At 58.7% G+C, this 56,508-nt stretch carries 53 protein-coding genes and 1 pseudogene (1 of these 54 cut by a window edge); 37 read left to right on the forward strand and 17 right to left on the reverse strand.

Features of this window, described 5'->3' with window-relative positions:
- Positions 1-57: 57 nt before the first annotated feature.
- The 4 genes from Q6A51_RS18115 to Q6A51_RS18130 form a co-directional block, all read right to left on the reverse strand.
- Complete coding sequence (locus Q6A51_RS18115) at positions 58-912, reverse strand: pirin family protein (protein WP_304575406.1); 855 nt, start codon at positions 910-912, stop codon at positions 58-60.
- A gap of 103 nt (positions 913-1,015) precedes the next feature.
- Positions 1,016-2,236, reverse strand: a complete 1,221-nt coding sequence (gene fabB, locus Q6A51_RS18120) for a beta-ketoacyl-ACP synthase I (protein WP_201002522.1) — start codon at positions 2,234-2,236, stop codon at positions 1,016-1,018.
- Positions 2,237-2,246: 10 nt separating this feature from the next.
- Positions 2,247-2,762 (reverse strand): 3-hydroxyacyl-[acyl-carrier-protein] dehydratase FabA, encoded by a 516-nt coding sequence (gene fabA, locus Q6A51_RS18125; RefSeq protein WP_025260620.1) that lies wholly within the window; start codon positions 2,760-2,762, stop codon positions 2,247-2,249.
- Between the two features lie 222 nt (positions 2,763-2,984).
- A complete protein-coding gene (locus tag Q6A51_RS18130) occupies positions 2,985-4,886 on the reverse strand; it encodes an ATP-binding protein (RefSeq protein WP_201002520.1) in 1,902 nt (633 codons plus the stop codon).
- Positions 4,887-5,195: 309 nt separating this feature from the next.
- Here Q6A51_RS18130 and Q6A51_RS18135 point away from each other — a divergent pair, with 309 nt between their 5' ends.
- The 8 genes from Q6A51_RS18135 to Q6A51_RS18170 all read left to right on the forward strand — a co-directional run bounded on the left by Q6A51_RS18135 (position 5,196) and on the right by Q6A51_RS18170 (position 11,442).
- A complete protein-coding gene (locus Q6A51_RS18135) occupies positions 5,196-6,221 on the forward strand; it encodes an NAD(P)H-dependent glycerol-3-phosphate dehydrogenase (protein WP_201002518.1) in 1,026 nt (341 codons plus the stop codon).
- 25 nt (positions 6,222-6,246) lie between these two features.
- Complete coding sequence (locus Q6A51_RS18140; RefSeq protein ID WP_201002515.1) at positions 6,247-6,591, forward strand: DUF4389 domain-containing protein; 345 nt, start codon at positions 6,247-6,249, stop codon at positions 6,589-6,591.
- Positions 6,588-7,043 (forward strand): phosphohistidine phosphatase SixA, encoded by a 456-nt coding sequence (sixA, locus tag Q6A51_RS18145; protein WP_201020623.1) that lies wholly within the window; start codon positions 6,588-6,590, stop codon positions 7,041-7,043. The genes Q6A51_RS18140 and sixA overlap by 4 nt, the downstream gene beginning before the upstream one ends.
- Positions 7,044-7,144: 101 nt before the next feature.
- Positions 7,145-7,588 carry a hotdog fold thioesterase gene (locus tag Q6A51_RS18150; protein ID WP_304575407.1) on the forward strand — a complete coding sequence of 148 codons (444 nt, stop codon included), beginning with the start codon at positions 7,145-7,147 and terminating at the stop codon, positions 7,586-7,588.
- Positions 7,589-7,709: 121 nt separating this feature from the next.
- Complete coding sequence (locus Q6A51_RS18155) at positions 7,710-8,519, forward strand: alpha/beta fold hydrolase (protein ID WP_304575408.1); 810 nt, start codon at positions 7,710-7,712, stop codon at positions 8,517-8,519.
- The gene (locus Q6A51_RS18160) at positions 8,516-9,370 is read left to right on the forward strand and encodes an alpha/beta fold hydrolase (RefSeq protein WP_304575409.1); all 855 of its coding nucleotides are present in this window, start codon (positions 8,516-8,518) and stop codon (positions 9,368-9,370) included. The genes Q6A51_RS18155 and Q6A51_RS18160 overlap by 4 nt, the downstream gene beginning before the upstream one ends.
- 127 nt (positions 9,371-9,497) lie before the next feature.
- Entirely contained in the window at positions 9,498-10,328 is an 831-nt protein-coding gene (locus Q6A51_RS18165) for a DUF4892 domain-containing protein (protein WP_374005010.1), read from the forward strand.
- Positions 10,329-10,374: 46 nt separating this feature from the next.
- Positions 10,375-11,442 (forward strand): AI-2E family transporter, encoded by a 1,068-nt coding sequence (locus Q6A51_RS18170; RefSeq protein WP_201020618.1) that lies wholly within the window; start codon positions 10,375-10,377, stop codon positions 11,440-11,442.
- Positions 11,443-11,466: 24 nt separating this feature from the next.
- On the opposite strand, the gene xopAW is transcribed toward Q6A51_RS18170, so the two are convergent.
- The 3 genes from xopAW to Q6A51_RS18185 all read right to left on the reverse strand — a co-directional run bounded on the left by xopAW (position 11,467) and on the right by Q6A51_RS18185 (position 14,114).
- Positions 11,467-12,216 (reverse strand): XopAW family type III secretion system calcium-binding effector, encoded by a 750-nt coding sequence (xopAW, locus tag Q6A51_RS18175; RefSeq protein WP_304575410.1) that lies wholly within the window; start codon positions 12,214-12,216, stop codon positions 11,467-11,469.
- Between the two features lie 114 nt (positions 12,217-12,330).
- The gene (locus Q6A51_RS18180; protein ID WP_304575411.1) at positions 12,331-13,368 is read right to left on the reverse strand and encodes a sensor histidine kinase; all 1,038 of its coding nucleotides are present in this window, start codon (positions 13,366-13,368) and stop codon (positions 12,331-12,333) included.
- Complete coding sequence (locus Q6A51_RS18185; RefSeq protein WP_201020616.1) at positions 13,365-14,114, reverse strand: response regulator; 750 nt, start codon at positions 14,112-14,114, stop codon at positions 13,365-13,367. Before Q6A51_RS18185 ends, Q6A51_RS18180 begins: the two co-directional genes overlap by 4 nt.
- A 327-nt stretch (positions 14,115-14,441) precedes the next feature.
- Here Q6A51_RS18185 and kdpF point away from each other — a divergent pair, with 327 nt between their 5' ends.
- From kdpF to Q6A51_RS18215, 6 genes are all read left to right on the forward strand, one after another.
- Positions 14,442-14,531: a K(+)-transporting ATPase subunit F gene (gene kdpF, locus Q6A51_RS18190; RefSeq protein WP_074569008.1), complete on the forward strand. Its 90-nt coding sequence runs from the start codon at positions 14,442-14,444 to the stop codon at positions 14,529-14,531.
- Positions 14,532-14,539: 8 nt separating this feature from the next.
- On the forward strand, positions 14,540-16,234 hold the full coding sequence (kdpA, locus tag Q6A51_RS18195; protein ID WP_304575412.1) for a potassium-transporting ATPase subunit KdpA: 1,695 nt from the start codon (positions 14,540-14,542) through the stop codon (positions 16,232-16,234).
- 10 nt (positions 16,235-16,244) lie between these two features.
- The gene (gene kdpB / locus Q6A51_RS18200) at positions 16,245-18,311 is read left to right on the forward strand and encodes a potassium-transporting ATPase subunit KdpB (RefSeq protein WP_201002493.1); all 2,067 of its coding nucleotides are present in this window, start codon (positions 16,245-16,247) and stop codon (positions 18,309-18,311) included.
- A gap of 118 nt (positions 18,312-18,429) precedes the next feature.
- A complete protein-coding gene (gene kdpC, locus Q6A51_RS18205) occupies positions 18,430-19,002 on the forward strand; it encodes a potassium-transporting ATPase subunit KdpC (protein WP_304575413.1) in 573 nt (190 codons plus the stop codon).
- A 16-nt stretch (positions 19,003-19,018) separates the two neighbouring features.
- The gene (locus Q6A51_RS18210; protein ID WP_201020613.1) at positions 19,019-21,673 is read left to right on the forward strand and encodes a sensor histidine kinase; all 2,655 of its coding nucleotides are present in this window, start codon (positions 19,019-19,021) and stop codon (positions 21,671-21,673) included.
- Between the two features lie 55 nt (positions 21,674-21,728).
- Entirely contained in the window at positions 21,729-22,418 is a 690-nt protein-coding gene (locus tag Q6A51_RS18215) for a response regulator (protein WP_304575414.1), read from the forward strand.
- A 125-nt stretch (positions 22,419-22,543) separates the two neighbouring features.
- On the opposite strand, the gene Q6A51_RS18220 is transcribed toward Q6A51_RS18215, so the two are convergent.
- Positions 22,544-23,584, reverse strand: coding sequence for a patatin-like phospholipase family protein (locus Q6A51_RS18220; protein WP_201020611.1), 1,041 nt, complete (start codon positions 23,582-23,584; stop codon positions 22,544-22,546).
- A gap of 138 nt (positions 23,585-23,722) precedes the next feature.
- Here Q6A51_RS18220 and Q6A51_RS18225 point away from each other — a divergent pair, with 138 nt between their 5' ends.
- From Q6A51_RS18225 to Q6A51_RS18250, 6 genes are all read left to right on the forward strand, one after another.
- A complete protein-coding gene (locus Q6A51_RS18225; protein WP_025260601.1) occupies positions 23,723-24,001 on the forward strand; it encodes a hypothetical protein in 279 nt (92 codons plus the stop codon).
- A gap of 197 nt (positions 24,002-24,198) precedes the next feature.
- Positions 24,199-25,116, forward strand: coding sequence for an AAA family ATPase (locus tag Q6A51_RS18230; RefSeq protein WP_201002484.1), 918 nt, complete (start codon positions 24,199-24,201; stop codon positions 25,114-25,116).
- Entirely contained in the window at positions 25,086-26,069 is a 984-nt protein-coding gene (locus Q6A51_RS18235; protein ID WP_201020610.1) for a DUF58 domain-containing protein, read from the forward strand. Before Q6A51_RS18230 ends, Q6A51_RS18235 begins: the two co-directional genes overlap by 31 nt.
- The gene (locus Q6A51_RS18240) at positions 26,066-28,066 is read left to right on the forward strand and encodes a transglutaminase TgpA family protein (protein ID WP_304575415.1); all 2,001 of its coding nucleotides are present in this window, start codon (positions 26,066-26,068) and stop codon (positions 28,064-28,066) included. Before Q6A51_RS18235 ends, Q6A51_RS18240 begins: the two co-directional genes overlap by 4 nt.
- Before the next feature lie 229 nt (positions 28,067-28,295).
- On the forward strand, positions 28,296-29,057 hold the full coding sequence (locus tag Q6A51_RS18245) for a CHAD domain-containing protein (protein WP_236250287.1): 762 nt from the start codon (positions 28,296-28,298) through the stop codon (positions 29,055-29,057).
- A gap of 113 nt (positions 29,058-29,170) precedes the next feature.
- A complete protein-coding gene (locus Q6A51_RS18250; protein WP_201002478.1) occupies positions 29,171-29,968 on the forward strand; it encodes an acyl-CoA thioesterase in 798 nt (265 codons plus the stop codon).
- Positions 29,969-29,988: 20 nt separating this feature from the next.
- On the opposite strand, the gene Q6A51_RS18255 is transcribed toward Q6A51_RS18250, so the two are convergent.
- From Q6A51_RS18255 to Q6A51_RS18265, 3 genes are all read right to left on the reverse strand, one after another.
- Complete coding sequence (locus Q6A51_RS18255) at positions 29,989-30,351, reverse strand: Mpo1-like protein (RefSeq protein ID WP_201002477.1); 363 nt, start codon at positions 30,349-30,351, stop codon at positions 29,989-29,991.
- A 95-nt stretch (positions 30,352-30,446) separates the two neighbouring features.
- Complete coding sequence (locus Q6A51_RS18260; protein ID WP_304575416.1) at positions 30,447-31,922, reverse strand: methyl-accepting chemotaxis protein; 1,476 nt, start codon at positions 31,920-31,922, stop codon at positions 30,447-30,449.
- Positions 31,923-32,020: 98 nt separating this feature from the next.
- Positions 32,021-32,845 (reverse strand): TatD family hydrolase, encoded by an 825-nt coding sequence (locus Q6A51_RS18265; RefSeq protein WP_201020606.1) that lies wholly within the window; start codon positions 32,843-32,845, stop codon positions 32,021-32,023.
- Between the two features lie 165 nt (positions 32,846-33,010).
- Here Q6A51_RS18265 and Q6A51_RS18270 point away from each other — a divergent pair, with 165 nt between their 5' ends.
- The 6 genes and pseudogenes from Q6A51_RS18270 to greB all read left to right on the forward strand — a co-directional run bounded on the left by Q6A51_RS18270 (position 33,011) and on the right by greB (position 38,523).
- A complete protein-coding gene (locus Q6A51_RS18270) occupies positions 33,011-34,438 on the forward strand; it encodes an MltF family protein (RefSeq protein ID WP_304575417.1) in 1,428 nt (475 codons plus the stop codon).
- A gap of 104 nt (positions 34,439-34,542) precedes the next feature.
- Positions 34,543-34,977 carry a DoxX family protein gene (locus Q6A51_RS18275; protein ID WP_201002469.1) on the forward strand — a complete coding sequence of 145 codons (435 nt, stop codon included), beginning with the start codon at positions 34,543-34,545 and terminating at the stop codon, positions 34,975-34,977.
- A 233-nt stretch (positions 34,978-35,210) separates the two neighbouring features.
- Positions 35,211-35,519 carry a class I SAM-dependent methyltransferase gene (locus Q6A51_RS18280; protein ID WP_304575418.1) on the forward strand — a complete coding sequence of 103 codons (309 nt, stop codon included), beginning with the start codon at positions 35,211-35,213 and terminating at the stop codon, positions 35,517-35,519.
- A gap of 1,323 nt (positions 35,520-36,842) precedes the next feature.
- Positions 36,843-37,037: pseudogene (locus Q6A51_RS27565) on the forward strand (HAMP domain-containing protein); the annotation flags it as partial.
- A gap of 159 nt (positions 37,038-37,196) precedes the next feature.
- Positions 37,197-37,907 (forward strand): methyl-accepting chemotaxis protein, encoded by a 711-nt coding sequence (locus tag Q6A51_RS27570; protein WP_405046161.1) that lies wholly within the window; start codon positions 37,197-37,199, stop codon positions 37,905-37,907.
- Between the two features lie 142 nt (positions 37,908-38,049).
- Positions 38,050-38,523: a transcription elongation factor GreB gene (gene greB, locus Q6A51_RS18290; RefSeq protein ID WP_201002464.1), complete on the forward strand. Its 474-nt coding sequence runs from the start codon at positions 38,050-38,052 to the stop codon at positions 38,521-38,523.
- A 61-nt stretch (positions 38,524-38,584) separates the two neighbouring features.
- On the opposite strand, the gene Q6A51_RS18295 is transcribed toward greB, so the two are convergent.
- Both Q6A51_RS18295 and Q6A51_RS18300 read right to left on the reverse strand, forming a co-directional pair.
- A complete protein-coding gene (locus tag Q6A51_RS18295; protein WP_304575420.1) occupies positions 38,585-41,092 on the reverse strand; it encodes an ABC transporter permease in 2,508 nt (835 codons plus the stop codon).
- Entirely contained in the window at positions 41,092-41,775 is a 684-nt protein-coding gene (locus Q6A51_RS18300) for an ABC transporter ATP-binding protein (protein ID WP_122317868.1), read from the reverse strand. The genes Q6A51_RS18295 and Q6A51_RS18300 overlap by 1 nt, the downstream gene beginning before the upstream one ends.
- Before the next feature lie 10 nt (positions 41,776-41,785).
- Between Q6A51_RS18300 and Q6A51_RS18305 the strand changes: the two genes are divergently transcribed.
- The 3 genes from Q6A51_RS18305 to Q6A51_RS18315 all read left to right on the forward strand — a co-directional run bounded on the left by Q6A51_RS18305 (position 41,786) and on the right by Q6A51_RS18315 (position 43,790).
- Positions 41,786-42,391 (forward strand): arylesterase, encoded by a 606-nt coding sequence (locus Q6A51_RS18305; protein WP_201020602.1) that lies wholly within the window; start codon positions 41,786-41,788, stop codon positions 42,389-42,391.
- A gap of 56 nt (positions 42,392-42,447) precedes the next feature.
- On the forward strand, positions 42,448-42,729 hold the full coding sequence (locus tag Q6A51_RS18310; protein ID WP_117164303.1) for a hypothetical protein: 282 nt from the start codon (positions 42,448-42,450) through the stop codon (positions 42,727-42,729).
- Positions 42,730-42,824: 95 nt separating this feature from the next.
- Positions 42,825-43,790 (forward strand): L,D-transpeptidase family protein, encoded by a 966-nt coding sequence (locus tag Q6A51_RS18315; RefSeq protein ID WP_201002458.1) that lies wholly within the window; start codon positions 42,825-42,827, stop codon positions 43,788-43,790.
- A gap of 120 nt (positions 43,791-43,910) precedes the next feature.
- Here Q6A51_RS18315 and oprI read toward each other — a convergent pair whose 3' ends face one another.
- Entirely contained in the window at positions 43,911-44,162 is a 252-nt protein-coding gene (gene oprI / locus Q6A51_RS18320; protein WP_002553018.1) for an outer membrane lipoprotei OprI, read from the reverse strand.
- Positions 44,163-44,776: 614 nt separating this feature from the next.
- On the opposite strand from oprI, the gene Q6A51_RS18325 reads away from it, so the two are divergent.
- Entirely contained in the window at positions 44,777-45,058 is a 282-nt protein-coding gene (locus Q6A51_RS18325; protein ID WP_304575421.1) for a GNAT family N-acetyltransferase, read from the forward strand.
- A 64-nt stretch (positions 45,059-45,122) separates the two neighbouring features.
- Here Q6A51_RS18325 and Q6A51_RS18330 read toward each other — a convergent pair whose 3' ends face one another.
- A complete protein-coding gene (locus Q6A51_RS18330; protein WP_201002453.1) occupies positions 45,123-46,199 on the reverse strand; it encodes a 3-deoxy-7-phosphoheptulonate synthase in 1,077 nt (358 codons plus the stop codon).
- Positions 46,200-46,478: 279 nt separating this feature from the next.
- Between Q6A51_RS18330 and Q6A51_RS18335 the strand changes: the two genes are divergently transcribed.
- The 4 genes from Q6A51_RS18335 (at position 46,479) to cysB (ending at position 50,077) form a co-directional block, all read left to right on the forward strand.
- Positions 46,479-47,435: a putative 2-dehydropantoate 2-reductase gene (locus tag Q6A51_RS18335; protein ID WP_201002451.1), complete on the forward strand. Its 957-nt coding sequence runs from the start codon at positions 46,479-46,481 to the stop codon at positions 47,433-47,435.
- Positions 47,436-47,461: 26 nt separating this feature from the next.
- Positions 47,462-48,367, forward strand: coding sequence for a 5'-nucleotidase (locus Q6A51_RS18340; RefSeq protein ID WP_201020600.1), 906 nt, complete (start codon positions 47,462-47,464; stop codon positions 48,365-48,367).
- Positions 48,368-48,457: 90 nt separating this feature from the next.
- Positions 48,458-48,952 carry a universal stress protein gene (locus Q6A51_RS18345; protein ID WP_201020599.1) on the forward strand — a complete coding sequence of 165 codons (495 nt, stop codon included), beginning with the start codon at positions 48,458-48,460 and terminating at the stop codon, positions 48,950-48,952.
- Between the two features lie 150 nt (positions 48,953-49,102).
- On the forward strand, positions 49,103-50,077 hold the full coding sequence (gene cysB / locus Q6A51_RS18350) for an HTH-type transcriptional regulator CysB (protein ID WP_201002444.1): 975 nt from the start codon (positions 49,103-49,105) through the stop codon (positions 50,075-50,077).
- Positions 50,078-50,148: 71 nt separating this feature from the next.
- Here the strand turns inward: cysB and Q6A51_RS18355 are convergent, their stop codons facing one another.
- Complete coding sequence (locus Q6A51_RS18355) at positions 50,149-50,883, reverse strand: phosphoadenylyl-sulfate reductase (RefSeq protein WP_201020598.1); 735 nt, start codon at positions 50,881-50,883, stop codon at positions 50,149-50,151.
- A 186-nt stretch (positions 50,884-51,069) separates the two neighbouring features.
- Between Q6A51_RS18355 and thrH the strand changes: the two genes are divergently transcribed.
- A complete protein-coding gene (thrH, locus tag Q6A51_RS18360) occupies positions 51,070-51,687 on the forward strand; it encodes a bifunctional phosphoserine phosphatase/homoserine phosphotransferase ThrH (protein ID WP_201002440.1) in 618 nt (205 codons plus the stop codon).
- Between the two features lie 47 nt (positions 51,688-51,734).
- Here thrH and pabB read toward each other — a convergent pair whose 3' ends face one another.
- A complete protein-coding gene (gene pabB / locus Q6A51_RS18365; RefSeq protein WP_304575422.1) occupies positions 51,735-53,090 on the reverse strand; it encodes an aminodeoxychorismate synthase component I in 1,356 nt (451 codons plus the stop codon).
- Positions 53,091-53,544: 454 nt separating this feature from the next.
- Between pabB and Q6A51_RS18370 the strand changes: the two genes are divergently transcribed.
- Entirely contained in the window at positions 53,545-55,812 is a 2,268-nt protein-coding gene (locus Q6A51_RS18370; protein ID WP_445177112.1) for an autotransporter outer membrane beta-barrel domain-containing protein, read from the forward strand.
- Positions 55,813-56,051: 239 nt separating this feature from the next.
- A protein-coding gene (locus Q6A51_RS18375) for a hypothetical protein (protein ID WP_304575423.1) crosses the window boundary here: on the forward strand, positions 56,052-56,508 show its start. 1,553 nt of this gene lie beyond the right edge of the window; only the first 457 of its 2,010 coding nucleotides appear in the window; its start codon is at positions 56,052-56,054; the stop codon falls past the right edge of the window.

Below are 56,508 nucleotides of genomic sequence, written 5' to 3' on the forward strand. Positions count from 1 at the left end.
CGATTATCGCGAATAAATTTGCTCCTACCTGAGTAGGAGCGACTTCAGTCGCGAACCTCATCCAGGCAACTCGATCCTGCCAGTTTCCCCCGGCACAGTCGGCCAGTCTCCCGCAGCCCAGCGAGCTTTTGCCTGTTCTATCAGCGCCTTGTCGCTGGCCACGAAATTCCAGTTCATGCGACGCGGGCCGTCCAGTGGTGAGCCTCCGATCAGCACCGCATGGCAATCACTTTCTGCACAGAGGTTCACCGTCTGGCCTGGGTCCAGTACCACCAGGGTTCGTGCTGTGACAGGTTCGCCATCCAGCGATGCTTCTCCCTCCAGTACATACAGTGCTCGTTCCTCGTGCTCGGTAGGGATCTGCAATGTCGTGGCGTTCTGCAGATGCAGTTCGGCGTACAGGGTCGGTGAAAGCACTTCTACAGGTGAGGTCAGGCAGAAGCCGTTTCCCGCGATCATGCGAATTCGGATTCCCGGCGTCTCGCTGCAAGGCAGGCTTTGTGCCGGGTGATAGCCATAATGGCCATTTCCCTGTTCATGTTCCCTGGGGGATGCCAGCCAGACTTGCAGGCCATGCAGACGCGAGCCGCTGGCGAGAAGCGGGGGAGGCGTGCGCTCGATATGGGCGATGGCGCTGCCCGAGGTCATCCAGCTGACGTCACCGGGGCCGACCAACTGGTCGCTGCCCAGGCTGTCCTTGTGCTGTAGCTGGCCTTCAAACAGATAGGTCAGGGTCGAGAGGCCGATGTGCGGGTGTTGGCGAATATCCATGCCGTTACCCGGTGCGTAACGGGTTTCCAGCATGTGATCGAAAAAGACGAAGGGGCCGACGCTTCTGCATTTTGCCGAGGGCAGGGGGCGCAGGATCGGTTGTCCTTCCACGTCTTCGGCACGTGGGGTGATGGTGAGCATGAGGCCTGTCTCTGCAAGTCGTGGCAATGCCCAAGCATATCGCAGGCATGAAAAAGGCGCCTCGAAAGGCGCCTTCTTCATTATTACTTGCTGCGAGGGCGTATTACTTGCCCTGCCAGCGCTTCATGACCAGAGTGGCGTTGGTGCCACCAAAGCCGAAGCTGTTGCTCATGACCAGATCGAGCTTGGCATCTTCGCGAGTCTTGAGCAGGATCGGCATGTCGGCGACAACCGGGTCCAGTTCGTCGATGTTGGCGGAGCCGGCAATGAAGTTGTTTTCCATCATCAGCAGGCAGTAGATCGCTTCGTGAACGCCAGCAGCGCCCAGGGAGTGGCCGGACAGGCTCTTGGTCGAGCTGATCGCTGGAGCGTTGGTGCCGAAGACTTCACGAACACCTTCCATCTCCTTGGCGTCGCCGACCGGAGTCGAGGTGCCGTGGGTGTTGAGGTAGTCGATAGGGCCGTCAACGGTGGACAGAGCCATCTTCATGCAGCGAATGGCGCCTTCACCGCTTGGGGCAACCATGTCGTAGCCGTCGGACGTTGCGCCGTAGCCAACGATTTCTGCATAGATCTTGGCGCCGCGTGCCAGAGCGTGTTCCAGCTCTTCAACTACGACCATGCCGCCACCGCCGGCGATGACGAAACCGTCACGCTTGGCGTCGTAGGCGCGGGAGGCTTTTTCCGGGGTTTCGTTGTACTGGGTGGACAGAGCGCCCATTGCGTCGAACAGGAACGACTGGGTCCAGTGCTCTTCTTCGCCGCCGCCAGCAAAAACGATGTCCTGCTTGCCCAGCTGGATCTGCTCGACTGCGTTACCGATGCAGTGGGCGCTGGTGGCGCAGGCGGACGAGATGGAGTAGTTCACGCCCTTGATCTTGAACGGAGTGGCCAGGCACGCCGAAACGGTGCTGCCCATGGTCCGGGTGACGCGGTAAGGGCCGACACGCTTGACGCCTTTCTCGCGCAGAGTGTCCAGTGCTTCCATCTGGTTCAGAGTGGAGGCGCCGCCGCTGCCAGCGATCAGGCCGGTACGCACGTTGGAAACCTGATCTTCGCTCAGGCCGGAATCGGCAATGGCGTCTTTCATCGCCAGGTAGGCATAAGCTGCCGCGTGGCCGACGAAACGGTAGATCTTGCGATCGATCAGTTCTTCGAGGTTGAGGTCGATGGAACCGGAAACCTGGCTGCGCAGACCCATTTCGGCATATTCCGGATTGAACCGGATGCCAGGGCGGTTGGCACGCAGGTTGGCGGTGACGGTCTCTTTGTCATTGCCCAAGCAGGAAACAATGCCCAGACCAGTGATAACGACGCGGCGCATGCGATTACCCTTAGAAGTTTTCAGTGGAAGTGAAGACGCCGACCCGCAGGCCTTCGGCGGTGTAGATCTCGCGACCGTCGACAGTAACCGAGCCATCGGCAATGGCCAGGTTCAGCTTGCCTTTGAGGACGCGCTTGATCTGGATGTTATAGGTGACTTTCTTGGCGCTTGGCAGGACCTGACCGAAGAACTTCACTTCGCCCGAGCCCAATGCACGACCACGGCCTGGCAGACCCTGCCAGCCCAGGAAGAAACCGACCAGTTGCCACATGGCATCGAGGCCCAGGCAGCCTGGCATTACCGGGTCGCCTTCGAAGTGACAGGCGAAGAACCACAGGTCTGGATTGATATCCAGTTCAGCGACCAATTCACCTTTGCCGTACTTGCCGCCCTCTTCGCTGATGTGGGTGATGCGATCAACCATCAGCATGTTGGGGGCAGGCAGTTGCGCGTTACCTGGTCCGAACAGCTCGCCGCGACTGCAGCGCAGCAGGTCTTCCCGGGTAAAGGCGTGTTGTTTGGTCATGCGAGCTCCTCAATAATCTTTGTGCGGCAGGATGGGGCGCCACTGGCCCTATCGCCAGTCCTGGCGGACTAATTCGCCAGGACTCTGTCCGGCAGCCTACTCATAGACTGTTGCGTTGAAGTGAAAGTCACAGCGCAAGGGAAAATCAAAGTACACCTGTGCACTGAAATACGTCATTCGACCGATATCACTGGGCGGTTCGATCCCCAAGACTGCCGCAATTTAGCATTTATCGCCAGTCGCAGCCGCCCGAAAGGATAGCCAACGTTGTAAAACCTGCTGTAAATCAGCATGTTTGAAGGGCTTTGCCAGGTAGTCATCCATGCCCGCCTGTAAACAGGCGTCACGATCACCCTGCAGGACATTAGCCGTCAGAGCGATGATCGGCAACTCGCCGAGCCCCGAAATTTGCCGGATTCGCCGGGTTGCTTCATAACCATCCATGACCGGCAGTCGGCAATCCATGAGAATCAAGGCGTAATTTCCCGCGCCTGCCTTGATCACGGCCTGGGCGCCGTCGACCGCGACATCCACCTTGCAACCCATGTTGTGCAACATCGCCATGACCACCGTGCGATTGACCGGGTTGTCCTCGACCAGCAAGACACAGTGTTCCTTGCCGCATTCGTCGATGTTCAGAAGCGGTTGCTCCTTGTCGGCTGCCGCCACGCTGCACAGCAACAACGGGATCTGCAGGGTAAAGACCGAGCCGATACCTTCTTCGCTCTGTGCATGCAGTGTTCCGCCCATGCGCTCGGCCAGTGTGCGGGCAATGGGCAGGCCCAGACCGGTGCCACCATAACGCCGCGAAATGGAGCTGTCGGCTTGCTTGAAGGCATCGAACATGGACTCCAGCCGATCGGCATGAATACCGATCCCGCTGTCGCTCACAGTACATACGAAGCGCACATGATCGCTGTCCAGGTTTTCCCAGCCCACTTCTATACGCACACTGCCGACTTCGGTGAATTTCAGTGCATTGCCGATCAGGTTGACCAGTATCTGGCGGATACGGGTCGGATCGCCCATGACGTTCAGCAGCTCAAGGCCGGGTTGTATGTGGCGCTCCAGCAGCAGGTTGCGTTGCTGTGCGCTATGGCTGAAGGCTTGGGTCGAAGCGTTGACCAGATCGGCGAGGTTGAACGTGATGCCTTCTATTTGCAGGGCATCGCGCTCGATACGTGAGAAGTCGAGAATGTCATTGATGACCCGCAGCAGGTGCTCGGTGGATTCGGTGGCCAGCGCTGCATATTCGGTCTGCTCATCGGTCATCCGGGTTGTTTCCAGCAGTTGCAGCATGCCTAGCACGCCATTCATCGGGGTGCGCAGTTCATGGCTCATCATCGCCAGAAAGTCGGATTTGGCGCGGTTTGCCTGCTCGGCTTCTTCCCGGGTCTGGATCAACTGGGCCATGGAGCGTTGCTGCTCGGTGCTGGCCTTGTCCAGATTGAAGGCCAGATTATTGATGTGCCTGGCCAGAGCCCCCAGCTCGGCATCGTCGCTGACCGGCAGGGGAGTGTGGTAATCGCCTTTCTGTATCGCCTTGAGGGCTTCGCCCATGTCGCTGATCGGTTGTGACAGGCTCAGGGCCAGCCGTCTGGCCAGAAGAAAGGTAAACAGCAGGGCGAACAGCGCCAGTATGCCGGCCTTGAGTAGAATTTCCTGCTGGCGCTGGCTGAACGCTTCGCTGGACATGCCCACCAATACCCGCCCCAGATAACTCTCCGATGTCGCGATGTTGTGGTTCGCGCCTGAATGCTGCGAGTGGATGGGCGCCTGGAATGTTTCCGTCTGCAGGGAGTGATTGGCACTCTGATGCGGTTGCTCGATGTAGATCAGCACATTGTTGTCGCTGTCCTGAATTTCCACATAGCGCACATTGGGCATGGACAATGTGGCGCGCATCAGGCTTTTAAGGGTTTCGATATCCCCGAGAATGACCCCGGTTTCAGCCGCCGGTGCCAACTGGTTGGCGATCAATTGCCCGATATGATTGAGCTCCTGGCGCAGATCCTGAATCCGCACGAAGGTAAAGAAGCTGACCAGCAGCAGTGTCAGGATCAATGCCGGACCCAGGCTGATGATCTGTGTGCGGGTATTGATATCCCAGTGACGCAGTTTCATTGGCTGCGTACCGTCTGGGCCGGGAGGCGGTCCGGTAAATGGAGGGTTGCGTCCATGCTTCTGGGCTCTGTGGTTCGGGTCATAGCATTTGCGTCAGTGGCTCAGCGTAAAAGCCAAATGCCACGATCATCCATGCTGCATCGGCGCATGTTAACCGAGATGGGCGCGATTTCCATGGAACTTGTGTGACCGCAACGGGCTCAGGTCCATGACTGATGGCGTTTCTGACAGCGTTTGTCGCTGGCCGATGCGCCAGCGCTCCGTATAATGCGCCATCGCCAGTTGAATGGCCCCTGGATGGATTGGTTTATGACCACGCAGCAACCTGTAGCGGTTCTTGGTGGCGGCAGTTTCGGCACTGCCATTGCAAACCTGTTGGCACAGAACGGTCATCAGGTTCGTCAATGGATGCGCGACCCGGAGCAGGCCCAAGCGATTCGCGACAACCGTGAAAACCCTCGTTACCTCAAGGGCATCAAGGTCAGGCCCGAAGTCGAGCCTGTCACAGACCTCACGGCCACTGTCGAGGCGTGCGAGCTGATTTTCGTCGCCTTGCCTTCGAGTGCCTTGCGCACTGTGCTCTCGCCCCATGTCGAGCGCTTGAACGGCAAGATGCTGGTGAGCCTGACCAAGGGCATTGAGGCTCAGACTTTCAAGCTGATGAGCCAGATTCTCGAAGAGATCGTTCCCAAGGCGCGCATTGGCGTGTTGTCCGGTCCCAATCTGGCCCGTGAAATCGCCGAAGATGCGCTGACCGCGACCGTGGTCGCCAGCGAAGATGAAGAGCTGTGCCAGCGGGTCCAGGCTGCGCTGCATGGCCGTACCTTCCGTGTCTATGCCAGTAACGACCGTTTTGGCGTCGAACTGGGCGGTGCCTTGAAAAACGTCTATGCGATTATTGCAGGCATGGCTGTTGCCCTGGGCATGGGCGAAAACACCAAGAGCATGCTGATTACCCGTGCCCTGGCAGAAATGACCCGCTTTGCGGTCAGTCAGGGCGCCAACCCCATGACTTTCCTGGGGCTGGCCGGGGTCGGTGATTTGATCGTGACCTGTTCCTCGCCCAAAAGCCGTAATTACCAGGTCGGTTTCGCATTGGGGCAGGGCCTGACCCTGGACGAAGCGGTGAGCCGCCTGGGCGAAGTGGCCGAAGGTGTGAACACACTCAAGGTACTCAAGGTCAAAGCGCAGCAGGTCCAGGTCTATATGCCGTTGGTCGCTGGCCTGCATGCAATTCTTTTCGAAGGTCGTACGCTCAATCAGGTCATCGAAGCGTTGATGCGCGCAGAGCCCAAGACGGACGTCGATTTCATATCAACCACGGGTTTCAACTGAATTCAAACTCATCAGGGAGAATGTCTTGAACGAATCGAAAATCCAGAAAAACGAATCGATCCTGCTGCGCATCCTGTGGATGCTGTTGTTCGCCATCGTCTGGCAGGTCGCGGAGATTGTCCTGGCGGGTGTCGTGCTGGTGCAGTTGGGCTATCGTCTGATCTATGGGGCGCCCAGCGGCAGCCTGATGAACTTCGGTGACAGCCTGAGCCAGTTTCTGGCACAGATCGGGCGCTATGGCACTTTTCATAGCGACCAGAAGCCCTGGCCGTTCGCCGATTGGCCGACGCCTCGTGCTCCAGAGGGCGAGGCTGCGCATTATGTCGAGCCTGCGCCGCATCCGGTGCGCGATGAAGAGCCAAAACTGTGAAGGTCTGGGTACTGCGCCATGGAGAGGCGCAATCCCGGGCACGCAGCGATGCCGAGCGTGAACTGACGGCCCATGGCCGCGAAGAGGTGCTCAAGAGCGCCGTGCATCTGCAGGGCAAGCCGCTGCAACGAATCGTGGCCAGCCCTTACGTGCGGGCGCAACAGACTGCCGAACTGGTTCGTCATGCGCTAGGGTTCAGTGAGCCGATTGTGACCGTGCCCTGGCTGACACCCGACAGCGATCCCCGTCAGGTCCTGAGTCACCTTGATCTTCAGGCTGACGATGACGTCCTGTTGGTCAGTCATCAGCCTCTGGTCGGCGCATTGATCGGTTTGTTGGCACATGGCAGCTATCAGCATGCCCAGCCCATGAGTACCGCCAGCCTTGCCGAGCTGGAAGGCGAATTTGCAACGGCTGGAGGCATGACACTGCTGAGTGTCCGCCACGTCTGAATCACTGACGCATGTAGGAGCAACTTCAGTCGCGAGCCCCTTTCGCGAATGAATTCGCTCCCACACAGCATGATTGAGTGCATCTATAAAAAGGATCGAGCATGACCCTATGGCGTGAAACCCCCAATCTCGAAAGCCTCAATGCAGGTCAGAAGGACACCATTGGCGAAGTGCTGGATATTCGCTTTGACTCGTTCACCGACGATTCACTGACCGGCAGCATGGTGGTCGATCAGCGTACTCATCAGCCTTTTGGTCTGTTGCATGGCGGGGCGTCGGTGGTGCTGGCCGAATCCCTTGGGTCCGTGGCCAGTTTTCTTGTGGTCGACACCAGCAAGTTCTTCTGCGTGGGCCTGGAGGTCAATGCCAACCATTTGCGTGGTGTTCGTAGCGGGCGAGTGACGGGCGTTGTGCGTCCGGTTCATATCGGTCGCACGACCCATGTGTGGGATATCCGCATCAGTAACGAAGATGGCAAGCCGTGCTGCATCTCCCGCCTGACCGTCGCGGTCGTTCCTCATGGTCAGGAACCACCTGCACGTTGAATGCCGACACTCCGGCCAGTTCCATGGCCGGAGTGTCACCTTCGATGGCACTTCCAGGCGTTGCCGTACCTTTGGCGCAGTGCGCACAATCGCCACAGATTCAGCCATTGGATGCGCCGGCATGTCGCAACATATCTTCTTTGCTCACGCCAACGGTTTTCCGTCGGCGACCTACGGCAAACTGTTCACCGCGCTGGCGCCGGAGTACTCGGTTGCCCATCTGGAACAGCATGCCCATGACCCTCGTTTCCCGGTCGATGACAACTGGCTGAATCTGGTGGATGAACTGATCCATCACCTGCGCGAGCAGCCGGGGCCGGTCTGGGGTGTCGGGCATTCCCTGGGTGGCGTGCTGCACTTTCATGCGGCACTACGCTGTCCTGAGTTGTATCGTGGCGTGGTGATGCTCGACTCGCCGGTCCTGAGCCTGGTGGACCAATGGATGATCCGCGCCGCCAAGCGTTTTGGTTTCATCGACCGCATCACACCCGCAGGCCGTACTCTGGGGCGCCGTGAGGCCTTCAGCAATGCCCAGGCGGCTCGTGATTACTTCTCCAGCAAGACGCTGTTCCGCCGTTTCGATCCAGACTGTTTCGATGCCTATCTGCAACACGGCCTGCAAGCCGATGGCGAACAGTTGCGCCTGCGTTTCGATGCCGCCACGGAAATCAGCATCTATCGCAGTATCCCGCACACCAGCCCCAAGCCGTCGCGACAGCTCAGCGTGCCGTTGGCCATGGTGCGTGGCAAGCACAGCCGGGTGGTATTGCCGCATCATGGCTATCAGGCCAGACGCCTGCGTGACGGTGAATGCCTGTCGATGCCGGGCGGTCACATGTTCCCGCTGGAGCGGCCCACCGAGACGGCGCAGATGCTCAAATCATTGTTTACCCGTTGGGATGCCCGACGCATCGAGGTCACCGGCCCATGAGCCATGCAGTAGAAGAAGTTCGCCTGAGTCTTGGGCATATCGAGCTGGCTGCGCATCTGTTCGGCCCTGAAGATGGTCAGCCAGTGATCGCCTTGCATGGCTGGCTCGATAACGCCAACAGCTTTGCCCGACTGGCGCCCAGGCTTGAAGGCCTGCGCATCGTGGCGCTGGATCTGGCTGGTCACGGTCATTCCGATCATCGTCCGGCAGGCGCGAGCTACAATCTGGCGGATTACGTGTTTGATGTGCTGCAGGTGGCCGAGCAATTGGGCTGGCAGCGTTTTTCCCTGCTCGGGCACTCGCTGGGCGCGATTATCTCGGTGATTCTGGCGGCTTCGATGCCTGATCGGGTTCATCGTCTGGCCTTGATCGACGGGCTGCTGCCGCTGACCAGTGAGGCCGACGAAGCGGTGGATCGCATGCGGATGTCCATTCAGGCGCAACTGGCCTTGCCCGGCAAGAAAAAGTCGGTGTATCCGGATCAGGAGCGCGCCGTGGAAGTACGCATGAAAGGCATGGTGGCGGTCAGTCGTGAAGCGGCGCAATTGCTGGCCCAGCGCGGGCTCATGCCGGTTCCGGGCGGTTACACCTGGCGCAGCGACAGTCGCCTGACGCTGCCTTCGGCCGTTCGTTTCACTCAGCAGCAGGCCATGAGCTTTATCGACGGTATCCAGTGTCCGACACAATTGGTAATGGCTGAAGGCGGAATGCTGGCCAAGAACCGGGACCTGTTGTCGGGCCTGCCATTTCAGGTCTCGAGCTTGCCTGGCGGGCACCATCTGCATTTGAATGACGAGGCGGGCGCACGCTCTGTTGCAGACTGTTTCAATCGCTTTTTCGCTGCGTCTTGACTTGCAACAGGCAACTGTCGACGCTGCAAGGATTGAAACAGGAGTCAATCATGATGGACCAACCTATTGCCTTGTATATTCGCCTCAGCGGCGACGTTGCCCATTTCATTTCTCGCCTTGCAAGTCGATGAGAGCATCCATGCGTTTATCCAGTGCTCCATTTGTCATGTTGTGCGCTTCACTGTTCAGCGCCCTGGTGTCTGCCGCCGATGTGCCGGGTAGTCATGACCTGAATATCGTGCCGCGTCTGGCCGATGCGGAAATCGTCGATTACCGCCCAAGTGCTGATCTGGAGCGTATCTATCCCATGGGGTCTATCCGCAAGATCAGCGGCCAGTTGCGTTTTGATGGTCAGGTCAGCGCCCGCGGCAGTCTCACTTCGGTGACCTACCAGTTGCCTGCCGAGCACGCTTCCGACGAAGCGTTCACGGCTGCCCGTGAAGCCTTGCAGAAGCAAGGTGCCGAGCTGTTGTTCTGGTGTCAGGCCCGTGATTGCGGGGAAAGCAGCCTGTGGGCCAATGAGGTTTTCGGTAATTCCAAGCTTTATGGTGCCGATGACCGACAAGCCTATCTGCTGCTGCGACTGGCTGAGCCTGACAATGAAACCCTGGTGGCCTTGTACAGCATCACTCGCGGTAATCGCCGGGCTTATCTGCATGTAGAGCAATTCACGGCTGCCGCGCCTCTGGGTGAGTTGCTGCCGACATCCGCCACCTTGCTGCGTCAGCTCAGAAGCACCGGCAGGCTCGATATGCCAAGGCTGGGTGGCGAGCCGCAGGAGAGCTGGGTGACTTTGCTGTCCCGGGGGCTGAATCTGGACAGCACCTTGCGTGCGACGGTTTCGGGTGTTCATGCCGAAGCATGGCGTGAAGCACTGGTTGCCAAGGGCGTACGTGCGGCACGATTGGAGACGGGCAGTGTCGATAAAGCGGGTCTTGTCATTGAAGTGATCCGCTAGTCTTTGTACAAGACATTCGCTGTTCTTATTTTCATAGGTGCCCTCCATGTTCAATAACGACCGCCTGCTGGTGCAGATCCTGTTGTTGGTGCTGTTTGGTGCCTGTCTCTGGGTGATGGCGCCATTCTGGTCGGCACTGGTCTGGGGGGCTGTGCTGGCGTTCGCCAGTTGGCCGCTGATGCGTTTACTGACTCACTGGTTCAAGGGCCGTGAATCACTGGCCGCGTTGGCGATGAGCCTGTGCTGGATGTTGCTGGTGGCGGCACCGTTGGTCTGGCTGGGTTTCAACCTTGCCGATCATGTGCGGGACGCAACGGCGTTCATCAAGGATGTTCAGGTCGACGGGCTGCCTGATCCTCCGGGCTGGCTGGCAGGCATTCCGTTCGTGGGTGAGCGGCTGGTGGGCATCTGGAACACCATCGATCAGCAAGGCGCGGCATTCATGGCTGCCGCCCGGCCTTATCTGGGCGAAGTCGGCAACTGGTTGCTGGCCCGTAGTGCGCAGATCGGTGGCGGCATTCTCGAACTGACCCTGAGTATCGTGTTCGCTTTCTTCTTCTATCGCGACGGTCCAAGGCTTGCGGCTTTTGTGCTCAGCCTGCTGGAGCGCTTGATCGGCGACCGCGCCCAGTATTATCTGGATCTGGTTGCCGGTACGGTGCAACGGGTGGTCAATGGTGTGATCGGTACCGCCGCCGCCCAGGCAATCCTGGCCTTGATCGGCTTCCTGATCGCGGGTATTCCCGGTGCGCTGGTGCTGGGCATCCTGACGTTCGTCTTCAGCCTGATTCCCATGGGGCCGCCGCTGGTCTGGATACCGGCTACCGCCTGGCTGGTCTGGCAGGGCGAGTACGGCATGGCAGTGTTTCTCGGTCTTTGGGGCACCTTCATCATCAGTGGTGTCGACAACGTGCTCAAGCCGTACCTGATCAGCCGTGGCGGCAACCTGCCGTTGGTGATCGTCCTGCTGGGGGTATTCGGTGGTTTGCTGGCGTTTGGTTTTATCGGCCTGTTCATCGGTCCGACGCTGTTGGCGGTTGCCTACAGCCTGCTGACCGACTGGGTCGCCGGGGAAAAGATCATCAAGACCAAGCGAGAAGATCCCGCCGCGTGATGTGCATCAGCGGCGGTTCTCGTGTCAGGCAGCAGTGTCGAGGTATTTACCGATAGGCTTGCTGCCTTCGGTGTCATAACGCTCGCCCAATGCGGCAATCATCTTGCTCAAGGCCTGGGCGGCCACTTGATTGGCATTGGTCTGTTCGCTATTGCTGTTGCTCTGGCTCAGAGCCGTGGCCAGTTCGGTGGCGCTGATGCTGTCATCGCTGTCGGTATCCAGGGCGCTGAACAGGGCTGCGCTGTCAGTGCTGCCGACATTGGCATTCTGTGCAGGTGGCGGGCCGGCCGGTGGCTGTTGCGGTTGCAGGCTGGCTGTCAGTTCTTCAAGGCTGACGGTGCCGTCTTCGTTGGTGTCCAGAGCATCGAACACTTTGGTGCTGTCGGCAGTGCTGCCCGCATTGGTCAGGCCAGTGGTCAGCTCGTCACTGTTGATCGAGCCATCGCCGTCAGTGTCCAGCGAACCGAGCAAGTCTTCGGCTATATCCGTGGCAGGTGGAGGCGGCGGTGGTGTCAGGGCTGCCAGCTCATCGGCATCCAGGCTGTCATCATCGTTACTGTCCAGGCTGCTGAACGCTTCGCTCAGGCTGACGGTAATTCCATCTTTCTTGTCGGAGGAGAGCGCCGAGCTCAGTTCGTCCTTGTTGATGCTGCCATCACCGTCGGTATCGAGCTTGGCCAGCAACTCTTCCTGAAACTTCTTGCTGTTTGTGCTTGAAGTCAAACTGCTTGAGCTGGTGTAGCTCGAATAACTACTGCTGATACCACTGATCATTGGGCTGACTCCCATGAGGTTGATAGGTCCGATGGCGGTGCACCGGCTTATGAAGCCTCAGGGCGTCAGTTGTCGTGGGGATGTGGGATTTGTATCGGGCGGGATACGCGCTCGTCAGGCCCGTGGCAGATCGAGTACGACCGTCAGGCCACCGCCGGGCGTCTCTGTCAGGTACAGCTCGCCGCCCATGCGCCAGGCTGCCTCGCGGGCGATGGTCATGCCCATGCCGACGCCGCCGGAGTTGCGATTGCGCGAGCCTTCCAGGCGATAGAAGGGCTCGAATACCGTCTCGTGAAACTCGGGCGCAATACCCGGCCCGCGGTCGATGACCGAAATCTTCACGCGACTGGCCTGATCCTGAATATCGATGTTCACACTGCCTGCATAGCGCAGCGCATTGTCGATCAGGTTATGCAGGCAGGAACGCAACGCCATCGGTTGCGTCTTGAGTGGCTTGCACTGCCCCTGGTATTGCACGTCATCACCGTTGTCCTGAGCGTTCTCGGCCAGGGACTCGATCAGTGCCTGCAGGTCGAGCTGTTGCAGTTCTTCACTCTTGCGATGCTCATTCAGGTAGCTCAGGGTGGCGTCGAGCATGTTGATCATGTCGTCCAGATCCTGAGTCATCTGGCCATGGAGTTTGGGGTCTTCGATTTTTTCGACACGCAGTTTCAGGCGTGAAAGTGGTGTGCGCAGGTCGTGGGAGACGGCTGCCAGCATGCGTCCGCGCTGCTGCATCTGCTCGCGAATCTTTTGCTGCATCAGGTTGAAGGTGTGAGCCGCATTGCGAGCCTCCCTGGGGCCGGTCAGCTCCAGGGGCGGGCTGTCGAGGTTTTCACTGAGGCGTTCGGCCGCTTCGCTCATGCGTTGCACAGGACGGCTCAGGGCCTTGGCCCCATACCAGGCGGCGATGACCAGCGTGATCAACTGAAAGCCCATGACTGTCAGAGGCCCCCGCCAGAATGATGGCCTGCGAGGGACGCGCTCCTGAGAAGTGCCGTTGGCGTCCTGCTGAGCGAAGGGCGGTGCCTCCCTTGGCGGTGGCGGGCCGTATTGCGTGAACCAGATGAATGCCAATACATGCCCGAGCAGGATCGCAATCAGCGCTCCACCGAACAATCGTGCAAAAAGTGTATCGGCTGATCTTATCAAGCGAGTTCCCTGGCATCGAAAAGGTAGCCTTCGCCGCGCACCGTCTTGATCAGTTGGGGATTCTTGGGATCGTCCCCCAGCTTCTGGCGCAGGCGCGAGACCAGCAGATCGATGCTGCGGTCGAAGGCCTCAATGGAGCGGCCGCGGGCGGCATCGAGCAGTTGCTCGCGGCTGAGCACGCGATGAGGGCGTTCCAGAAATACCCGCAACAGACGGAATTCGGCGTTGGAGAGCGGAACTACCAGGCCATCTGCGGCGATCAACTGACGCAGGACGCTGTTCAGGCGCCAGGCATCGAAACGTACGGTGGTGCGCTGCTCGCTGCGCTCGTCGCGCACCCGGCGCAAGACTGTCTGGATACGAGCGACCAGTTCGCGAGGCTCGAAGGGCTTTGCCATGTAGTCGTCGGCACCCAGCTCCAGCCCGATGATACGGTCGGTGGGTTCGCAACGGGCGGTGAGCATCAGGATCGGAATATCCGACGTGCTGCGCAGCCAGCGACACAGCGACAGACCGTCTTCGCCGGGCAGCATCAGGTCCAGCACCACGACATCAAAGGTTTCCTCGGCCAGGGCCTGACGCATCTGTGTGCCGTCGGTAACGCCTTTGGACTGGATGTTGAAGCGGGACAGGTAATCGCAGAGCAGTTCACGAATGGCCACATCATCATCGACGATCAATGCGCGGATATTCCAACGCTGTTCTGGTGACGAGTTATCGGTATTGCTGTCGGGGATTGCTTGCATAGTGCGACTGCTGCCTTGTGATGCCGCCATCACTGGCCGCTATTGAAGATCAACGCTCCCGTCATGCTACTTCGCCACGGGACGCGGCGAAAGGGTGTCGCGGGAGAATGTCGTGGGCATGTCGTGAATGTATTCAAGTTGGTACAAATCCCCAAGGCCCCTCCCACAAGTGACATCTATGCCTTAACCGATCGGGATTACTTCTAAAGAGTCGGCATTCTTTACGCCGTCTTTACGCCCCTCGCTACCTGTCGCTCTCGTTCCTTTACGCCTCTGCTGAGGACAATTGCTCCCAAGCGGCAACCGCCGTAGCGACGGAGAATCTTGATGAGCGTTCTGGATGGGGTGTCACTGCTGTTGGCAGTCGGGCTGTTCATTTACTTGCTGGTTGCGCTGTTGCGCGCAGGCCGGAACTAGGAGCTGCCATGCACAGTTATGACTACCTGCTGATTCTGGCTTTTCTGGTGCTGGTCGTATTGCCCGCGCCCTTGCTGGGGCGTTTCTACTATCGGGTGGTGGAAGGCGAGCGCACCTGGCTCAGCCCGCTGCTGAGGCCGGTGGAAAATATCTGTTATCGCCTGTCGGGCATCGACCCCAAGGTCGAGCAGAACTGGAAGGCTTACCTATGGGCCTTGCTGGCCTTCAACCTGGCCGGTTTCGTGCTGCTGTTCGCCATGTTGCTGGGGCAGGGCGCCTTGCCACTCAACCCGCAGCAATTGCCGGGGATGGAATGGTCGCTGGCGTTCAACACTGCAATGAGTTTCGTCACCAACACCAACTGGCAAAGCTATAGCGGCGAAGCGTCGCTCAGTTACCTGAGCCAGATGGTCGGCCTGACCGTGCAGAACTTTGTCAGCGCTGCCACGGGGATTGCCGTGTTGCTGGCGTTCTGTCGCGGCATCAGCCGTCGCTCCACAGAAAACCTCGGCAACTTCTGGACCGACATGACCCGCGTCACTCTGTACGGCCTGTTGCCGCTGTGTATCGTGCTGGCCCTGTTGCTGGTCTGGCAGGGCGTACCGCAAAGCTTTGCCCACTATATCGATGCCGTCACCTTGCAGGGCGCCGATCAAAGCCTGCCCATGGGGCCTGCTGCAAGCCAGATCGCGATCAAGCAACTGGGCACCAACGGTGGCGGCTTCTTTGGCGTGAACTCGGCGCACCCGTTCGAGAACCCGACCGCCTTGAGCAACCTGCTGCAACTGGTGTCGATCCTGCTGATTCCGGCTGCGCTGGTGTTCACTTTCGGGCATTACGTCAAGGACATGCGCCAGAGCCGCGCCATCATGGCCTGCATGCTGATCATGCTGCTGATCGGCGGTGCTGTTTCGCTGTGGGCCGAGTATCAGCCCAACCCGGCGCTGAACATTGCCGGTGTCGAGCAGACCGCGCCGCTCGAAGGCAAGGAAAGCCGTTTCGGCACCACTGCTACTGTGCTCTGGGCGACGGCGACCACTGCCGCGTCGAACGGCTCGGTCAATGCCATGCATGACAGCCTCAACCCGCTGACCGGCATGGTCGCGCTGGTCAACATGATGGTCGGTGAGGTGATCTTCGGCGGCGTCGGTGTCGGCCTCAACGGCATGCTGCTTAACGTGCTGATCGCCGTCTTCCTGGCCGGCCTGATGATTGGCCGCACCCCGGAATACCTGGGCAAGAAGCTGCAAGCGACAGAAATCCGCCTGCTGGTCGCGACCCTGTTGGTCATGCCTGTCGGTGTGCTGGTGCTCGGTGCCGTGGCTGCCAGCCTGCCAGGGCCGCTGGCTTCAGTGAGCAACCCTGGCCCGCACGGTTTCAGTCAGTTGCTGTATGCCTACACCTCGGCCACGGCCAACAACGGCTCGGCGTTCGGCGGTTTCAGTGCCAATACCGTGTTCCACAACCTGATGCTCAGCGTGGCGATGTTCCTGGGACGTTTCGGTTACATCGTGCCGGTCCTGGCACTGGCGGGCAGCCTCGCGATGAAAAAGGCCGCGCCACAGGGCCTGAACAGCTTCCCGACCCACGGCCCGCTTTTCGTGACCTTGCTGACAGTGACCATTTTGCTGGTCGGTGGCCTGACCTTCCTGCCAACCCTGGCACTTGGGCCGATTGCCGAACATTTGAGCCTGGGCTTCTGAGGAGCCGATGATGAATATGCAGATTCCAGTGACAAAGCCGTCTGAAGCGCCAGCAGTGGCCGAGTCGGCAAAAACCAGCTTCTCGTCGTTGTGGCGTGGTGCGCTGGTTCAAGCCTTCGTCAAGCTCGATCCCCGCCAACTGGCTCGTTCGCCGGTGATGCTGGTAGTGGAACTGACCGCAATCCTGACAACCATCCTGTGCCTGATTCCCGATCCGGCCGTGCCCACGGGTGTGGCGGTGCAGATCGCCCTGTGGCTGTGGTTCACCGTGCTGTTCGCCAACTTTGCCGAAGCCCTGGCCGAAGGACGCGGCAAGGCGCGTGCCGACAGCCTCAAGGCGGGCAGCGAAGGGCTCAAGGCGCGGCGTCGCGATGAGTCCGGCGCGTTCAGCATGGTCAATGCCAGCGCCTTGCGTAAAGGCGATGTGGTGCGCGTCGAGGCCGGGGAAATGATTCCTGGCGACGGTGAAGTCATCGAAGGGATTGCAGCGGTCAACGAAGCGGCGATTACCGGTGAATCGGCTCCGGTCATCCGTGAGTCCGGCGGCGACCGTTCGGCCGTGACCGGCAATACCCGGCTGGTGTCCGACTGGCTGCTGATAAAGATCAGCACCAACCCCGGCGAATCGACCCTGGACCGCATGATTGCCCTGGTCGAAGGTGCCAAACGCCAGAAGACGCCCAATGAAGTGGCGCTGGATATCCTGCTGATCGGCCTGACCTTGATCTTCCTGCTGGTGGTCGTGACCTTGCAGCCGTTCGCCCACTTTGCTGGTGGCAGCCTGCCGCTGGTGTTTCTGGTGGCACTGCTGGTGACATTGATCCCGACCACTATCGGCGGCCTGCTGTCGGCCATCGGTATCGCCGGCATGGACCGGCTGGTACGCCTCAATGTCATCGCCAAGTCCGGGCGTGCAGTGGAAGCGGCCGGTGATGTGCATGTGCTGTTGCTGGACAAGACCGGCACCATCACTTTCGGCAACCGTCGTTGCAGTGCGCTGTACGCCGCCACAGGCGTGACGGCCAGGGAAATGAGCGACGGCACCTTGCTGGCGTCGCTGGCCGATGACACCGCCGAAGGCAAATCCATCGTCGAATACCTGCGTAACCTGCATCCGATTACCGAGCCAAAACCTTCGGAACTGACGGCTGTGCCTTTCAGCGCCGAAACCCGTTTGTCTGGCGTGGATTATCAGGGCCACCAGTACCGCAAGGGTGCCGTGGATTCACTGCTGGCCTTCGTGGACTTGCAACGTCGCGACCTGCCTGCGGCTCTGGCCCGGGAAATCGACAAGATCGCCAAGACCGGTGGTACGCCATTGCTGGTGTGTGTCGACAAGAAACTGCTGGGCGCCATCCACCTCAAGGATGTGGTCAAGCCGGGCATTCGTGAGCGCTTCGCCGAACTGCGCAAGCTGGGGATTCGCACCGTGATGGTCACGGGTGACAACCCGCTGACCGCTGCGGCGATTGCCGCCGAAGCCGGTGTGGACGATGTGCTGGCCGAAGCGACGCCGGAGAAGAAGCTGGAGCGTATTCGCGCCGAGCAGAACGAAGGGCGTCTGGTAGCGATGTGCGGGGACGGCGCCAACGATGCACCGGCACTGGCTCAGGCGGACGTCGGCATGGCGATGAACGATGGCACCCAGGCGGCACGGGAAGCAGCGAACATGGTCGATCTGGACAGCGATCCGACCAAGTTGCTGGATGTGGTGCAGATCGGCAAGGAACTGCTGGTGACGCGCGGTGCGCTGACGACCTTTTCCATCGCCAACGATATCGCCAAATACTTCGCGATCCTGCCAGCCCTGTTCGCTGCGATCTATCCGCAACTGGGCGTGCTGAACATCATGCAACTGGCCAGCCCGCAAAGCGCGATTGTCTCGGCCATCGTCTTCAACGCCTTGATCATCGTGTTGCTGATCCCGCTGGCCCTGCGCGGCGTTCGGGTCCAGGCCGCCAGCGCGGCTCATCTGCTGCGCCGCAACCTGCTGATCTATGGCGTGGGCGGGATCATCGTGCCATTCGTGGGCATCAAGTTGATCGACATGCTGCTGGTTGGATTGGGGCTGGTGTAACTGACCCAGTCCGTAGGAGCGAATTCATTCGCGAAAGACCGATGCTGTATGGAATACCGCTTTCGCGAACAAGTTCGCTCCTACAAAAAGCGTTGCAACTCACTATGAGGAACTGATGATGTCCACTGTATTACGCCCGGCCTTGAGCCTGATTGTATTGATGACTGTGCTGACCGGTGTGGCTTATCCATTGGCGGTGACAGGTGTTGCTCAGGTGGCCTTCCCCGAGCAGGCCAATGGCAGCCTGGTGTACGACGCCAGCGGCAAGGTGCAGGGTTCGCAACTGATTGCCCAGGCCTTCAGCGGTGATGAATGGTTCCAGCCGCGTCCTTCGGCCGGTGCCTTCGCCACGGTTTCCAGCAGCGCGAGCAATCTGTCACCGAGCAACCCGGCTCTGGCGACGCGGGTCACTGACGATGCCGCGAAACTGGCGGTTTCGGGGCAGGGCGCGGTGCCTCTGGCTTTGCTGACCACTTCCGGCAGCGGTCTTGATCCGCACCTGCCGCCGTCTGCCGTGGCCTATCAGGCCGCACGAGTCGCGGCGGCGCGCAAACTGCCGTTGGCGCAGGTAGAGGCCCTGATCGAGGCCAATACCGAGCGTTCCCTGATTGGCCCTCCGGTGGTCAATGTGCTGAACTTGAATCGTGGCCTGAATCAGTTAACGTCTGCACAACATCAGGCACAACTTTGAGTGAGTAGTAACAACCATGAGTGATTCCGGCCGTGCCGATGCCTTGTTAGCCGATATGCCCAGAGCCGGGCGTGGGCGTTTGAAAGTGTTTCTGGGCGCTGCGCCCGGCGTCGGCAAGACCTACGCCATGCTGCAGGCCGCCCATGGCCAGTTGCGTCAGGGCGTGAGGGTGCTTGCCGGTGTGGTCGAAACCCATGGTCGCGCAGAAACCGAAGCGTTACTGGGCGGTTTGCCGCAACAGCCTTTGCTGCGCTCGCAATATCGGGGCGTGACACTGGAGGAAATGGATCTCGACGGCCTGCTCAAACAGCGCCCGGAACTGGCGCTGGTGGACGAGCTGGCCCACAGCAACGCGCCGGGCAGTCGCCACGCCAAACGCTGGCAGGACATTCAGGAACTGCTGGCGGCGGGTATCAATGTCTACACCACCGTCAATGTCCAGCATCTGGAAAGCCTCAACGATCAGGTGCGCGGCATTACCGGTGTGCAGGTGCGCGAAACCCTGCCCGACTGGGTGTTGCAGGAGGCCTATGAGCTGGTGCTGATCGACCTGCCGCCCCGTGAACTGCTGGAGCGCCTGCGCGACGGCAAGGTCTATGTGCCGGAACAGGCGCGGGCGGCCATCGATGCATTCTTTACCCAGACCAACCTTACGGCCTTGCGCGAACTGGCGATGCAGACGGCTGCGGCACAGGTCGATAACGACCTTGCCCAAGGCTACCGCCAGTTGGGGCAGGACGCGCCAGCCGTACGCGGTCGGTTGCTGGTCTGTGTGGATGGCGACATCCATGCCGAGCGTCTGGTCCGCCATGCCAGCCGCGTTGCGCAGCGTCGGCATCTGCCCTGGACGCTGGTGCATGTCGATAATGGCCGGCCTTTTGACGAACAGTCCCGCGCCCGTTTGCAGCGAGCCCAGCAACTGGCCGAGCGGCTTGGGGGTGAAGTGGTGCAATTGCGCGCCGGCGAGGTGGCCAGAACCCTGATTCAGCATGCGGCCGAGCGCCGGGCCAGCGTGGTTCTGGTCGGTCAGTCGCAACCGCGCTTGCGTCGTCGGTTGTTCGGCGGTGGCGTTGCCGAGCGTCTGTTACGCGAAGCCCATGGCCTTGAAATCAGTGTGCTGGACAGCGAGCCGCTGCCGGATCAGCCACGGGTTCGCTCGTCCCGCTCTGCGCCGTGGTTCGACTACTTCCTGGCCCTGATGGCGACATTATTGGCCAGTGCCCTGGCCTGGGCGGTGTCGAACGTACTGGATTTGCCGAATATCTCGCTGGTGTTTCTGGCCGCCGTCCTGCTGGTAGCGATCCGTACCAGTGTGGGGCCGTCATTGGCCTGCTCGGTGTTGTCGTTCCTGGCCTATGACTTTCTGTTCATGCCGCCAAGTTTTTCCCTGACCATCCAGCGCGAAGAGGACGTGCTGACCTTGCTGTTCTTCCTGCTGATGTCTGCCCTGACCGGCAACCTGGCTGCTCGTCAGCGCCGGCAACTGGAAGCCCTGCGCGACACTCAGGAGCAGACCAGCGAGTTGCTGGATCTGTCCCGCAAGATGACCGCCGCGACGGATCGGCAAGCTGTGCTCAGTGCCGCCGAGCATCATTTGAATGGCTGGCAAGAACTGCAAGTCTGCCTGCTGGATCGTGACGGGCAGGGCGGCTGGAAACTCAGCGACGATATTGCTCCGTTGTCCGAACCGGAGCGTGCAGCGGCAGACTGGGCCTGGCAGCATGATCAGGCGGCGGGCTATGGCACCGGCACCTTGCCGTCCGGTCGCTGGTGGTGGTGGCCATTGTCCGGTGAAAACGGGCCGCTGGCCTTGCTGGGCGTGTGCCCTCGCGACGGCCAGGAATTCACCGCCCAGCGTCGCCGTCTGTTGATCGCTCTCAGTCAGCCGCTGGCTCAGGCGCTGGCCCGTGCGCGACTGGCCGAGGATCTGGAAGCGGCGCGTCTGCATGGTGAAACTGAACAACTGCGCAGCGCCTTGCTGGCTTCGGTGTCCCATGACTTGCGCACGCCCCTGACCTCAATGCGCGGCAGTATCGACAGCCTGCTGGCGCTGGGCGAAGCCATTTCTCTGGAGGATCGCCGCGAGTTGCTGGAAGGCACGCGGGACGAGGCCGAGCGTCTGGATCGCTATATTCAGAACCTGCTGGACATGACCCGGCTGGGACACGGCGCATTGAAGCTGGCGCGTGACTGGGTTTCGCCCGGCGATATCGTCGGCAGTGCCCTCAGTCGCTTGCGCGCGGTCATGGCGCCTTTGCAGGTCGAAGCGCAGGTGTCTGCCGAACTGCCGCTGCTGTATGTGCATGCCGCGCTGATCGAGCAGGCGCTGGTCAATGTGCTGGAGAACGCAGCGCGGTTTTCGCCACTCAATGGCCGCTTGCAGGTCACGGTCACGGTGGAGAGCGACGAACTGGTATTTGCGGTCAGCGATGAGGGGCCGGGGATTCCCGAGAGCGAGCGGGCGAAGATTTTCGACATGTTCTACACCGCTGCCCGTGGTGATCGTGGCGGGCAGGGCACGGGACTGGGGCTGGCGATCTGTCAGGGCATGGTCGGTGCCCATGGCGGACGTGTCAGCGTCGGCGCGGGCATTGACGGGCAGGGAACCAGCATCACCTTGCACCTGCCACTGCAAGCCCAGCCTGAAGCAGAAACGGAGTCGTTGTCTTGAGGACGCTTTACGTTAGGCTTATGGCCCACTCGGCCATTGCACACCCAGGGACATCATGAGTCAGACCGCGACCATTCTGGTGATCGACGACGAGCCGCAGATCCGCAAGTTCCTGCGCATCAGCCTCGTGTCGCAGGGGTACAAAGTACTTGAAGCGGCAACCGGCACCGACGGCCTGAGCCAGGCTGCGCTGAGCAAGCCTGACTTGCTGGTGCTCGACCTCGGTTTGCCGGATATGGACGGTCAACAGGTGCTGAGCGAGTTTCGCGAGTGGTCGAGTGTGCCGGTGCTGGTGCTTTCCGTACGTGCCAGCGAAGTGCAGAAGGTCCAGGCGCTGGATGCCGGGGCCAACGATTATGTGACCAAACCGTTTGGTATCCAGGAGTTTTTGGCCAGGGTTCGTGCGTTGCTGCGTCAGGTGCCGGCCGGTGATAAACCGGAAGCGGCAGTCAATATCGGCCCGCTGACGGTGGACCTGGCCTATCGGCGCGTGCTGCTTGAGGGCGTCGAGGTATCGCTGACCCGCAAGGAGTACGCGGTGCTGGCGCAACTGGCGCGTTATCCGGGACGGGTCATCACCCAGCAGCAATTGCTCAAGGATATCTGGGGGCCGACTCATACCGAGGACAGCCACTATTTGCGGATCGTGGTAGGGCACCTGCGCCAGAAACTGGCCGATGACCCTACCGCCCCGCGCTTTATCGTGACCGAAGCGGGTGTCGGATACCGCCTGATGAGCGCCTGACCCAGTAGGAGCGAATTCATTCGCGAGAGGCCGATACATCCAAAGAAAATGGTTCGCCTGAAATGCCGTCTCGCGAATAAATTCGCTCCTACATCATCCGCAAACACATGGCGGCGGGTGATCTTTCACCCGTGCTCGTTTTCATATCGATCAAGCGTATCCCTGGCAATCTCACGGCCCAGCGCGATCAGCTCCGGTGCCTTGTAAAACTCGAAGAACCGGCAGACCCGTTTTGGAACGTTGATCAGAATATCCGGCGGATAACCGGCGATCTTGTATTGCGCCAGGGATGTCTGCATCACCTCGAAACTCTGGTTGATCAGGTCCAGCAATGAGGCCGGCCCCACATTGTCGATGATGACCGAGCCGCTGGCGGATTTAGGGGCACCCGATGCCTGGGGCGCGGCTGCCGGTTGCTGACTCAGCGGGTCGGCGGACTCCTCGCCCAGCCAGGGGTTGCCGATAAGTGCCGATGCAGGCTTCAGGCTGTTCGACTCGCCATCGGCCGTCTCGATCTTGCGACGAAACGGCAGGCGTGAGCCCAGTGAGCTGATCAGCGAGTCAAAACGCTTTTTCACGGCTGGTGGACGTTCAATCGTGGGTAGCTGATATTGCTGCTGGTTGGTTGCATTGAGGTTGATTGCCACGATCAGGTCGCAGTGGCTGGACACCACGGGCACGATGGGCAACGGATTGAGCAGACCGCCATCCACCAGCATCCGGCCACCCTGCATGACCGGGGTGAACAGGCTCGGGATTGCCGCCGAAGCCCGCATGGCCTGATGCAGGCAGCCTTCCTGAAACCATATTTCCTGCTGATTGGTCAGGTCGGTCGCCACGGCTGTGTAGGGAATACGCAGGTCCTCGATATTGATTTCTCCGACGATGTCGCGGATCTGACCGAAAACCTTCTCGCCGCGAATCGCCCCCAGCCGGAAACTCACATCCACCAGACGCAGCACATCAAGGTAATCCAGGCTCTCGATCCATTGACGATACTGCTCCAGCTTGCCAGCGGCATAGATACCGCCCACCACGGCCCCCATCGAGCAGCCTGCAATGCAGGCAATTTCATAGTCGCGCCGTTCCAGCTCTTCGATCACGCCAATATGGGCATAACCACGAGCGCCACCGGAGCCCAGCACCAGTGCTATTCGTTTTTTCATCAGATCGCTCCTGATTTGTATCGATCCACGACCGGGTAATGCAGAATGCCATGCAATGAAAACAGTTGCTTACGGCACTTTTAGTGGCAAGTATCGTCAAAGTCGCACACACTTTTTTTACTTCTGAGGTAACACCCCATGAAAGCCTGGATCTGTTTGCCATTGTTCATCGTGGTCCTTGCAGGTTGCGCCGGCAAGACCGGGTATCGGGATAGCTGCGCCAGTCAGCTCGACAGTGCCTGGCAGGAGCTGGATCTGGCCAAGGCCGAGGGTTTTGCCGGGACGGTCAGTTACTCCAAGGCTTTGTCGCTATTGACCGGCGCCAAGACCCAGCAACAATTCGAGGCGTTTGAAGGTTGTACCCAAAAGGCCGAGAAAGCACGTTTCTATATTCGTGAGTCCCGAGCAGGTCGCTGATCCTGCTTTAGCGAATGAATCCGCTCTGGCGCCGTCGGCAGGAGCGAATTCATTCGCGAACAACCATCTCACATCTCCCGCAGCAATTCTCCTCTCTCCTCTGGCGAAAAGGCCTACGCTAACCGTAAAGTGTTTGTGCGTATGGCATCGTTTGCAGTCCCAATGGCTTGTAAGCAGTCGCCTGGAGAGGCTTTCAGATGGGCAGAAAACTCGATGCATGTCTCAGTGCCATAAATGAAGTGGTTCTGGGCAAGGAGGGGCAGGTACGTCTGGCAATGACGTGTCTGCTGGGTGGCGGTCATTTGCTGATCGAAGACTTGCCGGGTATGGGCAAGACCACCCTCAGCCATGCTCTGGCCCGGATACTGGGCTTGAGCTATCAGCGTATCCAGTTCACCTCGGACCTGTTGCCCGGCGATATTCTCGGCACCTCAGTGTTCGATCGCGATACCGGGCAGTTCACCTTTCATCCGGGGCCTGTCTTCGCCGAGCTGGTGCTGGCTGATGAAATCAACCGGGCAACACCCAAAAGCCAGAGCGCCTTGCTTGAAGCGATGGAGGAAGGTCAGGTTTCCATCGAGGGCGCGACGCGACTGTTGCCCGATCCATTCTTTGTGATCGCTACCCAGAACCCGTTCAGTTCGGGTGGCACCTTTGCCTTGCCCGAGTCGCAACTGGATCGTTTCCTGATGCGCATTTCCATGGGCTATCCGGCCCGCGCAGCAGAAAAAGCCCTGTTGCTGGGGCAGTCCAGGCGTGAGCTGATGCCGCGTCTGCAGCCGATACTCAACCATGCCGAACTGGGCCTGTTACAGGCCCAGGCGCGGCAGGTGAGGGTCAGCGATGCGCTGGTGGATTATGTCTTGCGTCTGGTGGACGCCACTCGCAGTCAGCCGCAGTTCGCCTACGGGCTTTCCCCGCGTGCAAGCCTGGCGATTCTGGCAGCGGCGCGGGCCTGGGCCTTGTTGCTGGGGCGAGATTATGTGATCCCCGAGGATGTGCAGGCGGTGCTGCCATCCGTGGTCGGTCATCGTCTTCGCGAGCGTAGCGACCCGACCGGTCATGGCGGCGGGGCGCTGGTGCAGTGGCTGCTGCGCGAGGTGCCGGTGCTTTGATCCAACAGCTCAAACCGCTCTGGCAGCGCTGGCTGGGGCGGCGGATTCCTCCGGCGGCGCGCATCAAACTGGATCATCGGCGCATTTTCATCCTGCCGACCCGTACCGGTGCCACTTTCGCGTTCGTGGTGTTCCTGATGCTGCTGGTTTCGATCAATTACCAGAACAGCCTGGCGTACGGCCTGACCTTTCTGCTGCTGTCGGTGGGAATACTGGCGATCCTGCATACCTATCGCAATCTTGGCGGGCTGGTGCTCAGTGCCGGTCTGGCACGTTCGGTATTTGTCGGTGAACCGGTGCAATTACGCCTGCGTCTGGAAAGCGCCGGTTATGCCCATCATGCGATTGGCCTGGGATGGGATGCGCAAGGCTTACAGCAGAGCGACGTGTCTGCCGAAGGCCTGACGGAAGTCGAGTTGACCTTGCCCGCCGAAACCCGAGGCTGGCTGCGTGCTCCTCGATTGCGCGTCGATAGCGTCTTCCCGCTGGGGATTTTCCGGGCATGGAGCTGGCTTGATCTTGAGCAGAGCGTCCTGATTTACCCTCGCCCGATACCCGGCGCAATGCCGCTGCTTCAGGGCGTGCAGCCTCATGCCCAGGACGATGGTCAGGCGACTCAGGGCGCGGGGGTTGATGATTATCAGGGGTTGCGCAGCTATCAGCCTGGAGATAACCGCCGACGCCTGCACTGGAAGGCGTATTCCCGAGGTCAGGGTCTGCTGGTCAAGGATTTCACCGACCTGAGCGGCCATGAGCTGTGTCTGGATTTCATGGCGCTGGGGGGCGACATCGAGGAGCGTCTGTCGCGCCTGTGTTACTGGGTGCTGGAGCTGTCGCAACGCCAACAGCCGTTTGCACTGCGTTTGCCGGGTTTCCTGTCGGCGGTGGACAGCAGCGACGCCCATCGCGAGGCCTGCCTGCGCGAGCTGGCGCTGTTCGGCAACCGCTCATGAACAGCATCAGCCTCGGGCAACCTGTCCCGCGTCCCGGCCTGATCTGGTTGTTACTGGCCCAGGCCCTGGTCATTCTGCCGTTCATCACTCATCTGCCGGTATCCATCATCCTGTTGTGGCTGGGGTGCATGGCATGGCGCGTCCAGGTCATGCGTATGCGAGCCCGCATGCCGGGTAACTGGGTCAAATCGGGCCTGTTGGTCGGTACGGCCGCAGGCGTGTATCTGGCGCGTGGCAGCCTGGTGGGGCTCGATGCGGGGGCGGCGCTGCTGATTGCTGCATTCGTGCTGAAGATGCTTGAAGTCCAGACCCGTCGCGATGCACTGGTCCTGATCTTTCTGGGGTTCTTTTGTGTGGTGGTGGGTTATCTGTTTGAGGACAACCTGCTTTGGGCACTGTTCAGCCTGTTGCCGATTACAGCATTGCTGGCGGCGCTGATCGGCTTGCAGCAGTCGGATCTGGCCAGCAAGCCCGTCAACAGCCTGAAGCTGAGCTTCAAGTTGATAGCCCAGGCCTTGCCTCTGATGTTGCTGCTGTTTTTGTTCTTCCCGCGTCTTGACCCGTTGTGGGCGCTGCCGCAGCCAAGCAACAAAGGGGTTACCGGCTTGTCGGACAGCATGTCGCCGGGTGATCTGACCGAGCTGAGCAAGTCGCCAGCCCTGGTGTTTCGTGCCAGTTTCGAAGCGCCGGTGCCGGCGCGCAATCAGTTGTACTGGCGCAGCCTGACCCTTGAACAGTTCGATGGCCGTCGCTGGTCGCAATCGTTGCGAGCCCAGACGATCCAGATTCCTCAGTGGCAAAAGCGCGGCGATGCGTTGACCTACAGCATCGTCATGGAGCCTAGCGGGCGTCCGTGGCTGCCAAGCCTTGATGTCGGCGAAACGAATCTGGCCGAGGTGCGCCAGATGAGCGATTTTCGTTTGCAGCGCAGACGTCCGGTCGATCAGGCCTTGATGTTCGCGGTGACCTCATGGCCACTGTCGGTTCGTGATGCGCAATTGAGCGAGAACATTCAGCGTCAGGACCTGCAACTGCCCGCCAAGGGCAATGATCAGGCCAGGCAGTGGGCCAGGGATCTGTTGCGCCGCTACCCCAAGCCCGATGCATTGGTCGAGGCCATGCAGCGGTATTTTCGCGAAGAGTCTTTTCATTACACCCTCAAGCCAACGCCTCTGGGCCTGGACAGTATCGATGATTTCCTGTTCGTCAGCAGGCGGGGGTTCTGCGGTCATTACGCTGGAGCCATGACCTTTGTGTTGCGGGCGGCGGGGATTCCGGCGCGTGTAGTGGCGGGCTATCAGGGCGGCGAATTGAATCCTGGCGGGCAATACCTGACCGTGCGCCAGTTCGATGCCCATGCCTGGGTCGAATACTGGCAGCCGGATGTTGGCTGGCGCAGTGTCGACCCGACCGCTGCCGTGGCGCCCGAACGTATCGAACAGGGACTGGAACAGGCATTGGCTGCCGATGAGGCGTTTCTGCAGGACTCGCCCATGTCGGCGTTGCGTTATCGGGACGTGGCCTGGATCAACTCATTGCGCCTGAGCTGGGACAACCTCAATTACGGCTGGCAACGCTGGGTGCTGGGTTATCAGGGACAGCAGCAATTGCAGGTGCTGGGCCGCTGGTTCTCGGGTTTTCAGGTGCCGGTTTTCGTAGGGGGTGTGCTGGGGGTTCTGGCACTGATAGCCTTGTGGCTGTTCAAACCCTGGCAACGGGAAAGCGATTCGCAGCTTCGTCTGTTCAAGGCGTTCGAGCGTTTGCTGGGGCGCCATGGGTTACACCGTCTGCCGGGCGAGGGCGCCGAGGCATTCTGTCGTCGTGCCGTGCTGTTTTTCCCTCGTCATGCCGATGCCATCGAAGCATTCGTTGCAGAGTTTCAGGCTCAGCGATATGGCGCAAGCGGGGCGTCGCTGAGCGAACTGCGTCGGTGCCTCAAGCAATTGCGCCGTCGTTTGCCATGGCGTCTGGCGCCCGTGAAGGGCAGTCATTCATAAACTGATGCCGATCAGTCAAGAGGCTGATTTCAAAAAAACGGGTGGCTGGGGTCACAATCCGTGGTAGGGGTCTTGGCCGCGACAGCCCGGTTTCAGGCGCTGAAAATGTGTTGTCTGTAAGCAGGTCGTTGCGGCCAAGGCCCCTCCCATAAAGTCTGCACAAGTCACAGGTATGCCTTGGCTGATCGGCATTAATCATTCATAAACCGTTTTTTCAGAGGGGGTAGGCATGTCGTCGATGGTGAATCATCTGATCGCCGAAGTCATTGCGCTGGACGTCAAGTTGATTGCGTGCCAGGCACGTGTGGCGGTATCCACCGACAGTGAAGCGCTGCACGACCTGCGCACCACTGTACGTCGTCTGCGCAGTGTGTTGCGTCCGTTGCGCGAGCTGTCGAGTGTCGAGCCGCTGGAGGAGGCGGCAAAGGCGGTTGGCCAGTTGACGACGCCCTTGCGCGACATGCAGGTACTGGCTGCGTTTCTTGCGAAAAAAGGCTTGAGCGAAGCGGCCAGCAAGCGCGATGAATATCTGGAAAAGGCCTGCCCGAAGGTGGCGAGGTCTGCGGAGTTGATCCGGTTGCTCACCATGCTCGATCAGTTCCCGGCCATGCTGCGCATGCAGGAGCGTCAGGGTGGTTTGGGTGACCTGCGCAAGACCATCGAGAAACGCATGGATAAGCAATGGCACAAGCTGCGCGTTGCCATGGCTGATCCGGGCCATGACCGTCACGATCTGCGCTTGCTCATCAAGCGCGTGCGTTACGCCGCCGAGGCTTATCCGCAACTCAGCCATCAGCCCAAAAAGTTGCAAGCCAGGCTCAAGGCTGCCCAAAGCGAACTGGGTAACTGGCACGATCATTTGCAATGGCTGGCGCAGGCCGGACAAGAAGCGGATCTGGCGCCCTGCATTGCAGGTTGGCAGATCGGTATCGTGCGGGCCGAGCGTAAAGCCGAAGTGGCATTGGAGCGGTTGGCCAAAGATTGTTTCTGATTATGGGTATCTGTGTCATTCAGGCCGCAAATATGGCCGATACGGCGTATGTCAGCGGGCGACGGGGTCGTTAAGATCCTGTTCAGTCAGCTTTTTCCTACACCGGGGTGCCCATGAATTTTTCTGACCTGCTCAACGCGGTTCGCGACAACCCTCAGTCTGTCACTATCCCGGCTCAATGGTCCCAGGGGCGTGCCTGTTTTGGCGGGCTGATGGCAGCCTTGCAATACGAAGCCATGAGCGCCCGCGTGCCACAGGACAGACCGGTACGTTCCCTGGCGATCACCTTTGTCGGGCCAGCCGAGCCAGAGATTCCGATCTCTTTCGAGGTGGAGATATTGCGTGAGGGCAAGGCGGTCAGCCAGGTGCTGGGGCGAGCGGTGCAGAACGGGCAGGTAATGACCCTGATGCAGGGCAGTTTTGGTGCCCCGCGTGAGTCGGTGATTGCGGTCGAGGCCGACCCGGCCCCTGAACTCAAGTCATTGGAGCATTGCCCGGCGCTGCCTTTCATCAGTGGCATGATGCCTGAGTATCTGCGCTTCATGGAGTTACGCTGGGCATTGGGTGGTTTGCCGTTCAGCAATACAAAGTCGCCAGCCATTGGCGGTTACGTACGTTTTCGCGTTGATGGCGAATCCGAGCCGCTGACGCATGCGCATATTCTTGGAATGGTCGATACCTGGCCTCCTGCACTTTTGCCGCACTTGAGCAAACCCGCGCCCGGTAGCTCATTGACCTGGACCATTGAATTCGTCCAGCCACAACCCGCCTTGAACACACTCGACTGGTGCAGCTACCGTGCAGTGATCGAACATGCCCGCGATGGCTATGGCCATACCGCTGCGATGCTGTGGGCACCTGATGGTGAGTTGGTGGCGATCAGCCGACAGACTGTGACGGTTTTCGGCTAAGCCCTGGAGGTGCGCAGGAATTACTTGCGATGCCTTTGCTTCCAGGCGCGCCACCATCCGCCACTCAGAACAAAGCGGGGGAAGGTCACGAACTGTTCGGTCAGGAGACGTTTTACTGCATCGTTCCTGTCGCTGAAGGGCTCGGGTGCCTGAGCTTCCAGCGAGTGGCCGTGACGCTGGAAGCCCAGTGCTGCGATCAGGCCGATGATGCCGATGGCAATCGAGGAAAAGCTCAGCGAGAAGATGCCATCGAGCAGTAACAGAACCGCGAGGATAAACAGCGGGACGGCAATCAGGTGCAGGACAAGATTGGCCGGGTGCTGATGGTTGTCGGCATAGCCACGCCACTGCCAGGCGGGGAGATTGGGGAGTCGCTTGCCCATACTGCTGTCCTCTTCAATACATATTTCAATGTGTGAAGAATAGGCTTGGCTCCGTTTGCCTGCGAGCCAAGCCTGACTATCGGTGCGATAGGCCTTTACAGCTTGAGTTGGCCGATGGCCTTGCTCAGTTCACCTGCCAGAGTGGCCAGATCGTCACTGGTGGAAGCCGAGTCCACGGTCTGGGTGACGGTGCGTTCGGTGACATCGCGAATACTGACCACTGCGCGATTCATTTCTTCGGCCACCTGGCTTTGTTGCTGGGCTGCGACGGCAATCTGGGTATTGCTTTCGCGCATCTGCGCCACGGCGCCGGCAATGGCGGCCAGCGCTTCACCGGCTTCCTGGGCTTGCTGCACGCATTCGTCGGCCTTGTAGGAACTGTCCTGCATGAAGTCCACGGCATCGCGGGTTCCGGCTTGCAGATCTGAAACCATGCTGGTGATTTCGTCGGTGGAGGTCTGCACACGCTTGGCCAGGTTGCGAACTTCGTCGGCAACCACCGCGAAACCGCGACCCATTTCCCCGGCGCGTGCAGCTTCGATGGCCGCGTTTAGTGCCAGCAGGTTGGTCTGTTCGGCAATGCTGTGGATCACGTTGACCACGCCATTGATCTTCTGGCTGTCTTCGGCCAGGCGCTGGATCATTTGAGCGGTCTGCTGCACACCGCTGGACAACCCGGCAATGGAAACCTGAACACGATCGACCACGGCCTTGCCACCACCGGCAAGATTGTCTGCGGTCTGGGACTGATCCCGTGTGGTGCTGGCGTGCTGGGCAATGTGATGGACCGTGGCGGTCATTTCGTTGATCGCCGTGGCGACCTGATCGGTTTCGCTTTGCTGGCCGAGCATGCCGTGGCGCACATCCTTCATGCCGGAGGCCAGGTGAGCTGCGCCTTCATCCAGACGTGTGGCAGTCTGCGAAACGGTATTGACCACTCGCTGATAGCCCGCCTGCATGGCATTGAAGGCCTTGGCCATCTGGCCCACTTCATCGTCGCTGCCATTGGGGACGCGGGCAGACAGGTCGCCGCTTTTCTCCACATGCAACATCACATCCTTGAGGGTGTTGAGCTGGGTGAGGATGAAGCGAATCAGCAATTGCGAGGCGCAGAGCATCGCAATCATCAGCACGAATACCGCGATGGCGTAGCTGGCAAAGCGATCCTTGAGCACCTGCACGGCAGTAGGTGCCACGGCCAGTACGGCGATGCGCTGACCGTCGGCGCGGCTGACGACCTGTGCGCCGATCACGGACTGTTCGCCTGCCTGTTTGTCCAGCGTGACCCAATCCGTTGCATTGCTCAGCTCGGGCAATGGCAGGTTTTTCAGGCTGGGTGTCTGGCCCTGCGCGTAGACCAGGGTATTGACGGAGGAGGGCAAAGGCTGCGCGGCGGGCCATGCGGCAATCAGGCGGGCCTGCGCCTGGGCGGCGTCTTTGGCGGTTTCCTGCCGAGCCTGTTGCTCCAGCTCGACGGCGTACACCACCAAGAGCAGGGTGGTGATGAAAGCGACCGCGTTAACGGCCCAGAACTTGTACTTCAGTGAGAGGTTGCTAAGCAATGAGCCCATAAGTGGTCTTCTTTTGGTTGATCGTTAGAGATGTGCAGCAAGGTGCCATCACGATGCCTTAGCCATTAAACAAACAGTTGATGCGGGTCAAGGTAACATCACATTTCTTTCACTGAAGCCTCGAAATCGGGCAAGCGAAAGAAATTACGCGCACAGGCTGTGGTATGGCTGGCGAGGTCATCCTGACTCTCGTTGCGGTGCAAAGCCACTTCCCGCAGGACTTCGGGCAGATAGGCCGGTTCGTTGCGACCGTTTTTCGGTTTGGGCCGCAGGCTGCGCGGCAGCAGGTAAGGCGCATCGCTTTCCAGCATCAGGCGACCACGAGGAATATTGTGGACCAGTGGATGCAGATGGGTGCCACGACGTTCGTCACAGATCCAGCCGGTGATGCCGATGTGCAGGTCCATATCCAGATAACTGAACAGTGCGCGTTGCTCGCCGGTAAAGCAGTGAACCACTGCCGCAGGCAGGCGATCACGGTAGTCGCGCAGGATTTCCAGCAGACGCTGGCTGGCATCACGCTCATGCAGGAACACGGGCAGTTGCAACTGCACCGCCATGGCCAGATGGGCCTCAAGAACCTTTTCCTGCTGGGGACGAGGCGAGAAGTCCCTGTTGAAATCCAGCCCGCATTCACCGACTGCCCGCACGCGAGATTCCTTGAGCAGGGCCAGCAACTTTTGTTCGGTGTCCTGTGTCCAATCGCTCGCCGAATGGGGGTGAATGCCAGCGGTGCTGAAGAGTTGCAAGGCGCTTTCATCCAGCTCATGGCAAAGCTCCAGGGCCTGTTCGCTGCCCTCGACACTGGTGCCAGTGACGACCAGTTGCGACACGCCAGCAGCGTAGGCCCGGTCGAGGACCGCTTGTCGCTGAGAGTCGAAGCTTGCGTTGGTGAGATTGACGCCGATGTCGATGAGTTGCATGGTGCTACCTCCAGCCGAAGGCTGCCGAGGATATCAGAGCTTCGGTAATAAAAAGAAAATGCAATGCATTCAGCAGGTTAGGCCGAAAGGTTTAACGTTTTTAGTGATAGCGCTTCCTTGAACAACCCTTTTTTCTGTCTTTTCTGGCATTTCCCCGGAGAGTGAATGACCGTCCGAGCCCTGCTTTTGCCTATCGTTTGCCTCATGGCGCTGTCGCCTTTGTCAGCGGCTGCCCGTCAGGCCGGTCCGGAGGCTGCGCAGCATAAAACCCAGGTTCGGGATCTGGCGGAAATTCGCAGCAGTAAAGTGCTGCGGGTGCTGGTCAATCAAAGCCGCAACAGTTCGGGAGACGTCAAGGGGCAGGAAATCGGCATTGAATATCAACGCCTGCAAGCGTTTGAACAATACCTCAATGGTCATTCACGCAATGGCCAGAAAGTGACCTTCAAGGTCATCCCCAAAGCCAAGAATCAACTGCTTGCCGCCTTGCAGCGTGGCGAGGGTGATCTGGTCGCGCCCGGTGAACTGCTCGATACCGCCAGCGCCAAGGGTATCAATGCCGGCGAACCGATCATCCGTGACGTGCCGCTGATTCTGGTGGGTGTCAGGGGCGGGCGCAGCTTCAAGAATGTCGATCAGCTTTCAGGGCGCACCCTGAGCCTGCCCGCTGGCAGCATGGCCGATGAAGCATTGCATCAAGTGAATCAGCAGCTGGCATTGCGCAAGCTGGCGCCGGTGCGAATCGAGTGGGTCGATCCCAGTCTTGCCGTTGAAGATGTACTGGAGATGGTCCAGGCGGGTATCTATCCCCTGACACTGGTGGAGCAGCCGATTGCCGAACGCTGGGCCAGGGTCATGCCCAGGTTGCGTCTGGACCGAAACCTGACGCTGCGCACCCATGACGACATCAGTTGGTTCGTGCGCCAGGACGCAGCCATGCTGCGTGCCAGCATCGATGACTTGCTCAAGACCTATAAGCCTTCCGCCAATCAGGACGTGGCCTTCGAGAAGGCCTACAAGAACATGTATCGGGTCAACAACCCGTTGGTGCGCACCAATCTTCAGCGTCTGGAAAAACTGCGGCCCATGCTGCAACGCCATGCCGACGCGCAGAATATGGACTGGCTGGACCTGGCAGCGCTGGCTTTCAAGGAATCGAAGCTGGACCCGCAGGCCAAAGGCAGTGGCGGTGCCACGGGGTTGTTGCAGATCACTCCGTCGGCGGCAAAGCGGGTCGGTGTTTCCGATATCCAGAATGCGGACAAGAACGTACAGGCCGGTGCGCGTTACATGGCGTTGATCCGCAGCAAGTATTTCGCCAGCCCCAGGGTCAATGAGCGTGAGCGCATGGCTTTTGTCCTTGCGGCCTACAACCTTGGGCCGGAGCGGGTGCAGAGCATGCGTGAAGAGGCGCGTCGTCGCGGGCTCAATCCCAATCAGTGGTTCTTCCAGACCGAGCGCATCGCCATGGAGCAGGGTGGCGCTGGTGTAGTCAGCTTCGTGAACAGCGTGAACAAGTACTACCTGGCGTTTGATCGGGAAAGGGGAGCGCTGGAGAAAGAGGGGTCTGAAAAGTACGTCATCAGAAGATAGATCGAATAATTCGATTGTTATGCAGCGTTTTTTGCGATTTTCATATTGGTTGATTTGATTATGATGGCGCCACTCCCACTTAATCAGTAACGGAACAACTCACCATGAACGCAACCATCAAATCTGTACTCTCCACTCGCGCTGGCTATGGCCTGACTGTATTGCGCATCATCGTCGGTATCATCTTCATCGCTCACGGCAGCCAGAAGCTGTTCGGTGCATTTGGTGGTTATGGCCTGGAAGGTACGGCGCAGTTCATGGCAAGCCAGGGCCTGAATCCGGGCTACCTGATGGCGCTGCTGTCGGGCAGTGTCGAGTTCTTCGGTGGCCTGGCCGTGCTGATCGGCCTGCTGGCCCGCCCGGCGGCACTGGGCCTGGCGGTATTGCTGCTGGTAGCGATTTTCTCGGTACACATCGGCAATGGCCTGTTCATGTCCAACAATGGCTATGAGTTCGCACTGGCCTTGCTCGGCGGCGCTATCGCAATCCTGATCGAAGGCGCAGGCAAACTGTCGGTGGATCGCGCTATCGCCAAGTGAAGAGCGGCATGCGCATCAAGAAGGGCTCGCCTTGTGAAAGGCGGGCCTTTCTTGCTGATGGCATTTGACAATTAGCCAGCGGCTTCTCTAGGATGCTGACCAGGCGCCGATTTAACAACTACTTGCGGGGCGCCAGGCAAGGCACAGACCTTGTCGAAATACCGCTAAAACGTTGGTTCGGTGTTGCCTCCCACCGCTGCCCAGCGGACCATCCGAGGCTGAGACAAGACACCATGAACAACCTGCGCCCCCTCGCTCGCCTGTCCCCGATCACTACCGTGCTGTCCCGCAAGAATCCTAAAATCCTGCTGGGTGGTTCGCATCAGCCGACGTTATTGCGTTATCTGGACGGCTGGCCACGGCGTCGCGGCGGCTCTTGTGCCTTTCTTATTCAATTTGCTGATACGACCCAATCGCTGGCTCACTATGCCAACGACCAGTTCGACCTGGCCGTGATCCAGACGCCGGATACCGCCAACGTCGAGCAGGTCATCCGTGATCTGACGCGAATTGCCCGTCAGGGGCTTATCACCCTCGGCTGAGAAACACTGCAACTCGCCGTTCTCTCTCGCTATTCAAGCCCTCCCGAAACGGGTTGCGATTGTGCAATCCGTGACCTTCCATCCGCTGAAAACTCGATTGGCCTGAAGCTTTCTGTGCTTCAGTCGATAGCCAGTCGTGTAGTGCAAATCCCTGACAGCGTTTTACAACGCTGGAACCAGTGCGTGACCCAGGCCACTCATCGCATGTCCTTGCCATGTCTGATCGCATCTCTCCGACTTTTCGTACAAAGCCTGACGCACCGATTTTTCGCATAAATACACCAATACAACGAGAAAGGGATCGTCTCAAAAAAGGCCCTGAACGGCTGTCGCTAAAAAATAGTGAATGAGAATCTGATGAACATATTGAGCCCTGCCGTTTACGTTACAAACCGTGTCCGCTTCCCCATAAAGTTTTTTATTCTTGGCGTGATTGTCCTCATTCCTCTGCTTTTTCTCGGTATCCGGGTGATGCAGACGCTCAACGCCAGCATCGATACCCTCAGTCATGAACAGGTAGGCCAGAAGTACCTGCTGGACGTGACCCCCGTATTGCGTCTGTCCATGATGCAACGTGCGTTGACCCACGGCATGCTCAGCGGTAACGAGAATGCCAAGGCCGATGTCGCGCGCAATGCCGATAAACTCGAGCAGGCCTTCAATGACCTGACAATCCTGGACGGGAAGTTCGGCAAGGATCTGGAAACCGCTGACCGGGTGCAGAAGTTGCGTGCCGATACCCGTGAATTGATCGAACGAGCCAAGAACGGTGGGGATCCATTGACGATCTTCAGTGCCTGGAACGACCAGTTGACCAGGGTGCTGGGTTTTATCTATTACATTTCGGCCACCTCCGGAATGATTCTGGACGAAGACTATGGCTCGTTGTTTCTGATTGACCTGAGCACGCTGCGCCTGCCTCGGCAAATCAACGTGGTCGGCCAGATTCGCGGCCTGGCCAACGGTTTCAGTGCCGACCGCCAGATTGACGAGACTACCCGCGCCTTTGCCCTGAACCTGATGAAGCAGGAAGCGCAGATTCGCCAGGAGTTGCAGCAGAGCCTGCGGCTGCTGCGTCGCGAAGAGCCGGAACTCACCGATGTGGTGGAGCAACCCGTTACCCTGGCCATCAACGACCTGGAAAGCCTGAGTCGTGACCTGATGGACTATCTGGACCCGGGCAAGCGCTCGAACGTAAACGCCAATACTCTGGGTGAGCGTGGCAATGCCGTGGTCGCGCAGTTCTACAAGGCGCAGGAGCAGATGCAGGCTTCGCTGCAGAACCAACTCGCCACCCGCCTGCAGGATCGTAACAATGAACGCATGTTCTTTATCGGCCTGTTCGTCGTTCTCGGCGTCTTGCTGCTGTACGCCTTTGCCGGTATTTACAGTGCTCTGCGAAGCGCAGTGGAAGAACTGCTGAGCGTGACTGCCCGCATCGCTCAGGGCGACCTCACTGCCCGTGTAAAAGTAGGCAGTCGTGACGAGATCGGTGATGTCGGTACTGGCCTCAACAGCATGGTCGAAGCGTTCTCCCATTCCTTGAGCCAGGTCGAGCGCAGTTCGCATTCCGTCTCCGAGTCCGCGCAACGTCTGGAGCGCTCGATCAGCCAGGCCAAGCAATCCATGGATGCCCAGCAGGCCGAGACGGAGCAGGTCGCCACGGCGATCAACGAAATGACCACCAGCGTGGCCGACGTGGCGCACAACACCGAAGGTGCTGCCAGTGCCGCCGAAGCAGCCAGTAATGCTTCGGCCAAAGGCCTGCAAGTCATGGGTGAAACCCGTGCAACCATCGAAGCACTGGTCAATGAAGTGCAAATCAGTGGCCAGAAAGTCGAAGCCCTGGCCACCCACAGCATGGAAATCGGCGGCGTGATCGAAGTGATTCGCACCATCGCTGACCAGACCAACCTGCTGGCCCTCAATGCGGCCATTGAAGCAGCGCGGGCGGGTGAGCAGGGTCGAGGCTTTGCCGTGGTGGCAGATGAGGTGCGCACTCTGGCTTCACGCACACAGAACTCCACCGAGGAAATCCGCCGCATCATTCAGCAACTGCAAGGCGCTACCGACGAAGCCGTGCAGCAGATGAAAGCCGGTCAGGACCGCGCCCATGCCTGTCTCGATGCTTCTGAGCAGGCTTCAGGCACCCTTAAACAGATCAACGAAGCCGTGGACGGAATCGTTGGCATGAATACCCAGATCGCCAGTGCAGCCATACAACAGCACTCGGTTTCTGAGGACATCAACCGTAACGTCATAGGCATACGCAACAGCAGTCTGGTGGTCATGGACGGTGTGAACGATAACGCAGTGACGGCGGACGAACTGTCATCACTGGCCAGCGAACTGCGCACCGTGGTCAGCCGCTTCCAGTTATCCCGATAACTCCCACAGGCCTTTCAGTAACCAAATACTGAAAGGCCTACTCCTTCCTGCTCTTGCTTGCAGCTTGCAGCCTGCAACTTCTACTATCATGCCCCTCTGTTTCCCTACCCCCGCTGCAAACACTGCCTGCGAGATTCCTCTTTTGCCTACAAACATCATTACAACGGAAGGTCATGAGGCTCTGAAAAAGGAGCTGGATTACCTGTGGCGAGAAAAGCGTCCCGATACCACCCGCAAAGTCACCTGGGCGGCGTCGTTGGGGGATCGCAGTGAAAATGCCGACTACCAGTACAACAAGAAACTGCTCCGCGAGATTGATCGCAGGGTTCGCTACCTTCGCAAGCGGCTTGAAGATGTGCGGGTCGTCGCCTATTCCCCCGAGCAGGAAGGCAAAGTCTTTTTCGGGGCCTGGGTCGAGATTGAAAACGAGGCGGGAGAGATCAAGAAATTCAGGATCGTGGGGTATGACGAGATCTACGGTCGCAACGACTACATCTCCATCGACTCACCCATGGCTCGTGCGCTGCTGAAAAAGGAAGTGGGCGACGAGGCGGTGGTGCAGACACCTGGCGGAGAGGTGCTGTGGTGGATCAATGAGATTTTTTACGGCCAATAATGTTCGCGAATAAATTCGCTCCTACGCAGATTGTGTAGGAGCGAATTTATTCGCGAAAGGCTCAACCCTCGCGCAGCACCGTCAGCGGGCTGGCATTCAAGGCGCGACGTGTACCGAACACACCGGCGCCGCCCACCAGCAGGGCACCGATCAGTGGCAGCAACAACAGCCATGGATGCGGTTGCCAGGCCAGATCGAAGGCGTAGCGGTACAGGACCAGACTGACCAGTTCGCAGCCCAGCGCGGCCAGCAGGCCACTGGTTGCGCCAAGCAGGCCGAACTCGATGCGGCGAGACTTGATCAGCAGCTTGCGTTCGGCCCCCAGGGCGCGCAGCAAGGCACCTTGGCGGATACGCTCATCAAGAGTCGCCTGCAAGCCCGAGAACAGCACGGCAATGCCGGCTGCCAGCACGAACAGCAGCACGAACTGCACCGCCAGGGTCACTTGATCGAGGATGCTGCGCACCTGAGCCAGCAGGGCTTCCACGCCCAGGATGCTGATGGCCGGGTAGGCACGGGAAAGCTCGACGATCTGCTTGTCCTGGCCGGGCGGCAGATAGAAGCTGGTCAGGTAAGTGGTCGGTAGGTCGGTGAGGGTGCCGGGCTGGAAGATCATGAAGAAGTTGGGCTGGAAGGTATCCCAGTTCACGTCCCGCAGGCTGGTGACCACGGCTTCGCGAGTCAGGCCGCCGACGATGAAGCTCAGGTTGTCCCCCAGCTTGATTCCAAGGCTGTCTGCCAGCTTGGCTTCCACCGAGACTCCAGGCTTGGCGTCAGCAGCAGTGGCAGGTGCCCACCAGTTACCGGCAGTCAGCCTGTTGCCTTCGGGCATATCGGCCGCCCAGGTCAGGCTCAGATCGCGGCGGGTCGCATTTTCGCCGCGTGAGTCCTTGGTCACGAAGTTGCCGACCGGTTCGCCGTTGATGTTCACCAGACGGCCCGGCACCACAGGGTAGAGCGGGGCAGAGTGGGTCGACAGGCGGCTCAGGGTCTGGGCGAAGTTTTCTTTCTCGGAAGGCAGGACGTTGAGCACGAAATAGTTCGGTGCGTCCTTGGGCAACTGGTTCTGCCAGGTGTCGAGCAATTCACCGCGCAACAGGGCTATCAGCCCCATGGACAACAGGATCAGCCCGAATGCCAGCGACTGACCGGCTGCGGCCAATGGATAGCGCAGCAACTGGCCCAGCCCCAGCCGCCATGGCAGCGAGGCACCGGAAAGCAGGCGACGCAGGCTCTTGAGCGCCAGCAGCAACAGGCTGCCCAGCACCAGCGCGGCCACGATGCCGCCACCCAGCAGGGCGAAGGTCAGGACCAGATCCAGGCTCAGACGCCACATGATCAGACCAAGCGCCAGCAAGGCCGCGCCGTAGACCAGCCAGGAACTGGCCGGAATCGGCAGCATGTCCCGGCGCAATACGCGCAATGGCGGTACGCGGCCCAAGGCTGCCAGCGGCGGCAGAGCGAAGCCGGCCAATGCGACCAGACCGGTACCGATCCCGGCAACGGCGGGCAGCAGACCGCCAGCGGGTACGGTGGCCGGCAAGAGATTTTGCAACAGGGCAAACAGGCCCAGTTGCGCCAGCCAGCCCAGCAAGGCTCCACTCAAACTGGCCAGCAGGCCGATGATCGCCAGTTGCAGGCTGAACAGGGTCATGGTTTCGCCACGGGACAGGCCCAGGCAACGCAACAGCGCACTGGAGTCAAAACGTCGGGCGGCGAAGCGCGATGCCGAGAGTGCGACCGCGACACCGGCCAGCAGTACGGCCACCAGACTCGCCATATTCAGGTAACGCTCGGCCTTGCCCAGTGCGCCGCCGATCTGCTGGCTGCCGTCCCGGGCGTCCTTGATTTCCTGATGAGGTTCAAGGCCTGGCTCTATGGCTTTACGGTAGGCCGCCAGAACCTCGGGAGGCCCGCTCCACATTTCCCGGTACTCGACCCGGCTGCCCGGTTGCACGACACCGGTGGCGGCAAGGTCTTGCAGGTTGATCATCACCCGTGGCGTCAGGCTGTAGAAGTTGCCGGCGCGATCAGGCTCGTAGGTGAGGATGCGGGTCAGCTTCAAGGTCTTGGAGCCGACATCGATGTTGTCGCCGATCTTCAGGTTTACCGCCGGCAGCAGTCGTGCCTCGGCCCAGGCTTCTCCCGGTTCGGGACCGTTACCGATCTGTTCAGGCTGGTAGAGGTCGGGAGCGCTTTTCAGGTCGCCACGCAGCGGGTAGACGTCATCCACTGCCTTGATGCTGGAGAGCTGAATACCACTATCGGTAGCGATTACGCTGGAGAACAGCACGATTTTCGCGTGGTCGAGCTTGAGCTGCTCGCCCGCTTCTATCTGTTCCGGGCGGGCAGGGCTTGAGCCTTCGAGGATCAGGTCGGCCCCGAGGAATTCTGTAGCCCGCAGCATCATGGCGCCATTGAGGCGTGCGCCGAAGTAGCCGATGGCGGTGCTGGCGGCTACAGCGACCAGCAGCGCGAAGAACAACACCCGCAACTCGCCGGCGCGGGCATCGCGCAGCAGTTGTCGGGCAGCAAGGCTGAGCAGGCGAACAAAGGGCAGGCGTGCCATCAAGGCTCCAGAGGGGCGACCAGACGCCCACCTTCAAGACGGATCAGGCGTCGGCAACGATGGGCCAGGCGCTCATCATGGGTGACCAGTACCAGCGTCGTATTGCGCTCCTTGTTCAACTCGAACAACAGATCGCTGATGCGCTCGCCGGTGTGGCTGTCCAGGTTGCCGGTCGGTTCGTCGGCGAACAGCACATCCGGATCGGCAGCGAAGGCGCGGGCAATCGCGACCCGTTGCTGTTCGCCACCGGACAACTGGCGCGGCGTATGGGTCAGGCGCTTGCCCAGACCGACGCGCTCCAACAGGCTGCGCGCTTTTTCACGTGCATCCTTCCGGCCTTCCAGCTCCATGGGCAGCATGACGTTTTCAAGGGCATTGAGGCTGTCGAGCAGCTGGAACGACTGGAAGACGAAGCCGACGTGTTCGGCACGAACCCTGGCGCGCTGATCTTCATCCAGCTGGCTCAGGTTGCGTCCCGAAAGGGTCACGGCACCGGCACTGGGAAGATCCAGCCCGGCCAGCAGGCCCAGAAGCGTCGATTTGCCGGAACCTGAGGAACCAACGATGGCCAGCGTATCTCCCTTGTTTAGTTCCAGAGAGAGTTCGTGCAGGATAGTCAGGTCACCTTCGGTGCTGGGGACCACTTTACTGAGGCTTTGAGCACTGAGAATACTTTCACTCATGGAGAGTCCGATGCGTGCGTGGTTTTTAAGTGCTGGCCTGGGTTTGTTGCTGCTGTCACAAGGGGCAGTGGCGGGCACGGTATTGATCGTTGGAGATAGTATCAGCGCGGCTTTCGGCCTGGATACCCGTGTCGGCTGGGTCAGCCTGCTCGAGCAGCGCATGCGCAGCGAGGGACACACCGATAAAGTCGTCAATGCGTCGATCAGTGGCGACACCAGTGCCGGAGGCCTGGCGCGGCTGCCTACGCTGCTTGCAGAGCATAAGCCCGAGCTGGTTATTCTCGAATTGGGCGGCAACGACGGGCTGCGCGGGCAACTGCCAGCCCAATTGCAACAAAACCTTACGAGCATGGTTCAGCAGTCCAAGGGCGCCGGTGCCAAGGTGCTGCTTCTGGGGATGAGGATACCGCCCAATTACGGCCCTCGTTACACCACGGCCTTTGCCGAGGTGTACCCCAAGGTTGCTCAGGAAACCGACATCCCGTTGGTGCCTTTCATGCTTGAAGGTGTAGGCGGTGTGGCTGCGCTGATGCAGGACGATGGGCTTCACCCCAACGCCAAGGCACAACCCATGCTGCTTGATAATGTCTGGCCGAGCCTGAAACCGCTGCTTTGAGGCTTTTCTAGGCGGGGTCTTTCGGCTAATGTGGCGCCCCCTATCTGGAGCCCCCCATGCCGCGTCCCGCCTGGTCCCTATATGCCTATCAAATGATCGAGCCCGATGAACAGCTCGATCTGTTCGCGTGCCAGGAAGTCAGGGTGCATCTGATTGCGCGACAGCTGGAGCTGGGCGGCTCCATCGATCGTACCTTGTGCGGCACCTTGCTTCCGGCGCAGCCACGCTGGTCGGGGGTCGAGCAGCAGGCCTTGACCGATGAGCGGCTGTGCCCGTTGTGCAAGGCGATTCTCGACGCTCAGCGGCGCGGGATGCATCCGATCTGGCCTGAACTGTAGCTGTCTCTGTCCTGCGCCTGTCTCCCGGTTCTGTAAGCGCCGGTGTACACTTCATTACTTTCCCCATTCGCCGTTTAGCCGAAGGATTTCCCCGGATGTTGTCGCGCATTCCAGCCGTTACCCGCTGTCTGTCGCTTGCTGCTCTCTGTGTGGCCAGCTCTGTCAATGCACTGGAGTTTCCATTGCCTGCGCCTGGAGAGGACATCATCGGGCAGGTTCAGGTGATCAAGGCTCGCTACGAGGATACCTTTGCCGATATCGGCACCAAGTACGACCTGGGTTATCTGGAGATGATCGCGGCCAACCCTGGCGTCGATCCATGGTTGCCGGGCGAGGGCACCGATATCGTATTGCCGACCCGCTTCATTCTGCCGCCGGGTCCGCGTGAAGGTATCGTCATCAATCTGGCCGAATACCGCATGTACTACTACCCCAAGGGCCAGAACGTGGTGCATACCTATCCTCTGGGTGTAGGGCGCGAAGGCTGGGGGTCGCCGATCGGTGTGACCAAGGTGATCGCCAAGACGCCGAACCCGACCTGGACGCCTCCGGCGTCGATTCGCGCCGAGCACGCGGCCGATGGCGACATCCTGCCCAGCGTCGTGCCTGCCGGTCCTGATAACCCGCTGGGGCCGTTCAAGTTCGGGCTGGGCATGTCCGGTTACCTGATCCATGGCTCGAACAAGAAGTTCGGCATCGGCATGCGCACCAGTCACGGTTGCTTCCGCATGTACAACAACAACGTGCTGGAACTGGCAGACATGGCGCCGGTGGGCACGACGGTGCGAATCATCAGCGAGCCCTACAAGTTCGGTATCAGTGGCGGCAAGGTGTATCTGGAAGCCCATACCCCGTTGGACGATCAGGGCAACCCGTCTGTGGTCGACAAGCACACCGGGGTCATCAATGCCTTGCTCAAGCGTGAGGATCTGGCCAACAACCTGCGCATGAACTGGGATCTGGTGCGTGATGTGGTCGCTGCCGAAGATGGCATGCCGGTCGAGATCGCGGTTCCGGGCACTGCGCCAGCGGCTGCCGAGGCCCCGGTGATCTTTCAATAAGCTGTCTTGAGTCCTGGCCAGCCTGAGCGGGCTGGTCAAGGCCTGCATGCTGAATCGCAGGCAATAAAAAAGGCTGACCCGTGCGAACGGGTCAGCCTTTTCAACAATCCCGAGGGATTATTACTTGCGGCTAGCTTTGTCCAGCATGCGCAGAGCGCGCTCGTTGGCTTCGTCAGCAGTTTGCTGAGCTTTTTGAGCAGCAGCCAGAGCTTCGTCAGCCTTGCGATAGGCTTCGTCGGCACGTGCTTGCGAACGAGCTGCTGCGTCTTCGGTAGCTGTCAGACGAGCTTCGGTTTCTTTGGAGACGCTGCTGCAACCGGTGGCCAGAACTGCGGCCAGAGCCAGAGCAGAGAATTTCAGAACGTTGTTCATCGTGTTCCCCTTCAAGGACTTTTCTTCAAATTAGTCATCTCTCGAAAGTGAGAAAATGACCGGCGTACATAGTACCCATTGTTTGTAGTAAGTAAACTGACGAAGCGCAAGAAGGGATAAAATTCTTGGCTTTGAAAGTGTTCCGTACTACTTCTCATGCAATCTGTATAAAAACTATCCACTTTGCCGCGTCAGCGTGGGACAGTGGCTCTGACGAACGCCTGGCTCAAGAAGACACGTGCCGCCATGACCCGGAATCCGGGTGCTGTGGCTTCATATCGGCCACTTCATGTCCAATGTCGCGCCTTGCTCTTGAGCAGGCTCGTTATCTAAAAGGACTGCGGTGACTTTCAATGTTCATGGACGTCTCAATCGACAACATCCGGCGAGGACTGGTTCAACCGTGCCCGTAAATATTGGGTCGAACATGCATTTTATGATCGATAGGCTTGAGCATCTTCTGTAAGGACGCCTACTATTTGGAGGTGCTGTTTGTTGGAGATCTGCAATTCTTTTCTCGGTGTCCAGGCAGGCACGGGGTGGCGTAGATATTCCTTCGCCGGAAAAACATCGGTAAGGTAGGGGTCAAAATCCAAGACCCGCGAGGAGTAGTGATGAGCGAGGCGTTGTCCATCCACCATGATAAGACTGGCCATCAATTTGAAGTCAACGTTGAAGGTCATCGTGCCTACCTGACCTATATGGACCTGGGAAAACAGACCCTGGATTTCTACCGGACCTTCGTGCCGGACGAGCTGCGTGGCAGGGGCATTGCGGCTGCCCTGACCGAACATGCGCTCAATTATGCCGACAGCATGGGGTACACCGTGATTGCATCCTGCTCGTATGTTGAGCGCTACATGGAGCGCCACCACCGCCAGGCTGCCAAGATCTGAAGGCACATCCAGCACCATGAAAAACGCCGGGCATATGCCCGGCGTTTTCGTTGGTGCGTGACCGTTAACCGCGATTGCGGGCCGGCAGTACACCCTTGAGCTTGGCATGCATGCTGCGCAGGGTTTTTTCGGTGCTTTCCCAGTCGATACAGGCATCGGTGATCGATACGCCGTATTGCAGTTCCGACAGGTCTTTGGGAATGGCCTGGCAACCCCAGTTCAGGTGGCTTTCCACCATCAGGCCGATGATCGACTCGTTGCCTTCCAGAATCTGGTTGGCGACGTTCTCCATGACCAGAGGTTGCAGGGCAGGGTCCTTGTTGGAGTTGGCGTGGCTGCAATCGACCATGATGTTCGGACGGATATTCGCCTTGTTCAGTGCCTGCTCGCAAAGAGCGACGCTGACCGAGTCATAGTTCGGCTTGCCGTTGCCGCCGCGCAGTACCACGTGACCATAGGCATTGCCCTTGGTGGTCACGATGGAAACGCCGCCTTCCTGGTTGATACCCAGGAAGCGATGCGGGCTGGAAACCGATTGCAGGGCGTTGATTGCAACCGTCAGGCCGCCATCCGTGCCGTTCTTGAAGCCCACGGCCGACGACAGGCCGGAAGCCATTTCGCGGTGGGTCTGGGATTCGGTCGTGCGGGCGCCGATGGCAGACCAGCTGATCAGGTCTTGCAGGTATTGCGGGGAGATCGGGTCCAGCGCTTCGGTAGCGGTTGGCAGGCCCATTTCCGCGAGGTCCAGCAGCAATTGACGGCCGATGTGCAAGCCATCCTGGATCTTGAAGGAGTCATCCAGGTACGGATCGTTGATCAGGCCTTTCCAGCCGACGGTGGTACGTGGCTTCTCGAAATACACGCGCATGACCAGATACAGGGTGTCCGAAAGTTCGGCAGCCAGAGTCTTGAGGCGTGCGGCGTATTCTTTTGCTGCCTTCAGATCATGAATCGAGCATGGCCCGATCACGATGAACAGGCGATGATCCTTGCCGTCGAGAATGTTGCGGATCACTTCCCGGCCCTGGCTTACAGTGTGCAGGGCTTTCTCGGTAAGAGGAATTTCGTGCTTGAGTTGATCCGGCGTGATCAGAGTCTCGTTGGATGCAACGTTGAGGTCGTCAATCGGTAAATCAGCCATCGTGTTACTCATCAGGTCACGGGTATTGGCCGCACGCAGTGTTTCTTGCGGCGGTGCTCAGCATGGTTGAGCGTATCGGGGAGCCGAACCTTAGCGCGTTACCCTGTTGCTCGACAATGGGTAAACGTGGCTTTGAGGCTGTCGGGCTGTAATAAAGACAGTACTTGAAGCAAGGATAGCCGCTTGCTCTCGCCGTGAATTTGCAACCGGTCGGCATGCATCGGATAGTGTGCGGACAATCAGAACTGCCATGAGGCAGACGATATTGAGAGGATGAGTATGACCCGTGATACGCAACGACCAAGGATCGGCATTATCGGCACCGGTGCTATTGGTGGTTTTTATGGCCTGATGCTGGCGCGTGCCGGTTTTGACGTGCATTTCCTGTTGCGCAGTGAATTCAATGCAGTGGTTCGCAACGGCCTGCAGGTGAACAGTGCGGTGCATGGTGATCTGTCGCTCAATCCGGTCCAGGCTTATTGCTCCGTTGCAGACATGCCGCCTTGCGACTGGTTGCTGGTGGGCACCAAAAGTACCGGCAATGGCGGCCTTGCGCCTGTCATTGCCCGGGCTGCGGCGCCGGGAGCCAAAGTCCTGCTTTTGCAGAATGGCCTGGGAGTGGAGGATCAGTTGCGGCCCTTGCTGCCCGAGAGTCTGCACCTCCTGGGTGGTTTGTGTTTTATCTGCGTGCATCGTGCGCAGCCCGGGGTTGTGACCCATCAGGCTTTTGGTGCCGTGAGTGTCGGGTATCACAGTGGCCCGGCCGTTGATCAGGAAAGCCGTCAGGCAGTGGTCGAAGAATGTACGGCGCTTTTTCAGAGGGCAGGAGTCGAATCCCATGCCATGGCCGATCTGCAGCAGGCCCGCTGGCAGAAGCTGGTCTGGAATGTGCCCTATAACGGTTTGTCTGCCCTGTTGCAGACCAGCACTACGCCATTGATGGTCGATCCTTGCAGTCGTGAACTGATCAAGGCATTGATGGATGAGGTGGTGCAGGGCGCCGAGGCTTGTGGCTATGTCCTGCCCGAAGGGTATGCTCGTCAACTGTTCGAGGTGACCGGGAAGATGCCGGATTACAAACCCAGCATGCACCACGACTTCGTCGAGGGGCGACCGCTGGAGCTGGAGGCCATCTATGCCAGGCCGCTGGCCGCCGCGCTGGAGGCTGGATACGACATGTCGCGGGTCAGGGTGCTCTATCAGTCTCTGGCGTTCATCGGACGTCGAAACGTTTGATTCGATCAGTCAACAAGGAGGCGATCATGGCAGACCGTGATGAGCATAAACTGGTGCTGGCGATTTCCTCGCGGGCACTGTTCGATCTGCGTGAAAGCCATGCGGTGTATATGGCGGACGGGGTCGAAGCCTATCGCCAGTATCAGATCGATCATGAAGACGAAGTGCTGGAGCAGGGCGACGCTTATCTGCTGGTGGAAAAGCTGCTGAGTCTCAACGCCAGCCTCAGCAAGGCGCGGGTCGAGGTCATACTCGTTTCGCGCAACAGCGCCGATACCGGGTTGCGGGTCTTCAATTCGATTCAGCATTACGGGCTGGATATCACCCGTGCCGCTTTTGTCGGCGGGCGCAGTCCCTATCCTTATCTGGCGGCGTTTGGCTGCCACCTGTTTCTTTCAACCCATGCCGAGGACGTACGCAGCGCTCTGGATGCCGGATTCGCTGCGGCAACCATTCTTTCCGGTGGCGCACGGCGGGCGGCCAGTGCCGAGTTGCGAATCGCGTTCGACGGCGATGCGGTGCTGTTTTCCGACGAATCCGAGCGCATCTACCAGACCGGCGGGCTGGCGGCCTTTCAGGCCAGTGAACGCGAGTCGGCGCGTGAGCCTTTGCGCGGCGGACCTTTCAAGCCGTTTCTGGCAGCGCTTAACCTGTTGCAGCGCGAGTTTCCCGAGGAAAACTGCCCGATTCGTACGGCCCTGGTCACGGCCCGCTCTGCTCCGGCCCACGAGCGGGTGATCCGCACCCTGCGCGAGTGGGACATTCGTCTGGACGAGTCGCTGTTTCTGGGTGGTTTGCAGAAGTCTGCTTTTCTTGAAGCGTTCGCGGCCGATGTCTTCTTCGACGATCAGCCCGGCCATTGCGAAAAGGCCCGGGAGGTTGTAGCTACCGGCCATGTTCCCCACGGCATCAGTAATGAAATAAAGCTTTGACAGCACAAGGCGCAATAAGCCGTATTCGTAGTCTTGGGTGCGCTGCTAAGCTGAATCAATCTCCGTCATTCCGGTTGTTCGGGAGGTTATATGATTCGTTCGATCCTGTATGCCACAGACCTCGGTCTGTATGCGCCTTACGTGGTGCAACATGCGCTGGCAATGGCTCGAACGTTCAATGCCGGCCTTTACGTCATTCATGTTGTCGAGCCCATGGGTCTGTTCGCCGAGTCGGTATTGCAGAGCTACCTGGGGGAGGATGCGTTGAAGGACCTTCACGGCAAGGGCGTGAGTACATTCATGGATGGAATAGAGCAAAGGATGCTCGACGGGTTTCGTGAAGAACTAGGAGAAGGTCATAAAGACCTGTCTTTCATCCGCGCAGTGAGGGTCGTTCAAGGGGAGCCATGCAATGTGATCCTTGAGCAGACACGCGAGCTGGCAGTGGACTTGCTGGTGCTAGGTAGTCATAGCCATATGGCGAAAGAGGGCGCGCCGATAGGTCGTACGGCCGCCAGGGTTTTACAGCTTTCTGATGTACCGGTTTACATGGTGCCCATGATGCAGAACAGAGGACGGGGGTAGGGTGGGGGTGTAAATGATGGTTTAAGTGAAATCGAGCGTGCGATTACCTCTCAAAGGTGATAAAAAGTTCTAGCGTTATTCACCAGACCATTAATCCAGTTATATACCGTCGCTGATACCCCTAGGGTTTATCTGCTTTGAGGGATACATATGAAGCTCCAACAATTGCGCTACATTTGGGAAGTGGCGCACCACGACCTCAACGTTTCCGCGACGGCACAGAGCCTTTACACCTCGCAGCCCGGCATCAGCAAGCAGATACGCTTGCTTGAGGACGAGTTGGGGGTCGAAGTTTTTGCCCGCAGCGGCAAGCACCTGACACGGGTCACGCCAGCCGGTGAACGCATTATCACCACTGCTGGCGAGATTCTGCGCAAGGTCGAAAGCATCAAGCAAATTGCCCAGGAATTCTCTAACGAGAAAAAGGGCACCTTGTCGATCGCAACCACCCATACCCAGGCGCGTTATGCCTTACCGCCTGTCATCAGTAATTTCATCAAGCAATACCCGGACGTTGCATTGCACATGCACCAGGGGTCACCGATGCAGATCGGGGAAATGGCGGCTGACGGGACCGTTGACTTCGCCATTGCTACCGAAGCGCTGGAGCAGTTCGGTGATCTGGTCATGATGCCGTGCTACCGCTGGAACCGCTGTGTAGTGGTGCCTCAGGGCCATCCCCTGACCAAGGTACCCAAGCTGACCCTGGAGCTGCTGGCCGAATACCCGATCGTGACTTATGTATTCGGGTTCACCGGGCGCTCCAAGCTTGATGAAGCATTCAGCCACCGCGGGCTGGTGCCCAAGGTCGTTTTCACGGCGGCGGACGCAGACGTGATCAAGACTTATGTGCGCCTGAATCTGGGGGTCGGTATCGTTGCCAGGATGGCAGTGGATGAAGAGCTCGACAGTGACCTGGTCATTCTTGATGCCAGCGACCTGTTCGAGTCAAGCATCACCAAGATTGCTTTCCGTCGCGGTACTTTCCTGCGTGGCTTCATGTGCGACTTCATCGAGAAGTTTGCTCCGCACCTGACTCGCGAAGTCATGGCCAAGGCGATTCACTGCCACAACAAACAGGAGCTGGAAGAGCTGTTCGAGGGTGTGGAACTGCCTGTGCATTGATGGGCCTGTTTTCGCGAATGAATTCGCTCCTACACAGATGATGTAGGAGCGACTTCAGTCGCGAATTGGCATCACCCCTTGGTAATCAGGTTCCCGGCGTGCAACCCGCATTCCTTCTGCGTCGCCTCTTCCCACCACCAGCGGCCTTCACGTTCGTGCTGGTTCGGCAATACCGGGCGCGTGCAGGGCTCGCAGCCAATACTGATGAAACCGCGTTCGTGCAGGCTGTTGTAAGGCAGCTCAAGCATGCGGATATAGCCCCAGATTTCTTCGCTGCTCATCTGTGCCAGAGGGTTGAACTTGTACAGCGTGCGTTCGGGCGTCGAGAAGGCGCTGTCGACTTCCAGGGCGGCTACCGCGCTCCGGGTGCCAGGGCTCTGGTCGCGACGCTGGCCGGTGGCCCAGGCCTTGACGTCTGACAGCTTGCGGCGCAGGGGTTCGATCTTGCGAACGCCACAGCATTCGCCATGACCGTCCTTGTAGAAGCTGAACAGGCCCTTTTCCTTGACGAAAGGCTCAAGCTTTTGCTGGTCCGGGGAGATCAGTTCGATATCGATCCTGTAATGCTCGCGGACCTGCTCGATGAAGCGATAAGTCTCTGGATGCAGGCGACCGGTATCCAGGCTGAACACTTTGACGTTCTTGTTCAGCTTCCAGGCCATGTCCACCAGCACCACATCTTCGGCACCGCTGAAGGAGATCCACAGCTCGTCACCGAAATGTGCGAAGGCCAGTTTCAGAATGTCCTGAGCAGACTTGTTGGCATACGTCGCGGCGAGTTCAGCGACGTCGAAGGGTTGGCTCATCAGGCGGCTTCCTAGGTACAAGAGTGGCGCTTAAGCGCTCGTGATGGCGGCAATGGTAACAAAATCCATCGCTCAATGGCCTGTCTGACGTGTTCTGGGTTTGTGCCAGTACGGCTTGCGCTGAAATGGCAACAGACTCTAGAGTGCCGCTTCGCTTGATCTTGAAATCCCATTGAGGAGTGTTCTGTGGAAATTGCCTGTCTCGACCTGGAAGGGGTGCTGGTCCCGGAAATCTGGATTGCCTTTGCCGAAAAAACCGGCATCGAATCGCTGCGTGCGACCACTCGGGATATTCCCGACTATGACGTGCTGATGAAGCAGCGGCTGCGCATCCTCGATGAGCATGGCCTGAAGCTGTCGGATATCCAGGAAGTGATCGGCACCCTCAAGCCGCTGGACGGCGCGGTCGAATTCGTCGACTGGCTGCGCGAGCGTTTCCAGGTGGTGATTCTGTCGGATACTTTCTACGAGTTTTCCCAGCCGCTGATGCGCCAACTGGGTTTTCCGACCTTGTTGTGCCATCGGCTGATCACCGACGAGACGGACCGCGTCGTCAGCTACCAGTTGCGTCAGAAGGACCCGAAGCGTCAGTCGGTACTGGCTTTCAAGAGCCTGTATTACCGCATCATCGCTGCTGGTGATTCCTACAACGACACCACCATGCTGGGCGAGGCCGATGCAGGCATCCTGTTCCATGCCCCGGAAAACGTCATTCGCGAATTCCCGCAGTTCCCGGCGGTGCATACCTTTGAAGACCTGAAAAAGGAATTCATCAAGGCCTCGAACCGGGATCTGTCGCTGTAGATCCATTCGCGACTGAAGTCGCTCCTACACATATCGTAGGAGCGACTTCAGTCGCGAATAAAGTTCTCCAGTGTCCTGAGCAACACCCGCACCTTGGTAAAAGACTCCTGATACTCCGACTCCCAATCGGAGTCTGCCACGATTCCACCGCCACCCCAGCAGGAAATGCTGCCGTCCTTGACCAGCAGGCTGCGGATGGCGATGGAGCTGTCCAGTTCACCGCGCACGTCCAGGTACATCAGCGAGCCGCAGTACAAGGCGCGGCGTGTGGGCTCAAGTTCGTCGATGATCTGCATGGCGCGGATCTTTGGGGCACCGGTAATCGAGCCGCCGGGGAAGCTGCCGGCGATCAGGTCCAGGGCATCCTTGTCTGCCGCCAGTTCGCCGGTCACGCTGCTGACCAGATGATGCACATTCGGGTAGCTTTCCAGGCTGAACAGCTCCGGCACTTTCACTGAACCGGTGGTGCAACTGCGGCCCAGATCGTTACGTAACAAATCGACGATCATCAGGTTTTCGGCGCGGTCCTTGATGCTTGAAAGCAGTTCCTGCGCATAGGCCTCATCTTCGATTGCATCGCGACCCCGTGGGCGGGTGCCTTTGATCGGGCGGGTTTCGACTTCCCGATGGCTGACTTTGACGAAGCGCTCCGGCGACAGGCTCAGGATCGCATCGCCGTCGGGCAATGACTGGTAGCCGGAAAACGGCGTTGGGCATGCTTCGCGCAGAGCGCAGTAGGCAGTCCATGAGTCGCCTTCGCAGCGAGTCTGAAAGCGCTGGGCAAAATTGACCTGATAACAGTCACCCGCCTGGATGTAGTCCTGAATACGGGTAATGGCCGTGCGGTAATCCAGTGCGCTGAGGTCGGCCTGGAACGGGCTGCTCAAGCGGAACTCGCTCGGGACCGAGTCGCTGCCCGGCTGCTGAAACAGCTCCAGCAACCGCAAGCGTTCAGATTCCGGCAGTGCAGGGTGACAGACCAGTTGCGTGGTGCCTGCCTGATGATCACTGATCACCGCCCAGGCATACAGGCCCAGGCGAGCATCCGGCAGTTGCAGGTCATCGATAGCCAGGGTTGGTAACGGCTCAAGGCGACGACCGAAGTCATAGCCCAGATAGCCGATCAACCCACCCGCAAAGGGCAGTTCGCTGTCAGAGGGCAATTGTGCAACGCCCAGACGCTCAAGGCCGTCGCGCAATCGTTGCAGAAATGCCGTACCGGATTCACCTGGCTCTACAACCAGATGCTCCAGCGGCCATGCGCTGAGCAGATCAAACCTTCCGCGATCCGCCTCAGGACGACCACTGTCCAGCAACACAGCGCCCGGTGCGTGACGGACCCGTTTGAAGTATTCAGCAGGGTCAGATGAATAGCGCAAGGGGTAAAGGGTGCAGGTCGGCATTCGCAGAAATCGGTCGGCAGTATCGGGTGGGTGATTCTAAGGCTCAAGTGCCAGTATCTCCTAGTACTCTGTTTGGGAAACGGGCTGTATTCTTGTCCTGAAGAAGTATTTTGATGGAAATGATCATTTGACTGTAAAGGCAGCTTTACAACTAATTCCATCGTGTCCCAGGTCGTGATGTACAAGTGCTTTATCGCTGATTTGAATAGCTTGTATGAATCTAGGAAGAGAATGTTAATGAAATGATTCAGTTATTCTTGAAAGGGATAAGCCTGCTTTTTTTATTGTGAATTGATTGGCTCTTCATCGTTTATTTATCTTTTGTTCGTGGGAATAAGGCTACATTCCTCTAGGAAAGGTCCTACATGATTATAGGTTTTGTATTGTTATTCTTCGGCGCCGTTGATGACGTACGCATTGTCGTTGTCGCTTTTATAAAACGAAGGAATAAGTCATGTTTTTTTATAATTCGTCGAAGTCTGCTGCTTCAGGCAGAGCATTGCGAACACTGTGGATTACTCCGTTGATGTTATTTGGCTATCATGGTGCCGCTCTGGCGGAAACCGTTATTGGAGGCCCCAGGTATATCGATAGCACTTACTATAAGACTGAGTGGTTTGTCATGAATGGAGGGGTGCTTAATGCCGATGGTGCCAAGGCTACTTATATAAGAGTGGAGCACGGCGGTGCGCTGAACTTTACGGATACGCAGGTGACGGGTGAGGGGGCTATCTTAGGTATTGCCATCAGTTTTCTGGGCGGTGCAGGGAACTTCATTGGCGGCAGTATCGGGGGGGCAAATGCACTTATTGGCATGCGCGTAACTGCCGCCAATGCGCTGATGAATGGCACTATCGTGAGCGCAAATGAAATAGGCATTGATATGTTGGCAGGGAGCACTGTGACGCTCTCGGGAAGTCAGGTCAGTGGCACGGGTGCCAATGGCGTTGGGGTTCACATGTTCAACGGGGAGTTGAGGGCCACTAACGGTACGGTCATTTCCGGGGCCGTAAACGGTATCAACGTCACTCAAAGTCGTGATGTTTCGGGCCCTGGTAATCCTTTCATCGAACTGGACAACAGCCAGGTCATTGGGCAGACAGGTGCTGCAATCGTTGTTGATCCCCCTTTTGGCAGCACTGACTTGACGAACATCATTGTAAAGAACGGCTCAAGTCTGACGGGGGGGAACGGGAATATTCTCGAGGTCAATGGCGCTACGGCCACAATGGATGTATCAGGCAGTGCGCTTGCGGGAAATGTTCAGGTCACTGACAGTGGCAAGCTGGATTTGAGCCTGGACCAGAGCACCCTGACGGGCGACGTGATCGCTGAAGCGGGCAGTACTGCAAATGTTGCACTCTCCAATAACTCCGTTCTGACGGGCCGTCTTGAAAACCTCAGCAGCCTGGCGATCAATAGTGCTGCGAGGTGGGTGATGGTTGAAGACTCCACGGTCAGCAACCTGACCATGGATGGCGGCTTCATCAAGATGGGTGAGCCGGATGCGTTCTACAGGTTGTCGGTGGGCAATCTGTCAGGTAATGGCACCTTTGTCATGGACGCCGATTTCTCCCAGGGCAAAGTCGACTTTCTCGATGTGACTGGTACTGCAACCGGCAATCACTCCTTGCTGGTGGGGGCGACCGGTTCCGATCCGCTTGCCGACTCGTCCATGCATGTGGTGCATACCGCCAGTGGTGACGCACAGTTCTCGTTGCTCAACGGGCCGGTAGATATGGGCACCTACACTTATGAACTCAGCCAGCAAGGTGGTAACGACTGGTATCTGGTCAATACCGGCAAGGTCAGTTCGAGCACTGGCGCGGTACTGGCATTGTTCAATACGGCGCCTACTGTGTGGTATGGCGAGTTGTCCACCCTGCGCAGCCGTATGGGTGAGTTGCGTTTCAAGGGCGGGCAGCCAGGCGGCTGGATTCGTACCTATGGCAACAAGTTTGACGCCAAGGCCGCGTCCGATGTCGGTTACAAACAGACACAACAAGGGCTTTCCTTTGGTGCCGATGCCCCATTGCCATGGGGTGACGGGCAGTGGCTGGTCGGTCTGCTGGGTGGTTACAGCAAGTCGGACCTGAATCTTGATCGCGGTACCACCGGGCAGGTCAACAGCTACTATGTCGGCGCTTATACGACCTGGCTCGATCAGGACAGCGGCTACTACTTTGACGGTGTTCTCAAGCTCAACCGCTTTCGTAATGAAGCCGATGTCAGCCTGAGTGATGGTTCCGAGTCGAAGGGCGATTACGACAACAGTGGTGTGGGGGCTTCCGTCGAGTTCGGCAAGCATATCAAGCTCGATGATGGCTATTTCGTCGAGCCTTACACGCAACTGGCAGGCTTGATGGTTGAGGGCAAGGATTATTCTCTGGACAACGGCATGCGGGCTGAAGGTGATGATACCCGGTCACTGGTCGGCAAGCTGGGTGCTACGGCAGGTCGTGATTTTGATCTGGGCGAGGGCCGGATTGCCCAGCCTTATATTCGTGCCGCTTACGTGCATGAGTTTTCTCAGGACAATGGTGTAAAGATCAATGGCAACGACTTCAATAATGATCTTTCCGGGGCGCGAGGTGAACTGGGTGCCGGTATTGCCGTTTCAATGTCGGATCGCCTGCAACTGCATGCCGATTTTGATTACAGCAATGGCAAGAAACTTGAGCAGCCGTGGGGTGCCAATATAGGGTTGCGTTATAACTGGTAAGGGTTGTCATGGATCATGAGGGAAGCGAAAGCTTCCCTTTTTTATTCGTGAAACGAATATCGGAAGGTTTAATTCATCTGCCGGGTACTGGCAGTTCTGACAGTATCCAACTCTTCACGGGGGGCGTTTAATGGTGTTCGAGCAGGGGCGGTGTTAACAGGAGGCTCGGCCGCTCTTGAACGAATCATTCCTGCTCGCCTTATGTATACAGGTTTTTTGTTGAACTCAAGGAGAGTGAAATGTCGAATGCTCATAAAATTGCGGAAGGCATACAGAAGCGTCGCGAGTATATGCGTTCACAGGTGAAGAGAGGGGGAGGTAATCCCTCACCGGATGCCTTGCTTGATCCTGCGCTGGTAAGCGCTATTATTGCAGGCTTGCCGCCGGGGTTACTCCGTGTCAAGGATTTAGTGGGTGATCTTGATGTGCAAATTCCTTATTGGCATCTTCCGATTGTCAGTACGGGTTATGTAGATGTTGTTTTAACACTCACTAATAGTGAGGATTATATCATTTATGTCAATTCAAAGCGATTCATGGGGCCGCTGGACGCAACTGATTTTCCGCTGGAGAAGAATATTCCGCATGATAATATCCCTCATGAGGGTGTATTCACGATTGCATACGAAATTTTTACAAACGAAGGGACTAATAACAGTTCCAGTCCTCTCACTATTACGATTGACAGGACTCCGC

The organism is Pseudomonas serbiensis, assembly GCF_030580745.1.
Classification (GTDB): domain Bacteria; phylum Pseudomonadota; class Gammaproteobacteria; order Pseudomonadales; family Pseudomonadaceae; genus Aquipseudomonas; species Aquipseudomonas serbiensis.

What these genes read in the sequence shown, in the direction of transcription:
- Q6A51_RS18370 (WP_445177112.1), top strand. Translation starts at nt 53,545, where the DNA reads ATGTTTTTTTATAATTCGTCGAAGTCTGCTGCTTCAGGCAGAGCATTG.
- Q6A51_RS18150 (WP_304575407.1), top strand. Translation starts at nt 7,145, where the DNA reads ATGACCCTATGGCGTGAAACCCCCAATCTCGAAAGCCTCAATGCAGGT.
- Q6A51_RS18265 (WP_201020606.1), bottom strand. Translation starts at nt 32,845, where the DNA reads ATGCAACTCATCGACATCGGCGTCAATCTCACCAACGCAAGCTTCGAC.
- Q6A51_RS18185 (WP_201020616.1), bottom strand. Translation starts at nt 14,114, where the DNA reads ATGCAAGCAATCCCCGACAGCAATACCGATAACTCGTCACCAGAACAG.
- kdpB (WP_201002493.1), top strand. Translation starts at nt 16,245, where the DNA reads ATGAATATGCAGATTCCAGTGACAAAGCCGTCTGAAGCGCCAGCAGTG.
- Q6A51_RS18315 (WP_201002458.1), top strand. Translation starts at nt 42,825, where the DNA reads ATGTTGTCGCGCATTCCAGCCGTTACCCGCTGTCTGTCGCTTGCTGCT.
- Q6A51_RS18310 (WP_117164303.1), top strand. Translation starts at nt 42,448, where the DNA reads ATGCCGCGTCCCGCCTGGTCCCTATATGCCTATCAAATGATCGAGCCC.
- Q6A51_RS18325 (WP_304575421.1), top strand. Translation starts at nt 44,777, where the DNA reads ATGAGCGAGGCGTTGTCCATCCACCATGATAAGACTGGCCATCAATTT.
- cysB (WP_201002444.1), top strand. Translation starts at nt 49,103, where the DNA reads ATGAAGCTCCAACAATTGCGCTACATTTGGGAAGTGGCGCACCACGAC.
- Q6A51_RS18170 (WP_201020618.1), top strand. Translation starts at nt 10,375, where the DNA reads ATGTTCAATAACGACCGCCTGCTGGTGCAGATCCTGTTGTTGGTGCTG.
- Q6A51_RS27570 (WP_405046161.1), top strand. Translation starts at nt 37,197, where the DNA reads ATGACCACCAGCGTGGCCGACGTGGCGCACAACACCGAAGGTGCTGCC.
- Q6A51_RS18335 (WP_201002451.1), top strand. Translation starts at nt 46,479, where the DNA reads ATGACCCGTGATACGCAACGACCAAGGATCGGCATTATCGGCACCGGT.
- Q6A51_RS18280 (WP_304575418.1), top strand. Translation starts at nt 35,211, where the DNA reads ATGAACAACCTGCGCCCCCTCGCTCGCCTGTCCCCGATCACTACCGTG.
- Q6A51_RS18225 (WP_025260601.1), top strand. Translation starts at nt 23,723, where the DNA reads ATGAAAGCCTGGATCTGTTTGCCATTGTTCATCGTGGTCCTTGCAGGT.
- Q6A51_RS18255 (WP_201002477.1), bottom strand. Translation starts at nt 30,351, where the DNA reads ATGGGCAAGCGACTCCCCAATCTCCCCGCCTGGCAGTGGCGTGGCTAT.
- Q6A51_RS18135 (WP_201002518.1), top strand. Translation starts at nt 5,196, where the DNA reads ATGACCACGCAGCAACCTGTAGCGGTTCTTGGTGGCGGCAGTTTCGGC.
- Q6A51_RS18210 (WP_201020613.1), top strand. Translation starts at nt 19,019, where the DNA reads ATGAGTGATTCCGGCCGTGCCGATGCCTTGTTAGCCGATATGCCCAGA.
- Q6A51_RS18275 (WP_201002469.1), top strand. Translation starts at nt 34,543, where the DNA reads ATGAACGCAACCATCAAATCTGTACTCTCCACTCGCGCTGGCTATGGC.
- Q6A51_RS18300 (WP_122317868.1), bottom strand. Translation starts at nt 41,775, where the DNA reads ATGAGTGAAAGTATTCTCAGTGCTCAAAGCCTCAGTAAAGTGGTCCCC.
- Q6A51_RS18160 (WP_304575409.1), top strand. Translation starts at nt 8,516, where the DNA reads ATGAGCCATGCAGTAGAAGAAGTTCGCCTGAGTCTTGGGCATATCGAG.
- Q6A51_RS18340 (WP_201020600.1), top strand. Translation starts at nt 47,462, where the DNA reads ATGGCAGACCGTGATGAGCATAAACTGGTGCTGGCGATTTCCTCGCGG.
- Q6A51_RS18345 (WP_201020599.1), top strand. Translation starts at nt 48,458, where the DNA reads ATGATTCGTTCGATCCTGTATGCCACAGACCTCGGTCTGTATGCGCCT.
- kdpF (WP_074569008.1), top strand. Translation starts at nt 14,442, where the DNA reads ATGAGCGTTCTGGATGGGGTGTCACTGCTGTTGGCAGTCGGGCTGTTC.
- kdpA (WP_304575412.1), top strand. Translation starts at nt 14,540, where the DNA reads ATGCACAGTTATGACTACCTGCTGATTCTGGCTTTTCTGGTGCTGGTC.
- Q6A51_RS18270 (WP_304575417.1), top strand. Translation starts at nt 33,011, where the DNA reads ATGACCGTCCGAGCCCTGCTTTTGCCTATCGTTTGCCTCATGGCGCTG.
- Q6A51_RS18155 (WP_304575408.1), top strand. Translation starts at nt 7,710, where the DNA reads ATGTCGCAACATATCTTCTTTGCTCACGCCAACGGTTTTCCGTCGGCG.
- Q6A51_RS18305 (WP_201020602.1), top strand. Translation starts at nt 41,786, where the DNA reads ATGCGTGCGTGGTTTTTAAGTGCTGGCCTGGGTTTGTTGCTGCTGTCA.
- Q6A51_RS18245 (WP_236250287.1), top strand. Translation starts at nt 28,296, where the DNA reads ATGTCGTCGATGGTGAATCATCTGATCGCCGAAGTCATTGCGCTGGAC.
- fabB (WP_201002522.1), bottom strand. Translation starts at nt 2,236, where the DNA reads ATGCGCCGCGTCGTTATCACTGGTCTGGGCATTGTTTCCTGCTTGGGC.
- Q6A51_RS18330 (WP_201002453.1), bottom strand. Translation starts at nt 46,199, where the DNA reads ATGGCTGATTTACCGATTGACGACCTCAACGTTGCATCCAACGAGACT.
- Q6A51_RS18355 (WP_201020598.1), bottom strand. Translation starts at nt 50,883, where the DNA reads ATGAGCCAACCCTTCGACGTCGCTGAACTCGCCGCGACGTATGCCAAC.
- xopAW (WP_304575410.1), bottom strand. Translation starts at nt 12,216, where the DNA reads ATGATCAGTGGTATCAGCAGTAGTTATTCGAGCTACACCAGCTCAAGC.
- Q6A51_RS18220 (WP_201020611.1), bottom strand. Translation starts at nt 23,584, where the DNA reads ATGAAAAAACGAATAGCACTGGTGCTGGGCTCCGGTGGCGCTCGTGGT.
- Q6A51_RS18295 (WP_304575420.1), bottom strand. Translation starts at nt 41,092, where the DNA reads ATGGCACGCCTGCCCTTTGTTCGCCTGCTCAGCCTTGCTGCCCGACAA.
- Q6A51_RS18115 (WP_304575406.1), bottom strand. Translation starts at nt 912, where the DNA reads ATGCTCACCATCACCCCACGTGCCGAAGACGTGGAAGGACAACCGATC.
- kdpC (WP_304575413.1), top strand. Translation starts at nt 18,430, where the DNA reads ATGTCCACTGTATTACGCCCGGCCTTGAGCCTGATTGTATTGATGACT.
- Q6A51_RS18130 (WP_201002520.1), bottom strand. Translation starts at nt 4,886, where the DNA reads ATGAAACTGCGTCACTGGGATATCAATACCCGCACACAGATCATCAGC.
- oprI (WP_002553018.1), bottom strand. Translation starts at nt 44,162, where the DNA reads ATGAACAACGTTCTGAAATTCTCTGCTCTGGCTCTGGCCGCAGTTCTG.
- Q6A51_RS18260 (WP_304575416.1), bottom strand. Translation starts at nt 31,922, where the DNA reads ATGGGCTCATTGCTTAGCAACCTCTCACTGAAGTACAAGTTCTGGGCC.
- fabA (WP_025260620.1), bottom strand. Translation starts at nt 2,762, where the DNA reads ATGACCAAACAACACGCCTTTACCCGGGAAGACCTGCTGCGCTGCAGT.
- Q6A51_RS18165 (WP_374005010.1), top strand. Translation starts at nt 9,498, where the DNA reads ATGAGAGCATCCATGCGTTTATCCAGTGCTCCATTTGTCATGTTGTGC.
- Q6A51_RS18230 (WP_201002484.1), top strand. Translation starts at nt 24,199, where the DNA reads ATGGGCAGAAAACTCGATGCATGTCTCAGTGCCATAAATGAAGTGGTT.
- Q6A51_RS18250 (WP_201002478.1), top strand. Translation starts at nt 29,171, where the DNA reads ATGAATTTTTCTGACCTGCTCAACGCGGTTCGCGACAACCCTCAGTCT.
- Q6A51_RS18215 (WP_304575414.1), top strand. Translation starts at nt 21,729, where the DNA reads ATGAGTCAGACCGCGACCATTCTGGTGATCGACGACGAGCCGCAGATC.
- Q6A51_RS18240 (WP_304575415.1), top strand. Translation starts at nt 26,066, where the DNA reads ATGAACAGCATCAGCCTCGGGCAACCTGTCCCGCGTCCCGGCCTGATC.
- pabB (WP_304575422.1), bottom strand. Translation starts at nt 53,090, where the DNA reads ATGCCGACCTGCACCCTTTACCCCTTGCGCTATTCATCTGACCCTGCT.